General features: G+C 63.1%; 55 protein-coding genes and 1 riboswitch (2 of these 56 only partly in view). Of the genes, 21 read left to right on the top strand and 34 right to left on the bottom strand.

The annotated features are described in order from the left end of the window. The 4 genes from NKJ17_RS04595 to thiB form a co-directional block, all read right to left on the bottom strand. On the bottom strand, window positions 1-745 hold the 5' portion of the coding sequence (locus NKJ17_RS04595) for a M48 family metalloprotease (RefSeq protein ID WP_254817057.1). Its footprint begins 725 nt before the window's first position; only the first 745 of its 1,470 coding nucleotides appear in the window; it begins with the start codon at window positions 743-745; its stop codon lies beyond the left edge, outside the window. Window positions 746-999: 254 nt separating this feature from the next. Then, on the bottom strand, window positions 1,000-1,791 hold the full coding sequence (gene thiQ, locus NKJ17_RS04590) for a thiamine ABC transporter ATP-binding protein (protein WP_352504969.1): 792 nt from the start codon (window positions 1,789-1,791) through the stop codon (window positions 1,000-1,002). Further along, window positions 1,788-3,407: a thiamine/thiamine pyrophosphate ABC transporter permease gene (gene thiP / locus NKJ17_RS04585; protein ID WP_352504968.1), complete on the bottom strand. Its 1,620-nt coding sequence runs from the start codon at window positions 3,405-3,407 to the stop codon at window positions 1,788-1,790. Before thiP ends, thiQ begins: the two co-directional genes overlap by 4 nt. A 240-nt stretch (window positions 3,408-3,647) precedes the next feature. Further along, on the bottom strand, window positions 3,648-4,661 hold the full coding sequence (gene thiB / locus NKJ17_RS04580; protein WP_352504967.1) for a thiamine ABC transporter substrate binding subunit: 1,014 nt from the start codon (window positions 4,659-4,661) through the stop codon (window positions 3,648-3,650). Between the two features lie 43 nt (window positions 4,662-4,704). Next, window positions 4,705-4,819: riboswitch (TPP riboswitch) on the bottom strand. A gap of 140 nt (window positions 4,820-4,959) precedes the next feature. Here thiB and NKJ17_RS04575 point away from each other — a divergent pair. From NKJ17_RS04575 to NKJ17_RS04560, 4 genes are all read left to right on the top strand, one after another. Further along, the gene (locus tag NKJ17_RS04575; protein WP_352504966.1) at window positions 4,960-5,604 is read left to right on the top strand and encodes a thiamine diphosphokinase; all 645 of its coding nucleotides are present in this window, start codon (window positions 4,960-4,962) and stop codon (window positions 5,602-5,604) included. Window position 5,605: 1 nt separating this feature from the next. Next, window positions 5,606-7,426 (top strand): ABC-F family ATP-binding cassette domain-containing protein, encoded by a 1,821-nt coding sequence (locus tag NKJ17_RS04570; protein WP_352504965.1) that lies wholly within the window; start codon window positions 5,606-5,608, stop codon window positions 7,424-7,426. A 76-nt stretch (window positions 7,427-7,502) separates the two neighbouring features. Beyond that, window positions 7,503-7,745, top strand: coding sequence for a type II toxin-antitoxin system CcdA family antitoxin (locus tag NKJ17_RS04565; protein ID WP_254816484.1), 243 nt, complete (start codon window positions 7,503-7,505; stop codon window positions 7,743-7,745). After that, window positions 7,745-8,044, top strand: a complete 300-nt coding sequence (locus tag NKJ17_RS04560) for a CcdB family protein (protein ID WP_352504964.1) — start codon at window positions 7,745-7,747, stop codon at window positions 8,042-8,044. Before NKJ17_RS04565 ends, NKJ17_RS04560 begins: the two co-directional genes overlap by 1 nt. Before the next feature lie 31 nt (window positions 8,045-8,075). Here NKJ17_RS04560 and NKJ17_RS04555 read toward each other — a convergent pair whose 3' ends face one another. Together NKJ17_RS04555 and NKJ17_RS04550 are read right to left on the bottom strand one after the other, a co-directional pair. Further along, on the bottom strand, window positions 8,076-9,773 hold the full coding sequence (locus NKJ17_RS04555) for a hypothetical protein (protein ID WP_352687214.1): 1,698 nt from the start codon (window positions 9,771-9,773) through the stop codon (window positions 8,076-8,078). Between the two features lie 73 nt (window positions 9,774-9,846). Beyond that, entirely contained in the window at window positions 9,847-11,145 is a 1,299-nt protein-coding gene (locus tag NKJ17_RS04550) for an adenylosuccinate synthase (protein ID WP_352504962.1), read from the bottom strand. Window positions 11,146-11,466: 321 nt separating this feature from the next. Here NKJ17_RS04550 and NKJ17_RS04545 point away from each other — a divergent pair, with 321 nt between their 5' ends. Further along, window positions 11,467-12,369: a DMT family transporter gene (locus NKJ17_RS04545; protein WP_352504961.1), complete on the top strand. Its 903-nt coding sequence runs from the start codon at window positions 11,467-11,469 to the stop codon at window positions 12,367-12,369. Window positions 12,370-12,453: 84 nt separating this feature from the next. Here the strand turns inward: NKJ17_RS04545 and serA are convergent, their stop codons facing one another. The 5 genes from serA to glmM form a co-directional block, all read right to left on the bottom strand. Further along, the gene (serA, locus tag NKJ17_RS04540) at window positions 12,454-14,052 is read right to left on the bottom strand and encodes a phosphoglycerate dehydrogenase (protein WP_352476115.1); all 1,599 of its coding nucleotides are present in this window, start codon (window positions 14,050-14,052) and stop codon (window positions 12,454-12,456) included. 182 nt (window positions 14,053-14,234) lie between these two features. Further along, the gene (locus NKJ17_RS04535; RefSeq protein ID WP_352504960.1) at window positions 14,235-15,410 is read right to left on the bottom strand and encodes a phosphoserine transaminase; all 1,176 of its coding nucleotides are present in this window, start codon (window positions 15,408-15,410) and stop codon (window positions 14,235-14,237) included. 197 nt (window positions 15,411-15,607) lie between these two features. Then, window positions 15,608-16,357 carry an outer membrane protein gene (locus NKJ17_RS04530; protein WP_352504959.1) on the bottom strand — a complete coding sequence of 250 codons (750 nt, stop codon included), beginning with the start codon at window positions 16,355-16,357 and terminating at the stop codon, window positions 15,608-15,610. A gap of 233 nt (window positions 16,358-16,590) precedes the next feature. Then, the gene (locus NKJ17_RS04525) at window positions 16,591-17,430 is read right to left on the bottom strand and encodes an outer membrane protein (protein ID WP_352504958.1); all 840 of its coding nucleotides are present in this window, start codon (window positions 17,428-17,430) and stop codon (window positions 16,591-16,593) included. A 221-nt stretch (window positions 17,431-17,651) separates the two neighbouring features. Continuing rightward, a complete protein-coding gene (gene glmM, locus NKJ17_RS04520; protein WP_292664754.1) occupies window positions 17,652-19,004 on the bottom strand; it encodes a phosphoglucosamine mutase in 1,353 nt (450 codons plus the stop codon). A 534-nt stretch (window positions 19,005-19,538) separates the two neighbouring features. Between glmM and NKJ17_RS04515 the strand changes: the two genes are divergently transcribed. Then, complete coding sequence (locus NKJ17_RS04515; RefSeq protein ID WP_352504957.1) at window positions 19,539-20,525, top strand: hypothetical protein; 987 nt, start codon at window positions 19,539-19,541, stop codon at window positions 20,523-20,525. 390 nt (window positions 20,526-20,915) lie between these two features. On the opposite strand, the gene ftsH is transcribed toward NKJ17_RS04515, so the two are convergent. The 18 genes from ftsH to rcdA all read right to left on the bottom strand — a co-directional run bounded on the left by ftsH (window position 20,916) and on the right by rcdA (window position 35,868). Further along, entirely contained in the window at window positions 20,916-22,841 is a 1,926-nt protein-coding gene (ftsH, locus tag NKJ17_RS04510) for an ATP-dependent zinc metalloprotease FtsH (RefSeq protein ID WP_352504956.1), read from the bottom strand. A gap of 105 nt (window positions 22,842-22,946) precedes the next feature. Beyond that, window positions 22,947-24,380: a tRNA lysidine(34) synthetase TilS gene (gene tilS, locus NKJ17_RS04505; RefSeq protein WP_352504955.1), complete on the bottom strand. Its 1,434-nt coding sequence runs from the start codon at window positions 24,378-24,380 to the stop codon at window positions 22,947-22,949. A 54-nt stretch (window positions 24,381-24,434) separates the two neighbouring features. Next, window positions 24,435-25,535 carry a tol-pal system protein YbgF gene (gene ybgF, locus NKJ17_RS04500; protein WP_352504954.1) on the bottom strand — a complete coding sequence of 367 codons (1,101 nt, stop codon included), beginning with the start codon at window positions 25,533-25,535 and terminating at the stop codon, window positions 24,435-24,437. 188 nt (window positions 25,536-25,723) lie between these two features. After that, window positions 25,724-26,230, bottom strand: coding sequence for a peptidoglycan-associated lipoprotein Pal (gene pal, locus NKJ17_RS04495; RefSeq protein ID WP_352504953.1), 507 nt, complete (start codon window positions 26,228-26,230; stop codon window positions 25,724-25,726). A 229-nt stretch (window positions 26,231-26,459) separates the two neighbouring features. Then, complete coding sequence (locus NKJ17_RS04490; protein WP_352505151.1) at window positions 26,460-26,816, bottom strand: four helix bundle protein; 357 nt, start codon at window positions 26,814-26,816, stop codon at window positions 26,460-26,462. Window positions 26,817-26,912: 96 nt separating this feature from the next. Continuing rightward, window positions 26,913-28,184 (bottom strand): Tol-Pal system beta propeller repeat protein TolB, encoded by a 1,272-nt coding sequence (gene tolB / locus NKJ17_RS04485; RefSeq protein ID WP_502896067.1) that lies wholly within the window; start codon window positions 28,182-28,184, stop codon window positions 26,913-26,915. Between the two features lie 78 nt (window positions 28,185-28,262). After that, window positions 28,263-29,420, bottom strand: a complete 1,158-nt coding sequence (gene tolA, locus NKJ17_RS04480) for a cell envelope integrity protein TolA (protein ID WP_352687204.1) — start codon at window positions 29,418-29,420, stop codon at window positions 28,263-28,265. Window positions 29,421-29,427: 7 nt separating this feature from the next. Next, entirely contained in the window at window positions 29,428-29,886 is a 459-nt protein-coding gene (tolR, locus tag NKJ17_RS04475) for a protein TolR (protein ID WP_352504951.1), read from the bottom strand. Between the two features lie 9 nt (window positions 29,887-29,895). Beyond that, a complete protein-coding gene (gene tolQ / locus NKJ17_RS04470) occupies window positions 29,896-30,606 on the bottom strand; it encodes a protein TolQ (protein ID WP_352489260.1) in 711 nt (236 codons plus the stop codon). A gap of 295 nt (window positions 30,607-30,901) precedes the next feature. Next, entirely contained in the window at window positions 30,902-31,372 is a 471-nt protein-coding gene (gene ybgC / locus NKJ17_RS04465) for a tol-pal system-associated acyl-CoA thioesterase (protein WP_352504950.1), read from the bottom strand. A gap of 129 nt (window positions 31,373-31,501) precedes the next feature. After that, window positions 31,502-32,542 (bottom strand): Holliday junction branch migration DNA helicase RuvB, encoded by a 1,041-nt coding sequence (ruvB, locus tag NKJ17_RS04460; protein WP_352504949.1) that lies wholly within the window; start codon window positions 32,540-32,542, stop codon window positions 31,502-31,504. Next, a complete protein-coding gene (locus NKJ17_RS04455) occupies window positions 32,539-32,943 on the bottom strand; it encodes a type II toxin-antitoxin system VapC family toxin (RefSeq protein ID WP_352687200.1) in 405 nt (134 codons plus the stop codon). Before NKJ17_RS04455 ends, ruvB begins: the two co-directional genes overlap by 4 nt. Then, window positions 32,940-33,224 (bottom strand): AbrB/MazE/SpoVT family DNA-binding domain-containing protein, encoded by a 285-nt coding sequence (locus NKJ17_RS04450; protein WP_352476100.1) that lies wholly within the window; start codon window positions 33,222-33,224, stop codon window positions 32,940-32,942. Before NKJ17_RS04450 ends, NKJ17_RS04455 begins: the two co-directional genes overlap by 4 nt. A 67-nt stretch (window positions 33,225-33,291) precedes the next feature. After that, window positions 33,292-33,912, bottom strand: coding sequence for a Holliday junction branch migration protein RuvA (gene ruvA / locus NKJ17_RS04445; protein ID WP_352504947.1), 621 nt, complete (start codon window positions 33,910-33,912; stop codon window positions 33,292-33,294). 13 nt (window positions 33,913-33,925) lie between these two features. Continuing rightward, window positions 33,926-34,348: a type II toxin-antitoxin system VapC family toxin gene (locus NKJ17_RS04440; RefSeq protein WP_352504946.1), complete on the bottom strand. Its 423-nt coding sequence runs from the start codon at window positions 34,346-34,348 to the stop codon at window positions 33,926-33,928. After that, the gene (locus tag NKJ17_RS04435; RefSeq protein WP_352504945.1) at window positions 34,326-34,595 is read right to left on the bottom strand and encodes an AbrB/MazE/SpoVT family DNA-binding domain-containing protein; all 270 of its coding nucleotides are present in this window, start codon (window positions 34,593-34,595) and stop codon (window positions 34,326-34,328) included. The genes NKJ17_RS04440 and NKJ17_RS04435 overlap by 23 nt, the downstream gene beginning before the upstream one ends. Before the next feature lie 56 nt (window positions 34,596-34,651). Further along, the gene (gene ruvC, locus NKJ17_RS04430) at window positions 34,652-35,164 is read right to left on the bottom strand and encodes a crossover junction endodeoxyribonuclease RuvC (RefSeq protein WP_254816459.1); all 513 of its coding nucleotides are present in this window, start codon (window positions 35,162-35,164) and stop codon (window positions 34,652-34,654) included. A gap of 176 nt (window positions 35,165-35,340) precedes the next feature. Next, entirely contained in the window at window positions 35,341-35,868 is a 528-nt protein-coding gene (gene rcdA / locus NKJ17_RS04425; protein WP_352504944.1) for a protease adaptor protein RcdA, read from the bottom strand. 537 nt (window positions 35,869-36,405) lie between these two features. Between rcdA and NKJ17_RS04420 the strand changes: the two genes are divergently transcribed. Further along, on the top strand, window positions 36,406-36,957 hold the full coding sequence (locus NKJ17_RS04420) for a DUF2269 family protein (protein WP_352476095.1): 552 nt from the start codon (window positions 36,406-36,408) through the stop codon (window positions 36,955-36,957). A gap of 40 nt (window positions 36,958-36,997) precedes the next feature. Here NKJ17_RS04420 and NKJ17_RS04415 read toward each other — a convergent pair whose 3' ends face one another. Then, the gene (locus NKJ17_RS04415) at window positions 36,998-37,768 is read right to left on the bottom strand and encodes a sulfite exporter TauE/SafE family protein (protein ID WP_352504943.1); all 771 of its coding nucleotides are present in this window, start codon (window positions 37,766-37,768) and stop codon (window positions 36,998-37,000) included. A gap of 94 nt (window positions 37,769-37,862) precedes the next feature. Further along, window positions 37,863-38,312 carry an Lrp/AsnC family transcriptional regulator gene (locus tag NKJ17_RS04410; RefSeq protein WP_352504942.1) on the bottom strand — a complete coding sequence of 150 codons (450 nt, stop codon included), beginning with the start codon at window positions 38,310-38,312 and terminating at the stop codon, window positions 37,863-37,865. A gap of 133 nt (window positions 38,313-38,445) precedes the next feature. Here NKJ17_RS04410 and NKJ17_RS04405 point away from each other — a divergent pair, with 133 nt between their 5' ends. From NKJ17_RS04405 to NKJ17_RS04395, 3 genes are all read left to right on the top strand, one after another. Further along, entirely contained in the window at window positions 38,446-39,330 is an 885-nt protein-coding gene (locus NKJ17_RS04405; protein WP_352504941.1) for a DMT family transporter, read from the top strand. A 105-nt stretch (window positions 39,331-39,435) separates the two neighbouring features. Next, complete coding sequence (locus NKJ17_RS04400) at window positions 39,436-40,083, top strand: thiamine phosphate synthase (RefSeq protein WP_352504940.1); 648 nt, start codon at window positions 39,436-39,438, stop codon at window positions 40,081-40,083. Window position 40,084: 1 nt separating this feature from the next. Then, window positions 40,085-41,116, top strand: a complete 1,032-nt coding sequence (locus tag NKJ17_RS04395; RefSeq protein ID WP_023678013.1) for a tetratricopeptide repeat protein — start codon at window positions 40,085-40,087, stop codon at window positions 41,114-41,116. 43 nt (window positions 41,117-41,159) lie between these two features. Here NKJ17_RS04395 and NKJ17_RS04390 read toward each other — a convergent pair whose 3' ends face one another. Then, window positions 41,160-42,176, bottom strand: a complete 1,017-nt coding sequence (locus NKJ17_RS04390) for a zinc-dependent alcohol dehydrogenase family protein (RefSeq protein WP_352504939.1) — start codon at window positions 42,174-42,176, stop codon at window positions 41,160-41,162. A gap of 97 nt (window positions 42,177-42,273) precedes the next feature. Here NKJ17_RS04390 and NKJ17_RS04385 point away from each other — a divergent pair, with 97 nt between their 5' ends. The 9 genes from NKJ17_RS04385 to NKJ17_RS04345 all read left to right on the top strand — a co-directional run bounded on the left by NKJ17_RS04385 (window position 42,274) and on the right by NKJ17_RS04345 (window position 52,244). Further along, window positions 42,274-43,146 carry a LysR family transcriptional regulator gene (locus NKJ17_RS04385; RefSeq protein ID WP_352687194.1) on the top strand — a complete coding sequence of 291 codons (873 nt, stop codon included), beginning with the start codon at window positions 42,274-42,276 and terminating at the stop codon, window positions 43,144-43,146. Between the two features lie 139 nt (window positions 43,147-43,285). Continuing rightward, window positions 43,286-43,852, top strand: coding sequence for an elongation factor P (gene efp / locus NKJ17_RS04380; RefSeq protein WP_254816449.1), 567 nt, complete (start codon window positions 43,286-43,288; stop codon window positions 43,850-43,852). Between the two features lie 25 nt (window positions 43,853-43,877). Beyond that, complete coding sequence (locus NKJ17_RS04375) at window positions 43,878-44,678, top strand: inositol monophosphatase family protein (RefSeq protein ID WP_352504937.1); 801 nt, start codon at window positions 43,878-43,880, stop codon at window positions 44,676-44,678. A gap of 99 nt (window positions 44,679-44,777) precedes the next feature. Further along, on the top strand, window positions 44,778-45,485 hold the full coding sequence (gene trhA / locus NKJ17_RS04370; RefSeq protein WP_352687191.1) for a PAQR family membrane homeostasis protein TrhA: 708 nt from the start codon (window positions 44,778-44,780) through the stop codon (window positions 45,483-45,485). Between the two features lie 115 nt (window positions 45,486-45,600). Then, window positions 45,601-46,626 (top strand): MotA/TolQ/ExbB proton channel family protein, encoded by a 1,026-nt coding sequence (locus NKJ17_RS04365; protein ID WP_352476085.1) that lies wholly within the window; start codon window positions 45,601-45,603, stop codon window positions 46,624-46,626. A gap of 1 nt (window position 46,627) precedes the next feature. Next, the gene (locus NKJ17_RS04360; RefSeq protein ID WP_352465687.1) at window positions 46,628-47,659 is read left to right on the top strand and encodes a peptidoglycan -binding protein; all 1,032 of its coding nucleotides are present in this window, start codon (window positions 46,628-46,630) and stop codon (window positions 47,657-47,659) included. Window positions 47,660-47,923: 264 nt separating this feature from the next. Beyond that, on the top strand, window positions 47,924-48,319 hold the full coding sequence (locus NKJ17_RS04355; RefSeq protein WP_352504935.1) for a hypothetical protein: 396 nt from the start codon (window positions 47,924-47,926) through the stop codon (window positions 48,317-48,319). A 206-nt stretch (window positions 48,320-48,525) separates the two neighbouring features. Further along, window positions 48,526-50,010, top strand: a complete 1,485-nt coding sequence (locus NKJ17_RS04350) for a carboxypeptidase M32 (RefSeq protein WP_352504934.1) — start codon at window positions 48,526-48,528, stop codon at window positions 50,008-50,010. Window positions 50,011-50,216: 206 nt separating this feature from the next. Then, on the top strand, window positions 50,217-52,244 hold the full coding sequence (locus NKJ17_RS04345) for a DUF3857 domain-containing protein (RefSeq protein WP_352687187.1): 2,028 nt from the start codon (window positions 50,217-50,219) through the stop codon (window positions 52,242-52,244). 25 nt (window positions 52,245-52,269) lie between these two features. Here NKJ17_RS04345 and NKJ17_RS04340 read toward each other — a convergent pair whose 3' ends face one another. Next, the gene (locus NKJ17_RS04340) at window positions 52,270-54,072 is read right to left on the bottom strand and encodes an ABC transporter transmembrane domain-containing protein (RefSeq protein ID WP_352687184.1); all 1,803 of its coding nucleotides are present in this window, start codon (window positions 54,070-54,072) and stop codon (window positions 52,270-52,272) included. A 205-nt stretch (window positions 54,073-54,277) separates the two neighbouring features. Here NKJ17_RS04340 and rpmE point away from each other — a divergent pair, with 205 nt between their 5' ends. Further along, window positions 54,278-54,499 (top strand): 50S ribosomal protein L31, encoded by a 222-nt coding sequence (gene rpmE, locus NKJ17_RS04335; RefSeq protein WP_006327661.1) that lies wholly within the window; start codon window positions 54,278-54,280, stop codon window positions 54,497-54,499. Window positions 54,500-54,766: 267 nt separating this feature from the next. Here the strand turns inward: rpmE and NKJ17_RS04330 are convergent, their stop codons facing one another. Continuing rightward, complete coding sequence (locus NKJ17_RS04330) at window positions 54,767-55,408, bottom strand: TetR/AcrR family transcriptional regulator (RefSeq protein WP_352687181.1); 642 nt, start codon at window positions 55,406-55,408, stop codon at window positions 54,767-54,769. A 111-nt stretch (window positions 55,409-55,519) separates the two neighbouring features. On the opposite strand from NKJ17_RS04330, the gene NKJ17_RS04325 reads away from it, so the two are divergent. Further along, a protein-coding gene (locus NKJ17_RS04325; protein WP_352687178.1) for an NAD(P)H-binding protein crosses the window boundary here: on the top strand, window positions 55,520-56,041 show its 5' portion. 312 nt of this gene lie beyond the right edge of the window; 522 of the gene's 834 nt are visible here — the first part of the coding sequence; it begins with the start codon at window positions 55,520-55,522; the stop codon falls past the right edge of the window.

Here is a 56,041-nt window from a genome sequence, read left to right as displayed (position 1 = left end):
TGTTGGGGTGCGTCGCCAGGAAGTCGAGGCTGGCGTCGGTGGCGCCGCTGATCGAGCGGAAATCGGTATAGGCCGACATCGACTGCAGGAAGCGGCCGGCGGCGTAGGGGTCGAAACCGGCTTCGCCGATCGACTTGATGCCGATGGCATCGGCCTCCAGCTCCTGATTGCGCGAGAACTGGGCCAGCCTCAGCTTGCCGCGGATCAGCGCCGCCTTGGCCGTCGGGTTGTCGCCGAGCACGTCCGAAACGACCTTGGTCGCCAACCCCTCTTCGGCTTCCAGCTGCTGGCGCTGCAGACCATGATTGGCCGTAACGTGGCCCATCTCATGCGCAATGACGGCGGCAAGCTCGGCTGAATCGTTGGCCAACGCCAGCAGGCCGCGGGTGATGTAGAGATAGCCGCCCGGCAGCGCGAAGGCATTGACGTTGGGCGAGTTGAGGATGGTGATGCGGTAGGTCTGGGTCGGGTTGGCCGACACCACGGTCAGTCTGCCGACGACCTTGGCCACCATGCGCTCGAGCTTGGGGTCGGAATACTCGCCGCCATAGGTGGCGAGGATGCGCGGGTGCTGCGCCTTCGCCAGTTCGGCGAGCCTGCTGTTAGCGGCGACATTGTCGACCGTAATCGGCTTGTCGGAGGGCTGGAAGCCCGATTCCTGCACGTCGGGAGGCGTGAACATCTGGCAGCTTGCCAGCGCCACGGCAAGACCGGCCAGCGCAAGAAAGCGCGCCAGCGGTTTCAGCCTCCGATTGTCGATGCCGGTCGGCAGGTCGGCTTCCTTTCAAGTCCTGGGACGTGACCGCGAAAATCGGGCGCGATTTCCGGAAAGCATCACGCGCAAAATCAAGTTCTACGGCGTCCTTCGTGCGTCCGACAGATACGAGGCAGCAAGGGCAAATCACGGTCTAAGCCGGACCAGTTCCTGGCGGACCTAGCCACACTACCTCGACCATGGCAAGCAAGCGCCGCTTCGCCTTCCGCCGGTTTGACCATAAATTATGTCCGCTTCCGGGCAACATCTCGTGATCCAGTCGCAAACGGACCCGAGCCGATATAGCGTCGGAATGCCTCCGGTCCAGCCCCAACGAAAAAATCGGCGGCGGTGCCGGTCGCGGCAACCGTGCCACCGTCCAGGAAAACCATGTTTTGGCCGATACGGCGCGCATCGTCCGGCTGGTGCGTGACGAATAGCACCGTCATGCGCTGCTCCGAATGGACGTCGGCCACGAGGTCGAGCATGTCGTCGCGCAGTGCCGGTCCGAGCGAAGCGAACGGCTCGTCAAGCAACAGCACCGGCCGGTCGCGCACTAAAACCCGGGCGAGCGCGACGCGCTGCCGCTCGCCGCCGGAGAGTTCGCGCGGCAGTCGGCTTTCCTTGCCGGCAAGGCCGACGCGCTTCAGCGCTGCGGCGATTGCGGCGCGGTCAGCCTCGCTCAGCCTGAGCGAAGGCGAGCGGCCGAGCCCGACATTCTGCTCGAGGGACAGATGGGCAAACAGGTTGTTTTCCTGGAACACCATCGATACCGGCCGCGCTGATGGCGGCGCAGTGCTGACGTCGGCGCCGCCGATGAGCACGCGGCCTGACCGTGGCGCTTCGAAACCGGCCACCAGATTGAGCAGTGTCGACTTTCCCGAACCGCTCGGCCCCATGATGGCGGTGATTTCCGACGCCGGGAAATCGACATCGAATATAAGCGGCGTTTCACCATAGCTGAACGAGACATTATCGAGCCGCACGGCCGCGCCTTTTTCCACCGAAATGGACCGTTCCGGGCTGATCGGCATCATGATTTCTCCCTCCTTCCCATCCAGTCCGCGGTCAGCACCAGCGCCAGGCAGACAAGGCCGAGCACCAGCGCCAGCCCGGCCGCATCCTCGGTGCGGTAACTGCCCATGCGGGCCAGCAGCAGGTAGGGCAAGGTTTGCACGGAATCGCTGCCGAACAGCGCAATGACGCCAAGATCGCCGAGCGACAGCGCCATGGCGAAAGCGAAGCCGGTGGCGAGCGGCCGCCGCAGCGACGGCCAGTCGACCAGCCGCAACCGGTTCCAGCCCGAGATGCCAAGCTGTGCGCAAAGCCGTTCGTGGCGTTCGCTCGCCGCGTCATAGGCAGGGCGGATGGCGCGGATGGCGAACGGCATCGCCATCACCGCATTGACCGCAACGACCATGACAGGGGCGATCGCAAAGACATCGCTGACGGTGCGCAGGAGCAGGAACCAGCCGGCGCCGATGACGATGGGCGGCACCACCAGGACGAACCCCGCACCGGTGTCGGCCAGATGCTCGAGCACCGTCCGCCGGCCTGTCCGCCGGGTGAGCGCCAGCGCCCGGCGCGCCATGACCAGCGACAGCGACAGCGCCAGGGAGAGCAGCGCCGATAAGACGGACAGCACGGCACTGGTCGCCGTCGCTTGCCGCACCGCGCTCTCGCCGGCAAGGCGGCCGAGATCGGCGCCAAGCCCGGCCGCCAGCGTGGCCGCCATCGGCCCGGCGACAAATAGCAGTGCCAGCCCGATCACCAGCGCGTTCAGCACGGTCTCGGCCGCACCGGCTAAAAAATACCGGCGCGGCGCCACCGGCAGATTGGCGTCGCCGGTCATATTGGCGCCAAGCCGCGTCAAGGCCAGCACGACCACGAAGGTCAGGGCAATCTGCAGCAGGGTCAGCGTCACAGCCCGCGCCGGGTCGAAGTCGAAACGCAGCGCCTGGTAGATGGCAACCTCCAGCGTCGTCGCGCTGGGTCCGCCGCCGAGCGTAAGCACGATGGTGAAGGAGGTGATGCACAGCATGAAAACGAGCCCGGCAACGCCCGGCAAGGCCGCACGCAGCGGCGGCCATTCGATCAGCCGGAAGGCCGGCGCAGCACCCATGCCAAGCTGGCTCGCCAGCCGCCATTGGTCGGCCGGCACGATCTGCAACGCCTCCAGGAACAGCCGCGTCGCCAGCGGCAGGTTGAAGAAGACATGGGCGACGAGTATGCCCGACAGGCCATAGATGCCGGGCCAGCTCTGGCCGCCTAGCGCGCCCAGCGTGCCGGCAAAATAGCCGGCGCGGCCATAGAGTGCCAAGACACCGAGTGCGGCAACAATGGCCGGCAGCGCCAGTGGCACGGCGAAAAGCTGCAGGATAAAGCCTCGCCCGAAAAACTGTGGATGCCGCGACAGGGCACGCGCGACGAACAGCGCTGGCGCGACGGAGAGCAGGGTCGACAACAGAGCCTGCCAGAGCGTGAAACGGACGATACGCAAGAGATACGAATCGAAGGCGGAGACAACACCGGACGGGTCGCGCGTGGCTTCGACGACGAGCCCGGTGAATGCACCGCCGATCAGCAACGCGATGGCGGCGAGCGCGACGATGCCGGCGTTGACGCGGGAGTCAGATGATGGTGCGCGTTGCACGCTAGACTACCAGATTCGAGATTCTTAGTGAGGATTGCGTTCCTTCGCGCCCCCCTCTGTCCTGCCGGACATCTCCCCCACAAGGGGTGAGATTGGCAGTTTCAGCGCTCCGCTCATTCCAGCAACATCGGCGACTGGCGAAAGCCGCCGTGCCGTCCGATCTCCCCCCTTGTGGGGGAGATGTCCGGCAGGACAGAGGGGGGCGCCGTAGAGCGATCATCTTCGATCAATCGGCCAAAGCTACTTGCTCATCGCCGCAAGCCACTCATCGACCCAGGCCTTGCGGTGGGCCGCGACTTCCTCCGGGCTGAACAGCAAGGTTTTGGTCGGTTTGACAAGCTTGTCGAACGCCGGATTGAGCGGCTTGTCGGTCTTGCCGGCCGGGAACATCCAGTTGGTTTCGGGAATGACATCCTGGAATTTCGGTCCGGTCATGAAGGCGATGAACTTTTCCGCCAGCGGGTTCTTCGCGCCCTTGGTGGTGATCCCCGCAACTTCGATCTGCAGGTATTCGCCTTCCTCGAAGGACGCCGCCTGGTAGCGCTCGGTGTTTTCGGCGACCATGTGGTAGGCCGGCGACGTGGTATACGACAGCACCATCGGCGCCTCGCCCTTGGTGAACAGGCCGTAGGCCTCGCTCCAGCCTGGCGTCACCGTCAGCACCTTTGCCTTGAGCTTGGCCCAGGCTTCGGGCGCCTTGTCGCCATAGACCGACTTGACCCACAACAGCAGGCCAAGGCCCGGCGTCGAGGTGCGCGGGTCCTGGATGACGATCTTCTCTCCGGCATCGCCCTCGACCAATTCCCTGAGGCTCTTCGGCGGGTTCTTCAGTTTTTCGGTATCGTAGACGACGGCGAAATAGCCATAGTCGAACGGCACGAAAGTATCGTCGCGCCAGCCGCCCGGCACGCTGACATCCGATATGGCGCCATGCGGCGAAAACAGGCCGGTTGCCTTGGCGTCGGCGGTTAAATTGGTATCGAGGCCAAGCACGATATCGGCCTTGGTGGCGGCCCCTTCCAGCTTCACACGGTTGAGCAGCGCCACGCCGTCAGCGACCGAGACGAATTCGACGACGCAGCTGCACTCGGCCTCGAAGGCCTTCTTCACCGCCGGTCCCGGACCCCAATCGGCGGTGAAGCTTTCATAGGTATAGACGGTCAGTCTATCCTGTGCCGATGCCTGCCCTGGCAGGGCGAGCGCGGATGCCGCAAGCAGGACAATCGGGACAAGAGAGTGGAAAAAACTGCGCATCGGCGCCTCCTTCGTTCGCATTGAAAGGAATTGAGGCGCCGGGCTGTCCGAAGCGTCTAATCCCTCCGCCGGTACAAACCGGATCAGGTTCAGCGGGTTGGCAGTCTTGCCTCTCAGCCGGTCCGCGAAGATCGCGTCCGGCACCCCGTTAGAGCGTTTCGACACATAGGCCCGGCCGAAGTGCCGCGCAAGCGGAAGTTTGCCGGGCATCCAAAGCCCAGCCTTCCGTTTCGTCTGCCGTTTCATCTTCCGTTTCATTCTTCCGTTTCTGGGGCAGGGCTGGTAAGGGCCACGAGATATGAGCAAATTCACCATCCTGCTTGGCGGCGATCTCATCCGCACGCCGCTGCTCGACCGCCAGGTCGAAGGCTCGCGCGTCATCGCTGCCGATGCCGGCATCGGCCATGCCCGTATGCTGGGCCTGAGGCCGGAACTCTGGGTCGGCGATTTCGATTCCGTACCTGCCGAGTTGCCGGAGGATCTGGCCGCCGTGCCACGGCAGGTGTTTCCCGCCGAAAAGGACAAGACCGACGGTGAACTCGCTATCGCCGCCGCACTCGAACGCGGTGCGACCAGCCTTGTGCTCGCAGGCGCTTTCGGCGGCAAACGCACCGACCACATCTTCCTGCATCTGGCGCTGAGCGTCCGGCTGGCGGAAGGCGGGACGGACGTGCTTTTGACCAGCGGCGCACAGGAAGGCATTCCCTTGCTGCCCGGAAAGACTGGCTTCGACTATGCCGACGGCACGCTGTTTTCGGTGCTCGGCTTCTCCGATCTCGCCGGCCTGAGCGTCACCGGTGCCAAATGGCCGCTCGACCATGTCGAGGTTGCGTTCGGCTCGTCGCTGACCATTTCCAACGAGGTCAGGGGCCGGTTGGAAATCGCGCTGGCCAGCGGCCGCGCGCTGCTGCTCGCGCATCCTTTTCCCTTACCTGAAAGCTGACATGGCACCGCCGCTTCTCAATCTCGATGGGATAAAGCTGACCTTTGGCGGCACGCCGCTGCTCGACGGTGCCGCCCTGACGGCCTCAGCTGGCGACAAGATCGCCTTGGTCGGCCGAAACGGTTCGGGCAAGTCGACGCTCCTCAAGATCGCCGCCGGGCTGATCGAGCCGCAGGACGGCGAAGTCTTCCGCCAGCCTTCGGCAACCGTGCGCTACTTGCCGCAAATGCCCGACATGGAAGGTTTTGCGACCGTCCGCGCCTATGTCGAGGCGGGGCTCGGGCCCGCCGACGATCCCTATCGCGCCACCTATCTGATGGAGCATCTCGGCCTGACCGGCGAAGAACGGCCGAACGACCTCTCCGGCGGCGAGGCGAGGCGTGCGGCACTCGCCCGCGTCATGGCGCCGGAGCCCGACATTCTCCTCCTCGATGAGCCGACAAACCATCTTGACCTGTCGGTCATCGAATGGCTGGAGGAGGAGCTTGCCCGCACCTCCTCGGCACTGGTCGTCATCTCGCATGACCGCCGTTTTCTCGAGCGCGTGTCACGCGCCACAATCTGGCTCGACCGCGGGCAGACCCGCCGTCTCGACAAGGGCTTTGGCTATTTCGAGCAATGGCGCGACACGGTGCTGGAGGAGGAAGAGCGCGAGCAGCACAAGCTCGGTCGCCAGATCGTCCGCGAGGAGCACTGGCTGCGCTATGGCGTGACAGCGCGGCGCAAGCGCAACATGCGCCGGCTCGGTGAGTTGCAGACCATGCGCCAGCGCTTTCGCGGTCATCGCGGCGCCGAGGGTGCGGCGACGATGACAGCCAGCGACGCCGCCGAATCCGGCAAGCTGGTGATAGAGGCCAGGAACATCGAGAAGAGCTTTGGCGATCTGATCGTGGTCAAGGGATTTTCGACCCGCATCCAGCGCGGCGATCGCGTTGGCTTGGTCGGGCCGAACGGCGCTGGCAAGACGACGCTGTTGAAGATGCTGACCGGCGAATTGAAGCCGGACGCAGGCACGGTGCGGCTCGGCACCAATCTGGAGATCGCCACGCTCGACCAGAAGCGCGAGGCCGTCGATCCACAGGAGACACTGGCGCAGTATCTCACCGACGGTCGCGGCGAGAACCTGGTCATCAATGGCGAACAGCGCCACGTCGTCTCTTACATGAAAGACTTCCTGTTCAAGCCGGAACAGGCGCGCACGCCGGTGCGCGAGCTTTCGGGCGGCGAGCGGGCACGGCTGATTCTCGCCCGCGTTTTGGCGCGGCCGGCAAACCTGCTTGTGCTCGACGAGCCGACCAACGACCTCGATATGGAGACGCTGGAGTTGCTGCAGGAACTGGTCGCCGGCTTTGCCGGCACGGTGATCCTGGTCAGCCACGATCGCGATTTCCTCGACCGCACCGTGACCAGCATCATCGCGCCGGATGGTGATGGCCGCTGGATCGAATATGCCGGCGGCTATTCCGACATGCTGGCGCAGCGCGGCGGCACCAGGCTGGACGACCGCAAGGCGCGGCCGAAGGCAGAGACCAGCGAGGCGACGGCCGCAAGCAGGAGCGACGCGGTCGCTCCCAAGGGCCCGGCAAAGAAACTGTCGTTCAAGCAGAAATTCGCGCTGGAAACCTTGCCCAAGAAGATCGAGGCGGTGTCGGCCTCGATCTCGCGGCTGGAGAACAACATCGCCGATCCGGCCTATTACGAGCGCGACCCGGCCTCGTTCCAGAAGACGATTGCCGCGCTCGACAAGGAGCGCGTCACACTGGCAGCGCTCGAGGAGGAATGGCTGGAACTCGAGATGCTGCGCGAGGAGATGGAGGGGTAATTCGCGAGTTCAAGCGCCTTGTCATTGCGGCTAGACAGGAGTGCGCATATGTTATGCGCATGCTGCGGAGGTGATCATGCGCAAGATAGCTGTGAATGCGGTTCGTCAGCCGGCAAATCTGTCTATCGACTCAAAGCTCATGAAGGAAGCCAAGGGGCTCGATGTTAATGTCTCGCGCGCCGCTGAAGCCGGCATCGCAGAGGCAGTGGCCGCCGAAAAGACGCGGCTGTGGAAGCTTGAGAACCGCGCGACGATAGATGCGTGGAACGAATATGTCGAAAAACACGGTATTCCGCTGGCAGAACATCGGCAATTCTGATGGCGCGCTACGACGTCTTCGCGAGTAGCATCGAAGGCGGCTATCTCCTCGACGTCCAGGCCGATCTGCTCGACCATTTCAAGACCCGGGTGGTCGTCCCGCTGCTGCCGGTTGCGATGGCACCATCACCAATGCGAAGGCTCCATCCCATTTTCGAGATCAATGGTCGGAAATTGGTCATGGCCACCCATTTGATCGCCACGGTTGCGGCGACGGAACTGGGCGAGAGCCGACTGAATCTGACCAGGCATCACGAAGACATCGTGAGCGCGCTCGACATGCTGTTCCAAGGCTTCTGAGCCAAGGAGGCGTTGGGCTGGTGAGCCGGCCTCACCCCGCCGTCTTTGTCTGCCAGGCCTTCAGCGCCTCGTCGAATACCTTCTCGCCGGGAATTCCCTTTTCCATGGTGAGCAGCGCCCGCCGCCCGGTCTTGTAGACGACCGGCACGTCAATCCAGTCCTGACCTCTGAGCAAGGTCAGATTGGCGTCTTCATCCGCCTTGGTGTCGTTGAGCGCAACCAGGAAGAAGCCATCGGCGATCTTGGCCGGGATGCCGATCAGCGGGCTGCCGGCATCCTGCTCGGAGCCCTTCATGGCGACACGCAAGATGTTGTCGACACCGCCGCCCTCGAAGCCATTAGGCGTCAGGAAGATCATCTCGATGATGTGGCTGGCCGGCAGCGTCTGGTCGGTGTTGCGACGGATCGTCATGCGCAACTGGATATCCTTGCCTGGAATGGTCGCCTCGGCACGGATCGCCGGCTCGGGCGGCAGGTCGCCGCCGGGCGATTCCTGCACCAGCGACCAGACGATGTTGCCGGGCTCGGCCGAGCCTTGAGCGGTGCTGGTGCGCTCCTCGTAGAAGATCGCCTTCTGGCCGACGGCCAACGCGGCTTGCGGCGGAACTACCGTCGGTGCCGCTGCCGTCGCGGGCGGTGGGGCGGCCGTTGCAGGGGCTGGCGGAGTAGCTGCAGCATCGGGCGGCGTTGCGGGCGTTGGCGCAGCGGACCCATCGACTGGTGGAGCATTGGCCGTGGCTTGCGTGTCGGCGGGTGCGGCCGGTGCCGGCGCGGCGGGTGCCGGGGTGGTCGGCGCTTGAGCGGCCGACGGCGGCGTGGTCAGTGCGGCGACGGATTCGCCTTCGCCGATGCCCGCCTGCCCGGCCGCGGGGCCGGGATCGACTTCGTGGCCCTCGGGCGTAAGGCGCTGCGTAAACTTCGCGCCCTCGCTGGCCTCCGTCGGAGGCGCGGCGGCCGGTACGGCCGCATCGGCCACCGGCTTGGCCGGGGCTGGTTTTACCAGCGGTTCGGTGGCGACGGCTTTGGTCTCGTCGAGGCCGAGCATGCTGCCGAACGCATCCTTGTTCAGCCAGATGCCATAACCGCCACCGGCAATGACCAGCAGGGCAATGGCGGCGGCGATCACGCCGCCATAGCTGCGCCTGCGCTCGGCAGGATGGAGTCGCTGGAACCTGTCCTCCGCGGGGCCGCCGTCGTTGGAAAAGTCGTCGCCCCGAAAAACGCTGTCTTGGTCATCGGCCGTCGGAAGATCCATATCGGACGGCGGCGGACCAGCGCGCTCTTGAGGAAGAGCGACGGGCTGCGGCTTTTGCCAGTTCGGCACCGCCTTGGCGGGCGTGGACTGCCATGCCGGCCCAGTCTGGGCCGGCCCGGTCTTTGCTGGCCCGGTCGTTGCTGGCTCCGTCTTTGCTGGCTCGGTCTTTGCCGGCTGCCGGACATGGCTGGGCTGGTTCTTGTTGCGGTCGATGGAGGAGAAGATGTCCTCCAGTTCCGCCAGCGGATCGGATGCCGGTGCCGGTTTAGCATATTCTCGCTCAACGCTTGCGATGGCGTCTTCGAGTGCGCGCTTCTGCCTGGCGACATCCGACGGCGCAAACGGCGGATCGCGTTCGGCAATTTTCTTCGCGATCGTCGAACGCGCCATGTCATAAACTTTGGCGCGCACTTCCGCCGACGGCTTATCAAGCTTGTCTAGCGTCTTTTTCAGGGCACCAACAAAATCTACCATGCTTCAGTCGACCTGCATTTGTTTCTGGGCCGGCCCCCGCAAATCAGCCGCAATGCCCGGAAAGGCTGAGAAACTAGTCTTGAAACGGATCGGTCACAAGTATCGTGTCGTCCCGTTCAGGGCTGGTGGAAAGGAGTGCGACCGGCGCGCCGATCAGCTCTTCGATGTGGCGGACGTACTTCACCGCCTGCGCCGGCAGATCGTTCCAGCTGCGCGCGCCGGCGGTGGTACCTTTCCACCCCTCCAACGTTTCGTAGACCGGTTCGACGCGGGCCTGCGCACCCTGGCTGGCCGGCAGGTAATCGATCGCCTCGCCGTCGAGTCGGTAGCCGGTACAGACCTTGATCTCGTCCAGCCCATCGAGCACATCGAGCTTGGTCAGCGCAATGCCCTTGATGCCGTTGACGGCGACAGCCTGGCGGACCAGCACGGCATCGAACCAGCCGCAGCGCCGCTTGCGGCCGGTGACGACGCCGAATTCATGGCCACGCGTGCCCAGGAACTCGCCGATCTCGTTCTTCTGCTCGGTCGGAAACGGGCCTTCGCCGACGCGCGTGGTATAGGCTTTGGTGATGCCGAGCACATAGCCGATGGCGCCCGGGCCGACACCGGAGCCCGCGGCGGCCTGACCGGCAACCGTATTGGACGAGGTGACGAACGGATAGGTACCATGATCGATGTCGAGCAACGTGCCTTGCGCGCCCTCGAACAGGATGCGCTCGCCGGCGCGGCGCTTGTCGTCGAGGATTTTCCAGACGCGGTCCATATAGGGCAGGATCTCGTCAGCGACGGAAATCAGCTCGCTCATGATCGCCTCATGCGTGACTTCGGCATGGCCAAGCCCGCGCCGCAGCGCATTGTGGTGCGTCAGCAGCCTGTAGACCTTCAAGGGTAGCGTTTCCAAATCCGCCAAATCCATCACCCTGACCGCGCGCCGGCCCACCTTGTCTTCGTAGGCGGGACCGATACCGCGGCGGGTCGTGCCGATCTTCGTTCCGGAATTGGACGCGGCGTCCTCGCGGAATCCGTCCAGCTCCCGGTGCAAGGACAGGATAAGCGCGGTGTTTTCGGCTATTTTCAGGCGGTCCGGCGTCACCTCGACGCCCTGCGCCTTCAATTTCGCAACCTCCGCGACGAAAGCGTGCGGATCGAAGACGACGCCATTGCCGATGATGGACAGCTTGCCTTGCCGCACCACGCCGGACGGCAGCAGCGACAGCTTGTAGACCTTGCCGTCGACGACCAGCGTGTGGCCGGCATTGTGGCCGCCTTGGAAGCGCACGACAACGTCGGCGCGCTCCGACAGCCAGTCTACGATCTTGCCTTTGCCCTCATCGCCCCATTGCGAGCCGACGACCACCACATTGGCCATATTTCTTTTCCCTTGAGACGCCGCACGAGCAGCTTGAAAACAGTTCGAAACGACAGGCCTCTATCGCATCGGCCCCCAAAATCGGAATCGATTTTCGGAAAAGCACGACGCGAGGATTAGAGCCTTCCGACGCGTACTTGTAGCGTCCAATTGCACGCACGTCGCTCTATAGCGTCAAGACCCGGCGAGCGCGACCACTCTTTGCCGCCCAAAACGCCCCGAGGCACAACAATTTTCGCCTTTGACATCATTTACTTGGGTTGGCGGTCGCAATAGGCCCACACCGACGTCGAATTCCCTCTGCCTGGCCGGAATGTCACGATGCATCGAGCCGCCTACCTTTTCCTGCTGTTCACCACCTTGCTGTGGGGCGGCAACTCCGTGGCCGGCAAGCTGGCGGTCGACCACATTTCGCCGATGACGCTGGTCTTCCTGCGCTGGACTCTGGCCGTTCTGATCCTGCTGCCGATCGGCTGGCGAACGCTGCATCAGGACTGGCCAGTGGTGCGTCGGCACTGGTTGCTGCTTGGCGGGCTCGGCGCTTGCGGCTTCGCCTTTTTCAATGCGATCTTCTACACGGCGCTCAACTACACGACGGCAATCAACGTCTCGATCGAGCAGGCGGCGATACCGATCGTGATCATCATCGCCAATTTCGTGCTGTTTCGCCTGCGGGTGAACCGGGTGCAGATCGCTGGCGTCGTGCTGACCATCATCGGCGTCGCGGTGACGGCGAGCCATGGCGACCTGCGCCAGCTTCTCAAGCTGGATCTCAACTTCGGCGACGCGATCATGCTGGTCGCCGTGCTTTGCTACTCCTTCTATTCGGTGGGGTTGCGGCTGAAGCCGGTCATCCGCTGGCAGAGCCTGATGCTGGCGCTGTCGGTTGCCGCACTCATCACATCGCTGCCTTTCTTCCTGTGGGAGATTGCCGCCGGCAAGGTCATCGTCCCCGACGCCCGCGGCTGGGCTGTCGCGTTCTATACTGCCATCGGTGCTTCGGTCATCTCGCAGATCTTCTATATCAGAGGCAACGAGCTGATCGGCGCCAACCGGGCCGGCCTGTTCATCAATCTGGTGCCGATCTTCGGTACGCTGCTGTCGGTGCTGATTGTCGGTGAGACATTCCAGCTTTATCAGGCGCTGGCTCTCGCGCTGGTGCTGGGCGGCATCAGCCTCGCCGAATACAGCGGACGGAAGATGGCGGTATCCGCTGCTCAATGAAGTCGCTTGCCGCGACGGTTCACTGCGGTCCGTCAACGACCATGGAAGCGCCCCGCGTGCTGCTGCACACGGGGTGATCGAATTTCAGGCCGCGCCGACGTCGAAATGCAGCCGCTTGGCCGAGTCGATCGATTTGTGCGAGCGCACCTGCGCCAACACGTCTTCCGGGAACGGCGCATCGAGATAGAGCAACGCAATGGCATCGCCGCCCGGCCGGTTGCGGCCGAGCTGGAAATTGGCGATGTTGACGCCGTTCTCGCCGCACACCGTGCCGAGCAGGCCGATGATGCCGGGCGCGTCGGCATTGGTCGTGTAGAGCATGTGCTGACCGACCTCGGCGTCGAGATTGATGCCCTTGATCTGGATGAAGCGCGGCTTGCCGTCCGAAAAACAGGTGCCGGCGATCGAGCGCGTCCTGTGCTCGGTCTTGACCGTTAGCTTGATATAGCCGTCGAACACGCCCGACTTGTCGCGCTTGACCTCGGCGACGATGATGCCGCGCTCCTTCACCATGATCGGCGCCGACACCATGTTGACGTCGGCGACCTGCGGCCGGATCAGCCCGGCAAGAGTAGCGCTGATCAGCGCCCGCGTATTCATCGTCGCGGTCGAGCCGTCGAACAGGATCTCGACCTCCTTGATCGGATCCTCGGTGACCTGTCCGACAAAGGCGCCGAGCACTTCGGCGAGCTTGACGAAAGGTTTCAGCCGCGGCGCTTCCTCGGCGGTGATCGACGGCATGTTGATGGCATTGGAAACGGCGCCCTTGATCAGATAGTCCGACATCTGCTCGGCGACCTGTAGCGCGACGTTCTCCTGCGCCTCCATCGTCGAGGCACCGAGATGCGGCGTCGCCACCACATTCTCCATGCCGAACAGCGCGTTGTTCTCCGCCGGTTCGACCTCGAACACGTCGATGCCGGCGCCGGCCACCTTGCCGCTCTTCAAGGCCGCGATCAGGTCGGCCTCGACGATCAGCCCGCCACGCGCGCAGTTGATGATACGCACGCCGGTCTTCATCTTTGCGATCGCCGCGGCGTCGATGATGTTGCGCGTCTTGTCGGTAAGCGGTGTGTGCAGCGTGATGAAGTCGGCACGGGCGAACAGCTCGTCGAGCTCGACCTTTTCGACACCGAGTTCCTCGGCGCGGCTGTCCGACAGGAACGGATCGAAGGCGACGACGTGCATCTTCAGGCCGACGCCGCGCGTAGCGACGATCGAGCCGATATTGCCGCAACCGATGATGCCGAGCGTCTTGCCGGTGATCTCGACGCCCATGAAGCGGTTCTTTTCCCATTTGCCGGCATGGGTCGAGGCGTTGGCCTCCGGTATCTGGCGGGCCAGTGCGAAGATCATGGCGACGGCATGCTCGGCGGTGGTGATCGAATTGCCGAAAGGCGTGTTCATCACGATGATACCCTTGCGGCTCGCCGCCGGGATGTCGACATTGTCGACGCCGATGCCGGCGCGGCCCACGACCTTCAGCCTGGTCGCGGCGTTGATCAGCTTCTCCGTGACCTTTGTCGCCGAGCGGATGGCCAGCCCATCATACTGGCCGATCACTTCGAGCAGTTTTTCCTTGTCCTTGCCGAGATCCGGCAAATAGTCGACCTCGATGCCGCGATCCCTGAAGATCTGCACGGCGGTGGTGGAAAGTTTGTCTGAGACGAGAACGCGGGGCATTGGCTTGGTCCTTTGCGATTGGCGTCCCTCCCCCTTGAGGGGAGGGTCGGCGCGAAGCGCCGGGGTGGGGTCATTGCGGCCGGATGCGGCCAAATCTTTTTCTTTCTGGATCGCGGATCGGTGAGCGGTTGGAGGCGACCCCACCCGCCCCTTTGGGCCACCCTCCCTCGAGGGAGAGGGAGTCAGGCGGCTGCCTTCAGCGACGCCTTTTGTGCGGCAAAAGCCCAGTCGAGCCAGGGCAGCAGCGCTTCGAGATCGGAGGTCTCGACTGTCGCGCCGCACCAGATGCGCAGGCCGGGCGGTGCATCGCGATAGGCGCCGATGTCGTAGGCGACGCCTTCCTTGTCGAGCGCCGAGACGATTGCCTTGGCGAACGCAGCCTGTCCATCGGCGTTGAGTGCAGCGACATCCGGATCGGTGAAGGAAAGGCAGACCGATGTGTTCGAGCGCGTCGCCGGGTTGACGGCAAGATGGCCGAGCCAGGAAGATTTTCCGACAAAGCGATCCAGAACAGCGGCATTGGCATCCGCTCTGGTGACCAGCGCGTCGAGGCCGCCGATCGACTGCGCCCAACGCAGCGCGTCGCGATAGTCCTCCACGCACAGCATTGACGGCGTGTTGATGGTCTCGCCCTTGAAGATGCCTTCGATCAGCTTGCCGCCCGAAGTGAGCCGGAAGATCTTCGGCAGCGGCCAGGCCGGCTTGTAGCTTTCCAGGCGCTCGACGGCGCGCGGGCTGAGGATCAGCATGCCATGCGCGCCCTCACCCCCCAGCACCTTCTGCCAGGAGAAGGTGACGACGTCGAGTTTCTCGAAATCGAGCCTTTGCGCAAACGCGGCCGAAGTGGCGTCGCAGATGGTCAGGCCGCGGCGGTCGGCCGGAATGAAATCGCCGTTCGGCACGCGCACGCCCGAAGTCGTGCCGTTCCAGGTGAAGACCACGTCGCGATCGAAATCGATTTTCGTCAGGTCGGGCAGCGCGCCATAGCCGGCTTCGATCTTGCGCGCGTCGGCGAGCTTCAATTGCTTGACGACGTCGGTGACCCAGCCGGAACCAAAACTCTCCCAGGCGACCATGTCGACGCCGCGCTCGCCCAGCAGCGACCACAGCGCCATCTCGACCGCGCCGGTATCCGATGCCGGCACGATGCCGATGCGGTAATCCGCCGGAACCTGGAGGATTTCCCGCGTCAGCTCGATCGCTTGTTCAAGCTTGGTCTTGCCGATCTTGGCACGGTGCGAGCGCCCGAGCGCGGCATTTTTGAGCGCCTCGACCGACCAGCCGGGGCGTTTTGCACAGGGACCTGAGGAAAAATTGGGATTTGCCGGACGGAATTCGGGCTTCGTATGCGTCGTCATCGTGGTCTATCCTTCCAGATAGTGGCCCCTCGTTGGGGAGGGGTGGCCCACGGACGGCGATATGCGTTCAGGCTTTCGGCGTCAAGGGGAAAGTTTTTGTCGCTGTCGGGATACCGGCTGCCTTTGGAAAAAAAGTGCCACAACGCAAACGGCGGGCCAAAGACCCGCCATTGTTCACGCCTCAGCTTCGATCGAGCCTACCAGAGGTCGTATCGCAGTCCGACTTTGACCTGGTGATTATTGATCCCTTTGCGGATCGGATAAGAAGTCAGGCTTTCGGCCGTCACATATTCGGCGTCGGGTGCGGAGAAATACTGATACCCCACATCGACTGAGACATTCTTGGACACTTGGTAGGCAAGGCCGGCATTCAGCGTGTAGGCGAAGGAGTATTGGGTCTTGTTGTCACGCAGGACGAAATCGTCGGTGGGGTCGGCGTTGGCGGTGAAGTAGCTCGCCGACAGGCGGCGCTTGCTCTGGAGGATACCGACACCAGCGCCGAGATAAGGCGTGATTCCGACATAGGTGCCAAGGTCGACATAGCCATTGAGTATGCCTGAGAAGGCATAGTTCTTCAGGGTCGCCGATGCCACGGTCGTTCCGTTGTTATAGCCGACCTCGATCTTGTTGCCGGGCAGATAGCCGGCATTGAGATCGGCGCGCAAATAGTCGTTGAAATGGTAGCCGAAGCCAATGCTGGCGAAGATGGGATCTTCCTTTTCGTCGAAGCTCGCGGGCGTGAAGGCGAAATCCTCATCCCTGAAGCTCTTCTGCACCAGATAGGAGACATCGCCGCGCAGATACCATCCCGAGCCAACCTCGACCGGTACATAATCGGGCGCCTGGTCGACATAGACCGGCGGTTCGTAATCGGCACCAAGCGCCGGCGTCAGCGGCAACACGACGACTGCTGCTAGCGCCAGTGCTACAGGCGATTTGGATGTCATGGTCCTCGGCTCCCGAACTTGGCGCATTCGCAATCGCGCGCCGTTTCAGACAGCATTGTTAACCATAGGGGTTAAGTGCGGGTTAAGGATAACAAGGCGTTAGCAATTGATTTGATCCGCTTTCGCTTCTCAAGTTGGGCGGTGTTCCCGAGCGCCGCAGCATCTTAGGCAGCCAAAACGAAACCGCCCGGCATCAGCCGGGCGGTCGACGAATTCCTGGATTTCAGAAACAACTACTTGGTGTAGACGGGCTCGGGTTCTGGAACGTAGGGCTCCGGCGGCGCGCAGTCCGACCTGCCGAACTGGTAGCGCAGGCCGCCACGCACTTCGTGCACGTTGATGCCTTTGTCATAGCCTGGGCCGACATTGGGGAGGGAGGCATAGTCGAACATCTTACCGCCATTGATGTGGCTGAAGCGGTAGCCGACATCGAGTTTGACGCGATCGGTCAGGCAGTAGGATGCGCCCGCCATGGCAGCATAGGCAAAACGCCAGCCCTTGCCACCGCTATGATCAAATGAACCGTCGCTGTCCACGTTGTGCAGTTCATCCCACTTGACCCAGGCACCGCCGATGCCGGCGCCGACATAAGGCGTGATCCCATGCCAGGTGCCGATGTCGACATAGGCGTTGGCCAAGAGCAGCAGCGCCGAATAGGACGAGGTATCGACGGACGTGCAAGGCGTTTGCTGCGGGCCGCAGAAGCCGTTGGTCGAGCCGCGGAATTTGGACTTGCTCATCCAGTCCAAGGTGAGATCGGTGCGGAAATGCTCGTCGATCTGGTAACCAACACCGCCGCCGGCCGAGAAGGCGCCGTCCAGCTTGCCTGTATCGAACTTGCCGGGATTCTGGGGCGCTACACCGTAGGTGATGTAGTCGCCGCCACGAAACTTCGACCAGTGATAGTCGATGTCGCCACGGATATACCAGCCGCCGAATTCGGCCGGCTGCTCGTAGGCAACCGGTGGTGGCGCCTCCTCGACTACGGGCGGCTCGACGAAATCGGCGGCGAATGCCGGCCCGGCGCCGGCAAACAGCGCGGCCAGGAGGGCCATTCTTGCTGTGTTGAACATGCTTATCACTCCTGAGAACCCTCGAACGGCGAACGCGCCCGAAACGTGATTGACCTCAGTTGTGGATAATGAATCGGAAAGGTTAAAAGGCGTTTAACCGTATTGATTAACCACGAATCTCCAAAAGTCGAGCAATCTGGCGGCCGTTGCTGCAGGCGGAATTGGCGACTCAATAAAAAGCCCGCCGGCAAGGCGGGCTTTGAACCGATGTTGGAGGGAGATCAGGCGGCGCTGCGCGTTTCCGAAATGACCTCGACGATGTCGTTGACGACGGACTCGACAAGTTGTGGGTCGTCGCCTTCCGCCATGACGCGGATGAGCGGCTCCGTGCCGGATGGCCGGATGACCAGGCGCCCGGCCTTGCCGAGGCGATTGCGCGCATCTTCGATCGCTGCCTTGACCGGCGCCTCCTCGAGCGGCTTGCCGCCGGAAATATGCACATTCTTCAACAGCTGCGGCACCGGCTCGAACTTCTTCGACAGTTCGCTCACCGGCCGGTTCTGCCGCTTGATGCAGGCGAGCACCTGCAGCGCCGAGACAAGGCCGTCGCCGGTGGTCGAAAAGTCGGACAGCACGATGTGACCCGACTGTTCGCCGCCGACATTGAGCCCATGGGCACGCATGTGCTCGACGACATAGCGGTCGCCGACCTTGGTGCGATGCAACTGCAGGTTCATGTCGCCGAGGAAGCGTTCGAGGCCGAGATTGGACATTACCGTCGAGACGACACCGCCGCCGGCCAGCCGCCCGCTCTGGTGCCAGGACTCGGCAATCAGCGCCATGATCTGGTCGCCATCGACGATCGCGCCGTTCTCGTCGACGATGACGACGCGGTCGGCATCGCCGTCGAGCGCAATGCCGATATCGGCGCGCACTTCGTGCACCTTCTTTTGCAAGCCGGCTGGATGAGTCGAGCCGCATTCCTTGTTGATGTTGAAGCCGTTGGGCTCGACATTGATGGCAACGACCTCGGCGCCGAGTTCCCATAGCGCGTCGGGCGCCACCTTGTAGGCGGCGCCATTGGCACAATCGACGACGATGCGCAGGCCCGACAGCGACATCGAGCGCGGCAGCGTGCGCTTGGCGAATTCGATATAGCGGTCATGCACGCCGTCCACGCGTTTGGCGCGGCCGAGCCCATCGGAATCAGCGAGCGCCAATTCGATATCCTTGTCGAGCATCCCCTCGATACGCTCCTCGATCTCATCGGACAGCTTGTAGCCATCGGGGCCGAACAGCTTGATGCCGTTGTCGTAATAGGGGTTGTGCGAGGCAGAAATCATCACCCCGATATCGGCGCGCAGCGAGCGCACCAGCATGGCAACAGCGGGCGTCGGGATAGGGCCGAGCAGGAAGACATCCATGCCGGCGGCGCACAGGCCGGATACCATCGCGTTCTCGATCATGTAGCCGGAAAGCCTGGTATCCTTGCCGAGCACGACGCGGTGGCGGTGGCTGCCGCGCTGGAACGAGAGGCCGGCGGCCATGCCGACCCGCATGGCGACCTCCGCCGTCATTGGAAACTTGTTGGCTCGCCCACGAATGCCGTCCGTACCGAAATAATGTCCTGCCATGTTCGCCAGCTTCCCGATGGTTCTTTCCGAGCATCTCATGCCATAAAATGGCCCAAGCCCCGTCATCACATTGTATGATTATGGACGACCAATCCTTAGAAAATTGTTGTTTTGTGTGTTTTGCGTCACGCTAGTGTGTTGATTTTCAAGTTCCGAGCCCTTGTTGCGGCAGCAGCATCAGAAACGTCAACTCAAACTCATCTGGATCCTTTGGTCTGTGGCAGTGTGGCCTTGAACCCGAGTCCGCATCGTGCGGCTCCAGACAGCGGTAGGCTCAGGTCCTCCGCACCCGCCGATTTGACTGTCCGTCATGTGACGCAGTGGCCTCGCTGGGAACCAGCCATATGCGCGCTCTCCGTGCAATGCACCCGGACGAATTTGGCTGGGAGACGGTCCCGGCAACGAATTCATCACCTTAAAGAAAAGAATGCACCTCTAAATTTGTCTCTACGCTACTTAGCATCTGGCGCAACCAGCCGTTGAGCGCTATTGCTGCACTGGGACATATCATGAACTGCCACAGGGAGAAAACGCATGCTCATCCACCGACTTGCCACTTTGACGGGTCTTGCCGTCGCGACCTTGTTCCTGGCGGCGCCTGCCAATGCGCTGACCATGGCCGAGTGCAGCACCAAGTATAACGCGGCGAAGGATGCGGGAACGCTTGGCGGGCAGAACTGGAACCAGTTCCGCAAGGCGCAATGCGGCACCGATGCCACCGCCGCTACGACCGACACCGCCCCGGCCAAGGCCACTGACACCACCAAGGCAGCCGCCGGCGACGATGCGGCCCCGGGCCTGACGGCGAAGGAGTGCAGCACCAAGTACCAGGCGGCAAAAGCCGCCGGCACGCTGAACGGCATGAAGTGGAACGATTTCCGCAAGACACAGTGCGCCGCCGACGCGACGGCAGCCGCACAACCCGCCGCCACGACCAAGGCTGCGGCAGCCGCCGACGACGCTGCGCCGGGCCTGACGGCCAAGGAATGCAGCACCAAATACCAGGCCGCCAAGGCTGCCGGCACGCTCAACGGCATGAAATGGAACGACTTCCGCAAGAGTGAATGCGCCGCCGGCGCAACTGCAGCGGCACAGCCTGCCGCGGCACCTGCCGAGGCGGCGACAGCCGCCGCGACCGATTCCGGCAAAGGCCTCAGTATGGCGGATTGCAGCGCCAAATATCAGGCTGCCAAGGCCGGCAACACGCTGAACGGCATGAAGTGGAACGACTTCCGCAAGAGCCAATGCGGCGCCGGCGCAGCCGACGACGACACCCTGCCGGCTCCCGATGCCAAGTATACCGGCGATCCGCAGCCGCCGACCATCACCGCCCCCCAGGGCGTGAAATTCCCGACGGCGATCTCCAAGAAGTATGCAACCGAGACCCCGGCCAAGGGCCGCATGCACACCTGCCTCGACCTCTATTACGCGAACAAGGACGCCAACACGCTGGGCGGCCTCAGGTGGATCCAGAAGGGCGGCGGCTTCTACAGCCTCTGCAACGCCAAGCTGAAGAGCTGACCGGCGCCATCATCATCCGACGATAGGAACCCGCGAGCCGCAAGGTTCGCGGGCTTTTTTGTTATTGCCGAACAAGTGAGAGGGCCTTCCGAGGTCGGACCAACTGTCAGGTCGCGTTCCTTCGCTCCCTCTGTCCGCCGCCGGAAGCAAAAACCCGCCTCGGAGGGCGGGTCGTCGGCGCCGTTGAGCCCTTGCGCCGAACGGCAGGCAATTTGCCCAGGGTCGGCGCCAAGTCTCCCTCATCGTAGGGCGAAAGCCTCGGCTTTCCACCTGCGATAGCCCTGCCCACAAGTAGGGAGACCGGCAGCTTTTGCGCCTCGCGAACATCAAAAGGAAACGCCGCGGTTGGAGCCCGCGGCGTTTCGAAGTCGATCTGTCCTGGGCCGGGGCCTAGCTTGACGGCTGGGGTTCCATGCCACCTTCGGGCTCGGGACCCTTCTTGCGGCGGCCGGACTTTGGTACGGCCGAGCCACGGCTCGGCGGCGTGTCGTCGCCGAGGTCGCGTGCGGGCTTATTGCCGGCGATCAGCTGCTTGATCTCCTCGCCCGACAGCGTCTCGTATTCGAGCAGGCCTTGCGCCAGCGCGATCCATTCCTTCTTTTTCTTAGTCAGGATTGACCTTGCCGTCGAATAGGCCTCGTCGATCAGCCGGCGCACTTCGGCGTCGATGATCTGCGCCGTCTCTTCCGAGATGTTCTGCGTGCGCGCCACCGAATGGCCGAGGAACACCTCCTCCTGGTTGTCGCCGTAGGCGACATGGCCGAGCTTGTCGGAGAAGCCCCAGCGCGTCACCATGGCGCGCGCCAGCTTGGTCGCCTGCTCGATATCGGAGGAGGCGCCCGAGGTGATGTTCTCCTTGCCGAACTTGAACTCCTCGGCGACACGGCCGCCCATCATGATGGCGAGGCGCGAGATCATGTATTTGTAGCTCATCGAATAGCGGTCGCCTTCCGGCAGCTGCATGACCATGCCGAGTGCCCGGCCGCGCGGAATGATGGTCGCCTTGTGCAACGGATCGGCCGACGGCACGTTGAGCGCCAGGATGGCGTGGCCGGCCTCGTGATAGGCGGTCAGCTCCTTCTCGGCCTGCGTCATCGCCGACGAGCGGCGCTCGGCGCCCATCATGATCTTGTCCTTGGCGTCCTCGAATTCGGCCATGGTGACGAGGCGCTTGTTGCGCCGCGCCGCCATCAGGGCGGACTCGTTGACCAGGTTCATCAGGTCGGCGCCGGAAAAGCCCGGCGTGCCGCGCGCGATCACCTTGAGGTCGACATTGGGCGCCAGCGGCACGTTGCGCACATGCACCTTCAGGATCTTCTCGCGGCCGACGATGTCGGGGTTCGGCACCACCACCTGGCGATCGAAGCGGCCCGGCCTGAGCAGCGCCGGATCGAGCACGTCGGGCCGGTTGGTGGCGGCGATCAGGATGATGCTTTCGTTGGATTCGAAGCCATCCATCTCGACCAGCAGCTGGTTCAGCGTCTGCTCGCGTTCGTCATTGCCGCCGCCGAGGCCGGCACCGCGATGGCGGCCGACCGCGTCGATTTCGTCGATGAAGATGATGCAAGGCGCATTCTTCTTGGCCTGGTCGAACATGTCGCGGACGCGGCTTGCGCCGACGCCGACGAACATCTCGACAAAGTCCGAGCCCGAAATGGTGAAGAACGGCACGTTGGCTTCACCGGCGACCGAGCGGGCGAGCAGCGTCTTGCCGGTTCCGGGAGGACCGACGAGCAGCACGCCGCGCGGGATCTTGCCGCCGAGCCGCTGGAATTTCTGCGGGTCGCGCAGGAACTCGACGATCTCTTCCAGATCCTGCTTGGCTTCGTCCACGCCGGCGACGTCCTGAAAGGTGACGCGGCCATGCGCTTCGGTCAAAAGCTTGGCCTTCGACTTGCCGAAGCCCATGGCACGGCCGGAACCGGACTGCATCTGGCGCATGAAGAATATCCAGACGCCGAGGATGAGGATCATCGGCAGCCAGGAGATCAGGGTGCCGAACAGCGAATTGGAGCCGTCGGATTCAGGACGCGCATTGATGGTGACGTTCTTGTCCTGCAGACGCGAAACCAGTGATGGGTCCCCAGGCGAATAGGTCTGGAAGCCGTTGGAGCTGTCCGTGTAATTGCCGGAGATACGGGCGCCGGCGATGGTCACCGACTTGATCCGTCCCGCCCCGACTTCCTGCAGGAACTGCGAATAGGGGACATCGCTCGAGGCCCCACGCGTCTGCGGCGTCTGGAAAAGATTGAAGAGAGCGATGAGCAGGACCGCTATGATCGCCCAGAGCGCGAGGTTGCGATAATTCGGATTCATCAATTGTCCCGTTGGCGCCGCTGGGCGGACACGCGTCGTGAGAGGAAACTTGGCCCTAACATAGGGAGAGCGTCTCCCCTTGCCAAGCATAACAGCAGGTCTCGGTTAAGCTTTCGCCCGTGGTAGGCCGGCACTGTGGCCGCCGAATGGCGAGGCTGGAACCGGCGCCGCGCCAAGCAAGGCGGCGACGGCATCGGCCGGCGCCAGATCGAAGGACGGCAGGAAACGGGCGAAGGGCGCGACTGCCGGATATGCGGCGACAGCCGCCGGCATCGGGCTTTCCCCGGGCAAACCCGGGCCTTCCCCAGGCAGACCAAGGCATTCGCCATCCCGCCATAACGCCGGCTCGGCGGCCAGGGCTGCGCGTACAAGGCTTGCCGGCGTGCCATGCCCGGCAATTGCCCGCTTTGCGGCAAGAGCCGCCCCGAGCGGGGCTACCAACAGCGGCGCGATCAACAATGCACTTGAACTGTCGCCCAATGTGATCCGTCTGCGGCCGTCCCAAAGGGCATTGTCGGAAACCTCGACAGCGGGCGGCAGATCGCGCAATTCGCGATGCAAAAAGATACCGGTACGCCGGGCATCGATCACGGTCCGCGACAATGTGGCACAAAGCGCCCCGGTGCGGAGCCGGCCGAAAAGGGCTCCGCTGCGGGCCTGGTCGGGAAGGAAGGCTGTGCCGCCGGTCGCCGCCAGCAGAATGCGCAGCGCATAAATAGCCGCCCCGCTGTCGCTTTCAGTCGCAAAATCCCGGTCGAGGCGGACGAGGCCGGCGGCTGGCCTGGAGGCCAAGCTGCGGATCAGCATGGCCGCGCGGCGTCCCAATTGCTCACGCTCGGCCGCCACCTTTCTGGCCAACGCTATCGCTTCGGCCACGCGAGGCGCACTATCGCGTTCGGCAAGTGCTGCGCGGACGCGCGGCCGCTCGAAAGCGGTGTCGGCATTGGTCGGATCTTCGATCCAGGCAACCTGTTCACGCCGCAGGAATTCGCGCAGTGCCCCACGCCTTACGCCGAGCAGTGGCCGCACGATCCAGTGCCGCCACTCGTAGAGGGTTGCCGGCGCCATGCCGGCAAGGCCCCGCCCTTCGTCGCGCGGCCTCTCCTCACCTGGCCCGTCGTCACGTGCTTGCCGCATCAGCACCGTCTCGGCCTGGTCGTCGGCGGTGTGGCCGGTCAGGATCAGGCCGATGTCTTCCGCGTCGGCGGCCTCGGCGAGCAGCCGGTATCGGGCTTCGCGCGCGGCGGCGGGCAGGCCGGTCGATGGTTTGTGCCCCGACCAGGCGAGGATGCGATGGGCAATGCCGCGCGCCGCGCACAGCCTGGCCACGGCTTGCGCTTCCGCTGCCGCTTGCGGCCGCAATTGGTGATCGATCGTCACCGCCAGCAATTTCGTTGCCGGGGCGTTACGGTCGAGATGGGCTTTGAGGAGGAGGAGGAGGGCGGTCGAGTCGCTGCCGCCGGACACGGCCGCAACAGCGCCGTTGGAAAAGTCGATCCGCGAAAAATCCGAAAGGTCAGGCCCGGTGTCGAGCGTCATGCATGTCGCCCAAGCGTGGGCCCGGTTTTGCGGCAGCGACACGCAACGGAAAAACTAGCACGCCGCGAGTGCCCTTTCCTGCTTGACCCGCTCCTTGAGCGCGCCGGAAATATCAGGGTAGCGCTTGCCGATCTCGCTGAAAGTGGCACAGGCCACGTCGCGCTGCTTCAGCCCGACCAGTGAAACGCCGAGCTTCAGCAGCATGTCGGGCGCCTTCTTGGCCTTGGGATAGTCCTTGCTGGCAGCGAGGAAAATCTCGGCCGCATCGCGGTATTTCTGCTGGCCGAGCAGCGATTCACCAAGCCAGTAATGCGCATCCGCCGCTTTGGCGTCCCGGGGAAAACGGGCGATGTGATCGCGGAAACCCTGTTCGGCGGTGCTGTAGTCGCCCGACAGGATGAACTGGTAAGAGTTGCGGTAAAGCTCCTCCGGGTCGTTGGTCGATGGGAGTGCCGCGACCACCGTGTCGTCGGATTTACCGGCCTTGTTGCCGGCCGCGCTGGCGCCGTTGGCTGGGGCCGTATTCTGCGACGGCGCGTTCGCCTGCGCATTGCCATCGGCTTCGACGACATTGCCGTTTTTGTCGACGGTGATGGTGCCGAACGTCTTAGGCGGCGCGCCGGGGATCAGCTTGCCGGGATCGCCGTTGGGCGATTCGATGATGACGTCTTCGACGCTTTTGCCGCCGTCTGCTGCCTTGCCCGCGTCGGCCGGAGCCTGCGTTGCCGGGACCTCCGCCACGTTACCGTCGCTGCTGGGCGCGGCCTCGGACTTCTTCTGTCCGGCCGGCTGCTGCGCGCCTTGCGGACCGCCTTCCAACTGCTGGAAACGGAATTCGTTGTCTTCCTGCTGCTTGCGGATCTGCTCCTGCATCTGCAGAACCTGGAAATTGAGTTCCTCGATCTTGCCGTTCATCTGCCGGAGCTGTTCCTCCAGCGCCGGAGTGCCGGTGCCATCCTGTTGTGCGAATTGAACCTGATCCGGCTTTTTCCTTTCGCCGAAAATGGCGGGCAGTTTGATCGTCGGCAAATGGAAGGAAAAACCGCTTTCCGATGACTGCTCGGTGGCGTTTGCCCCGATACCGTCAGCAAGTGCCGCGATACTTGATACGAGCAGCAGCGCAAGCGTGCCGCTCAAGACCGATCTGAAATGCATGTGCCTCTCGCCGTGAAACCATTGTTGCGCGCCTCTCACTCGAAGTAGACCAGCCAACTGGGGACTGGCCAGACGCTCTCGGCTCTTAACAGGACGTGAGACTTCGGCCAAATTTTGTTTGGAGCGAGCAGATACGAAAAAGGCGGCCCTGCGGCCGCCTTTCGCACTAAGTGTTGCATTTTTGCCGATCAGGAGCCGGCGCCGCTCAGGGTGGTCACGGCGCGGCGGTTCTGCGACCAGCAGGAGATGTCGTCGCAAACCGCGACCGGACGCTCCTTGCCGTAGGAAATGGTCTTCAGGCGCTGCGCCGAAACACCCTTGGCGACCAGGAAGTCGCGGGTGGCGGCAGCACGGCGGGCGCCGAGCGCCAGATTGTATTCGCGCGTGCCGCGCTCGTCGGCATGGCCTTCGATGACGATGGCATACTGCTTGTACTGGTTCAGCCACTGCGCCTGGCGCGACAGCGTCGTCTGCGCATCGGCGCGGATCGAGGAAGAATCGGTATCGAAGAAGATGCGGTCGCCGATATTGACGGTAAAGTCCTGGGCCGACCCGGGCGTTGCCGCGCCGGCGCCGTTGAGGCCGAGATCGGCGGCGCTGTTCGGCGTCTTCTTCGAGGCGCAACCGGTGATCGCGAGCATCGCGACGAGCGCGATCATGACCGGGTTTGTGGTAAGTGCTGCGATACGGCCCATGCCGCCTCTCCTTCGCAATTCGAGTGATTTCATTGATCGTCCAGTAACCACGTTTGGGTTAACCGACGCTCAAGAAACACGGTTAAAATTTGGTTTCGGCTGCCGTCCGCAACCGTTCTGCCGAGGGCTACTCAAGGGCGACAATGAGCGCGGACCGTAGGCGGAAATGCGGCCAAAACATGAAAAGAGGGAATTGAGGAGTTGAGGAATTGAGGAATTGAGGAAGAGATCACCTCAGCTTCTCTCTGAGATTGACCAGCATTCCATAGACGCGGGCATAGGATTGCAACCAATCGTCGCGTTGCGCCTGTGTGATGTACTCGAGGTCGAACGCATACGAAATCCAGGTCTCCACTTCACTGCACGATCCTATGGCCATCGAAGTGAACCGTGCGAATTCGGGCTTGGAGTGGGTCTGTTTGGCAAAGCCTTCGGCCAAATTGGCGCAGATCGCCTTGCTGGAACGACGTAGTTGATCGGCGAGCGCGTATTGCTCCATTTTCGGAAAGGCAAGCGTGGCTCTGTGTACCCCAAGGGAAACCGCATAGGCACGCTTATAGACTTCTAAATCCCTCGCGTGCTCGATGTGACCTCTGCCTTCTCCATTCTTCAGTTCTTCAACTCTTCAGTTCTTCAACTCGTCAGTTCGTCAGTTCTTCAATTCCTCAATTCCTCTTCCCGCCTATTCCAGCAGCGGCGACCAGGCCGGATCCGAGGCGAAGTTCGCCGTCGGGATCGGCTGTTCGTTGCGGCCGGTGAGATCGACCGAAACAAGTTTTGGTCCGCCATTGGAATCACGGAAGAACATCAGCACCCGGCCGTTGGGTGCCCAGGTCGGCCCTTCCTGCTGAAAGCCGGTAGACAGGATGCGCTCACCCGAACCGTCGGTGCGCATGACGCCGATCTGGAATTCGCCGCCGGTCTGCTTGGTGAAGGCGATGAGATCGCCGCGCGGCGACCATACCGGCGTCGAATAGACGCCGTCGCCGAACGAGATGCGGGTCTGGCCCGAGCCGTCGGCGCCCATCACATAGATCTGCGCGCGGCCGCCGCGATCCGAGGTGAACACCACCTTGCTGCCGTCAGGCGAGTAGGACGGTGAGGTGTCGATGGCGGTCGAGTTGGTAAGCCTGGTCGTCGAGCGGCTTCTCAGGTCCATGGCGAAGATGTTGGAATTGCCGTCATCGCGCAGCAGGCTCATGATCACCTTCTGGCCGTCGGGCGAAAAGCGCGGCGCAAACGTCATGCCGGGGAAATTGCCGACCAGCTCGCGCTGCCCCGTCTCGATCTGCAGCAGGTACACCCGCGGCTGACCGCTTTCATAGGACATGTAGGTGATTTCCTGCCGGTTCGGCGAGAAGCGCGGCGTCAGCACGATCGATTTGCCGTTCGAGAGATAGCGGACGTTGGCCCCGTCCTGGTCCATGATGGCAAGCCGCTTCTTGCGCGCATTCTTGGCACCGGACTCGTCGATGAAGACAACGCGCGTGTCGAAATAGCCCTTCTCGCCGGTCAGCCGCTCGTAGATCGCATCGGCGATGATATGGGCGACGCGCCTGGTATTGGCGTCGTTGGCGAAGAACTGCTCGCCCGACATCTGCTGGCCGGCAAACGTGTCCCACAACCGGTACTGGGCGCGAATGCGGCCGTCAGCCTCCTTGCCGACACTGCCGGTGACCAGCGCCTGCGCATTGATCACCTTCCAGTCTTCGAAGCGCGGCGTGGCATCCGGGCTCGAGATCTTTTCAATGAAAGCGCTTTTGTCGATCGGCGCGAACAGGCCGGAGCGTTTCAGGTCGGCACTGACGATGCCGGAAATCTCGGCGCCGAGCGCATCGCCGCCCTGGAAGTCCGTGATGGCGATCGGCAACGGCTCGACATTGCCCTTATTGACGTTGAGCTCAACGAGCGCCCGCGCCGGCAGGGTGACGGCAACGGTCATACCCAGCGCCATCGCTGCGATCGTCAGGAGCGGCTTGAGGATGGATTTCATGTCTTCTCGCTTCTTTCGCTGATTCTGTGAGCGCCGGGCCTAAAGGCCGAGCATCTCCCTAGGGTCAAAAGTGACCCGAACGTCGGACCAGATGTCTTGCTTGCCCGCCGGAACCTGCAGGCCGGCCATGTCGCATTTCTGAACCGCGCGCACTGCACTTTCGTCAAACGGGCGGTTTCCGCTCGATTTTTCGACAGTAGGCCGGCCATCCAGCTTGCCGGAGGCGTCCAGGTTGAACTGGATCACAGCCACGAAATTCTCCGAACCCTCGAGCCCTACCGGCAGGGTCCAGCAATTACTAAGCTGGGCCTCCAATGCCCCCTGCTCCGATTTCGAAAGCTTCTGGCCCTGATCCTTGTCGCCGCCGAGCGATGCTTGCTGGGTCGAGCGCTTGGCGCCGCCGCCGGACGGCTTCCGCTTGTCGAGCAGAGCCGAAATCTCGTCGGCGTTGAACTGCTTGTCTTCAGATTTCGGCCTGGACGAGGCTTCCTTGACCGGCTTGTCGGCATCCTTGCGCTCGGGCGCCTTGGCGCTTTCGGCCTGGGCCGGCTGCGGCTTCGGCCGAGCCTCGGGTGCTGGCGCCGAGTCCGGAAGCTGCGCCTCCTCGGTCGGCGGTTGCTTGGCAATCGCCTCGGCGACGGCATCCGGCTTGACCTCGGGCTGCGGATCGATCGCGGCGGTCTTGTCCTGCGGTGGCGTGGGCGTCGGCTCCGTGGCCGGCGTCGGCTTGGGCTCGGTCTGCTTGACCGGCTCGGGCTTGACCTCTTCCTTCGGCTGCGGCACCGGCGCGACCTCCGTAGCGGGAATAGGCTTCGGCTCTTCCTTCGGCTTCGGCACGTCCTCGGGTTTGGGCTTTTCGACCGGCGTCGGCGCGGGTGGCGGAGCCGCCGTCATGTCGACTGGCTGGGGCTTGGGCTCAGGTGTCGGCGGCTTGTCGGTATCGACGCTGTTATCGCCGACTTTCTGGGCATCGGGAACGATGTCGGGACGCTGTGTCGGCAGCGGCGCCGGCTTGTCATGCATCACAGACTTCTTGTCGCCTTGCAGGACCTGTGCCGTCGCTTCCATCGGCACGATCTCGACCGACACCGATTCCGCATCGGACGCAGGCATCGCGGGCGGCGAGGACAAGGTGAACAGCCCGAAGGCAATCGCCACCGTATGCAAGATCACCGATGTGGTGAGGCCGGTCCTCATCTTGCGTCTACTGATCCTGTTCCTGCAGTGAAACCAGGCCGATATTCTTGTAGCCGGCAGCCGAGATGCGGGCCATCACCTTCATGGCCGTGCCGTAATCCGTCGCCTTGTCACCCCTGATGAAAATGCGCTCGTCATAGCCCGTCTTCGAGATCGCCTGCAGCTTCGCCACCAGCTCCTCGACAGGGATCTCGGTTTCCTGGAGGTAAATCTGACCGGCCGGGTTGATGGACACGGTTATAGGCTGCGTATCGGCGTTCATCGCCTTGGCCTGCGTATCCGGCAGGTCGATCGGCACGCCGACCGTCAGCAAGGGTGCTGCGACCATGAAGATGATCAGCAGCACCAGCATCACGTCGACCATCGGCGTGACGTTGATCTCCGATATCAAGGCGTGATGGCGGCCGCGCCGCCTGTGGCCGCGCCCGCCGCGTCCTCCGCCACCTGCGCTTACGGACATTCCCATGATCGTTCCTCAGGCCTTCTGCGCGACTTTTTCATCGATTTGGCGCGAGAGTATGGCGGAGAACTCATCCGCAAACCCTTCCATGCGCACCGCGATCTTGCTCGCGTCCGACGACAGCTTGTTGTAGGCGATGACGGCCGGGATGGCGGCGAGCAGGCCGATGGCTGTCGCCAGCAGCGCTTCGGCGATGCCGGGCGCGACCACCGACAGGCTGGTGTTCTTCGAGGCGGCGATCGCCTGGAACGAGGTCATGATGCCGATCACGGTGCCGAACAGGCCGATGAAGGGCGCCGCCGAGCCGGTGGTGGCGAGAAACCCGAGCCGCCCTTCCAGCTTTTCCATTTCGCGGGTCAACGCCAGATCCATCGCCTTGTCGATGCGGGTCTGCAGGCCGAGCGGCGATTTCGCGCCCTTCTCGAAGCTTTTCTTCCATTCGCGCATGGCGGCGACGAAGATCGCGCTCATGCCGGTCGTCTTGCGGTCGGCGAGCGTGCGGTAAAGCTCTTCCAGCGATTGTCCCGACCAGAACACCTGCTCGAAGCGGTTGAGCGCCAGCCGCATGCGGGCATAGGCGACGAGCTTGTCGACGATGATCGCCCAGGTCCAGATCGAGGCGCAGAGCAAGCCGATCATGACCAGCTTGACCACCCAACCGGCCTGCATGAACAAGGCCCAAATCGATAAATGCGCGCCCGGGTCGGCGAGAGCGATGTTTTCCATGTTACGTCCTTAAAGATTTTCCGGGCGTGGCTGGCGGCTGGCCCATGGGCATCCCTTGTGGTCCGTTCGCGTTAAGCTTGCGGAATAACCCCAAATGCACCGTTGGCGGCCTTTTCGGGGCAAATATTGGTGAAAGGAAGGCGCTTGGATTCTCCCAATCTTAACCAATCCCTTCATGGACCGTTATGGTTAAGGATGGGTTATGACGTACAGCGCGGCGCATTGCCGCGCCCCGACGAGCCGCCCGGCGATCCTCGCCTCGATCAGGAGTTCCGGATCGTCCGCCTCTGAGACCTTATTTGCGCGTTCTGGGCATGAAGGCTGCGATCCAGTCCTTGGGAAAGCGCCGCGGCCGCCCGTTCTCGCCGACAATCGCCGCTTCGACACGCGCCTCGACCAGCACTTGGCTGCCGCGCTTCAACTGTTGCGCCATGACGATGCGGGCGCCGGAAATCTCGTCGGTGCGCGTATCGATGGTCAGGATGTCGTCCATGCGGGCCGAACCGCGGAAGTCGATCTCCATGCGCCGCACCACCCAGACTATTCTCTCGCCATGCCTGCCGTCGGCAAGCTCGGTGTGGTGGACGCCGGCCAGCCGCAGATAGTCGGAACGGCCGCGCTCGAAGAATTCGAGATAGCGCGCGTGGTAGACGACGCCGGAAAAATCGGTGTCTGCATAATAGACCCGCGCCATCAATCGATGGCCGAATTCCGTCAGCGCTCCGGAAAGCCCGGCGGACAACGCCGATTCACCATGATCGTCCATTGCGCTGTCCTTTTGGTCCCGACGAGCATCTGTTTTGACACCACCTGTTTTGCGCATAGACCGGCGATGATCAAGACCTGGAGGGCTGGGCCGGGGAACTGCCAGCAGCAAAGCCATAAGTAGCGGAACTTAGGGCTCTTCCTGGAACAGGCTGATCTGCTGCTGCGCCAGGTCCTTCGGCGCGTCGAGGCCGAGATGCCGCCAGGCATTGGCCGCCAGCACGCGGCCGCGCGGGGTACGCATGATGAAGCCTTGCTGGATCAGAAAGGGTTCGATGATGTCCTCGATGGCATCGCGTGGCTCGGAAAGCCCGGCAGCGATGGTCTCGATGCCGACCGGCCCGCCGCCGAAATTCCGGGCGATCATCGACAGATAACGGCGGTCGAGCGCGTCGAGGCCGAGCCCGTCGACCTGCAGCCGCGTCAGCGCCTCGTCGGCGACTTTGCGGTCGACATGACCGTCGCCGGCAACGCTGGCGAAGTCGCGCACCCGGCGCAACAGCCGCCCGGCGATGCGCGGCGTGCCGCGCGCCCGCCGGGCGATCTCCAAGGCACCGTCGTCGCCGAGCGGCATGGCAAGGATGCGGGCGCCGCGCCGCACGATCTGCTCGAGTTCCTCGACCGAGTAAAAATTGAGCCGGACCGGAATGCCGAAACGGTCGCGCAGCGGGTTGGTCAACAGGCCGAGCCGGGTGGTGGCGGCGACTAGCGTGAAGCGAGCCAGGTCGATCTTGACCGAGCGCGCCGCCGGCCCCTCGCCGATGATCAGGTCGAGCTGGAAATCCTCCATCGCCGGATAGAGGATTTCCTCGACCGCCGGGTTGAGCCGGTGGATCTCGTCGATGAACAGCACGTCGCGGTCTTCGAGATTGGTGAGCAACGCCGCCAGATCGCCGGCCTTGGCGATGACCGGACCCGAGGTCGAGCGGAAATTGACGCCGAGCTCGCGCGCCATGATCTGCGCCAGCGTCGTCTTGCCGAGGCCGGGCGGGCCGACGAACAGCACATGGTCGAGCGCTTCGCTGCGGCCCTTGGCGGCCTCGATGAAGACTTTGAGATTGGCCCGCACCGCAGCCTGGCCGACGAAGTCGCCGAGCGTCTGCGGCCGCAAGGTCTGCTCGGCGTCCTCGCCGCGTCTGTCGGGAGCAATTAGGCGTGGCGAAAGGCTCATGCGAGCAGTTCCATACCGGGAATGGCCTTGGCAGCGCGCTGATCGAAGGTGACCGTGTGCGAGCAACCTAATTTTCGATTGTGTTCCGCAATCAACGCGTCGGCAAAGTCGACCTGCACTGAATTCGATCGCTCGAGCGCGATGACGATGGCATCGAAGTCTTCGAACTCCAGCGTCTTGATCTTGAGCAGCCTCTGGATTGCGGCCAATACTTGTTCCTTTGGCTGCCTGTAGCGCGAAGCCAACGACCAGCTGAATTCGACCAGCACCATCAAACTCACGAAGCCGGGCATTTTCACACTAAGGCCGCTGCCGAACGCAAGCGCCTTTGCCCGCTGCTCCGGATCATCATTGAGCACCATGCGAAGCAGAACGTTGGTATCGATGCCGATCGACGTCAAGCGGGACCCTCTTGTCCGTCATTTGATCTATCCCCGACAACATGCCGGCCGACTGCATCCCGCACAGCGGCGTCGATTTCCTCCAGCGTAGCGGGACCGCCAGGCGGATCTCCCAAGAATCCGGCGAGGTCGGCAAATCCGAGGTTGCGCGGCGTTCCGATCAGGTAACCATCCATGACCGTCCAGGCGATCGTATCGCCCGTCTTGAGCGACAAGGCGTCGCGGACGTCCTTTGGAATCGTGAGCTGTCCCTTGGAGGTCAGACTGGCATATGCGCCCATATTCTTACTCCTGGAGAAAATTCTTACCGATCACATAGTAGTTGGAATTTCACTTTCCAGCAACGTCTCACCGTGCGAGCTCCTTCAGCCCGAAGCGGATCAGCTTCGATGCGTCCGCCTCCTCACCTGCCGCCTTCAGCGCCGCTGCGACTGCATTGGCGGCGGTGTCGCGCGAATAGCCGAGATTGACCAGCGCCGAGACGGCGTCGGTGATCGGCGCCGAGGCAACGCCCTCACCGAGCTCCTGCTTCAGGCCGATGGTGCCGGAGGCAGTGCCTGCATAGGCCGGCGCCTTGTTCTTCAACTCGGTGACGATGCGCTCGGCGACCTTCTTGCCGACGCCGGGCGCACGGCTGACCATGGCGATATCGCGCAGCGCAATCGCATTGGCGAGATCGGCCGGCGCCAGCGTCGACAGGATGGCCAGTGCCACTTTAGCGCCGACGCCTTGCACATTGTTCATCAACAGCCGGAACCACTCGCGCTCCAGCACCGACTGGAACCCATAGAGCCGCAGCATGTCCTCGCGCACATAGGTCTCGATGAACAGCACCACCGCCTCGCCCGGCTGCGGCAATGCCGCCAGCGTACGCGCCGAGCAATAGGCGACGTAGCCGACGCCATGCACGTCGACGATGCAGAAATCCTCGTCGATCTCGTCCAGCGTGCCTTTTAGCTTGCCGATCATTTGAGCGTGCCGATCATGCCGGGTGGGTTTCCGGAGAGATGATGTCGAGGTCCGGGAAGTAGCTGCGATAGCGCGCAGCATCGCGCGTCAGCAGGCGATGCCCGGCGACAACTGCATGGGCGCCGATAAAGAAATCCGGCAAGGTTCGTTCGCGAATGCCGCCGGCGCGGCGATAGCGCGAGTGCATGACACCGGCAAGGAAGGCTGCTTCCCACGGCACGAATTCACGCTCGATCTTGAGCATGTCGGCTGCCTGGCGAAGGGCCTGCTCCGTTGCAATCAGCGGCGCGAGCTCGGACCAGACGATTGTGTTGATGACAAGCGCGCCGTCGCGCCGGCATGCGGTAATTGCCGACGCAGACCACATTCTCTCCCGTCCGGCAGGACCCCAAACGTCGACCAAGACATTTGTGTCAATCAATGTCGAGGTCTTCACGCGGGCCCCTCAGCCATTTCATATATTCGTCCGTCGTCATGCCCCCCAAATCCAGCGTACCGGCCATACGGCCGAGCATCTGGCTGAATCTGCGCGAGGCTTCCTCCTCCGACATGTTTTCGTTGACCGCCATAACACGAGCGCCGTCCTCGGTGGGAACGAACTCCACCTCCGAACCTGGGCCGATACCCAGATGATCCCGGATCTCCTTCGGGATGGTCACTTGCCCCTTGGTGGTAACGCGCATGGTAATACCTCCTCGGTATTACTTATTGCCGGCCTGAGAACAAGTCAAGAACAAACTTATCCGACCAGCGCCGCCAGCCTGTAGGCGATGCTCTGCCGGTGGTGTGCGTGACAGATGGCGATGGCCAGCGCATCGGCGGCGTCGTCGCTGTCGAAAGTCGCCTTCGGCATCAGCACCTTGACCATCATGTGGATCTGCTTCTTGTCGCCATGGCCGACTCCGATCACCGCCTTCTTGACGGCGTTTGGCGCGTATTCGGCAACGACAAGGCCGGCACGCGCCGGCACCAGCATGGCGATGCCGCGTGCCTGGCCGAGTTTGAGCGTCGCTGCGGCGTCCTTGTTGACGAAAGTTTGCTCGACCGCCGCCTCGTGCGGCATCGCGGCATGCAGGACCTCGGCGAGCCCATCATGCAATTGGCAAAGACGCATCGCCAGGGCGGCCTTGTCGTCGGACCGCACCGTGCCGGAAGCGACGAAGCGCAGCGAATTACCGAGGCTTTCGACGATGCCCCAACCGGTGCGCCTCAGCCCCGGATCGATGCCGATGATGCGAATCGCTTCCCCCATCCGCCAACTTTACCCCTGGTAGACAGCGATGCCAGCGAAATGTGAACAAACCAGAAACGAGGGGTGGCTACGTCGCGCAGGCTGTTTGAGATTCGCTCTGACGAGGCAGATGGCGTGATTTTCGAGAACCGAGGCGGCCTTAGGTGTCCGTCGGAGTAGAATTATCAAACGGTCCCTCAGCCGCGGGCGAAAGCCGTGTTGAGCAGCGTGATCTGGTCGGACACCGGATTGAGGCGACGGCTCGACGGCGGCACCTCGGTGAGGCCGCCATAGATCTCCTCGTCCATGCGGCGCACCAGCGCCTGCAGGCGCAGCGAGCGGTTGACGAGGTCGGTGAAATCGTTCGGCAATTCGGCCCAGCCGGGCGCCTCCTCATGCGCCGAGGCGGTGTCGAGACGCACCTTGGATTTTTCTGAGGCCACCTGATCGCGGGTCATCTCGCCGGAATTCGCCGCCCGTTGCAAAAGCAGCCACGAGGCGACCTGCATCAGCCTGGTGGTCAGCCGCATCGATTCGGCCGCATAAAGCGTCGCCGCCGGCCTCGACAGCTTCTTGGCCTCGGCGCGGCCCTTGCCGTCGAGATACTCGGCCGCCTGCTCGACCAGGCCCATGCCTTCCTGATAGAGCGGCTTGAAGGATTGGGAGAAAACCCGGCGCTCCGCCAGCTTGATGGTTTTCGCGCCAGCCTTCGAAGGCTCGTTCATTGCCACGCCCCTGCACTTGCCTCACAGCCGGCCGATTCGGCTCTTGGTCTGCCACATCCGGCAGCCTAAACGACTGAAGCTTGAAAATGCGCTTCGCTGCCAGCGAAGGCAAGCACATGTTTAACAAACGGTTAACGGCCGCATTTAGCCGCTAGACGCCCATGCCGGCGCACAAAAAAAGAGCCGCGGATAAGGCGGCTCTCAGGAGTTTAACAGGGAGGCGTCAAACAAAGTGGCTCCAACCACTCGGTAAGAATCCAGATCACTGGATGGACATAGTAAACGCCTGTAAAGCTTAACGAAGCCTTAACGCAGCGCATATTTTTCGATCAAGGGCCCGGCATCTGTGCCGTAACAGCACAGCTGACCGGCCTTGCGCCATGGTTCTTCCAGATCGTGACCGACATACCGAAACAAAGCGGCACTGCCCGCGACATCGTTCCGAAACAGGCGACGCGCTAAACGCCGCGCTCCTCGCAACGAGGCGGAGCAAACCTTGCGCTCCGGCAATCATGAAAATCTCTCAAGGAGCGAACAATGGATTGGTACTCGGTCGTTAAATTTCTGCACATCGTCTCGGCGATCCTCTGGGTCGGCGGCGGCTTCACGCTGATGCTGCTTGCGGTACGCGCCGACCGTGCCGGAAACGTCGAAGGCATGCTGCAGGCGATGCGCGCCACCGGCGAGCTCGGCAACCGGTTCTTCGCGCCGATGTCGATGCTGACATTGCTCTTCGGCCTCATCATGTGCGGCTTCTGGGTCGGCTTTTCCGATCTGTGGGTGCTGATCGGCCTTGCCGGTTATGCGACGACCTTCTGCATCGGCATGTTCGTCTTCAAGCCGACTGCCGACCGCATGGCAGGCATGATCGCCAAGGATGGCGTGACGCCGGCAGTGCTTGCCCAGGGCCAGCGCGTCCTCAATGCCGCGCGCTTCGACTATTCGGTGATGCTGGTGATCATCGCAGACATGGTGCTGAAGCCGACGCTGCACGACATCACCATTCTGGGCTGCATGGCGTTCGTGCTAGCAACCGGCGTTGCCCTGGCGCTTGGCAGGACGCGGCCGCTGCTGCCGAGTGCCGCCTGAGGTTTAAGGAATCCGACGGCGGCCGACTGGGGCCGCCGTCTTACAGGAGGCCGGCGATGCCGTCCCACAGAAGCTTAACCGCGACGACCGCCACGGTCGCATAGGTGAAGGGATAGAACAACTCCGGCCGCATCCGCCGCACCAGCCAGGCGCCGGCGATTGTCGACAGCGGCGCCAGCGGCATCAGCACCGCCGACGCGGTCAAATTGGTGGTGTCGAACTGGCCGAGCGCGAAATAGGGGATGAGCTTCAGCGCATTGGTGACGGCGAAGAAGATCGCCGCGGTGCCCGACAGCACCTTCGGATCGAGCCTGATCGGCAGCGCATAGACCTGAAAAGGCGGGCCGCCGACATGGGCGACGAAGCTGGTGAACCCGGCAACGGTACCCCAGAGGCCGGCGGCGACGCGGTTGGGCTCCGCCGCGTGGCCGGCACCGTGGCGGAGTTGCAAATAGAGCCAGCGCAGCACGAAGATCAGGGCAACCGCGCCGACGATCAGCCTTACCATCTCTTCGGTGACCAAGGCCGCCGTCAGCCAGCCAAGGGCAATGCCGATCACGGCGCCCGGCATCATGTCGGCCAGCATCTTGCGGTCGAAGATGCCCCACCATGTCCACACCGAGACAATGTCCATCAGGCACAGAATTGGCAGAAGGATAGCGGCAGCCTGAACCGGCGGCATCGTCAGCGCCATCAATGGCACGCCGACAAAGCCGACGGCGCCGCCGAAGCCGCCTTTCGACAGGCCGACGAGGATGACGGCCGGAATGGCCGCGGCATAGAACCAGGGATCGACGAGCAGGCCTGACATGAGGGAAAGGAGGCTGGAGGGAAGTGATCTCTGGAATAGACCAGAAATGGCCAGACCGCGACCGCAAATATGTGGGCCACGCCACCGAAACCCGTCACATGTTTGGCATGTCGAGCGGCGGCGGGCGTCTCCGGATCGGCTGCGCCTTGATGATCGCGGTGCTGGTTTCGGCCTTGTCGGCGATGCGGTCGAGAATCCCATCGAGCTCGCCGATCGAGCGGACGAACAGCCGCGCAACGAAGCAGTCATCGCCCGTCACCTTGTCGCATTCGCCGAATTCGGGGATTTCCTCGATCAGCTTCTGGACGATGTGCAGCTTGCCCGGCAATGGCCGGACGCGAACGATCGCCTGCAAGGCGTAGCCGAGCGCCTGCGGATCGATGTCGATGGTGAACGCGCGGATGACGCCGCGATCCTCTAGCCGTCGAAGCCGCTCCGAAACGCTTGGCGACGACAACCCGACCTGCAGCGCCAGTTCCTTCAGCGAGGTCCGTGAATCTTTGACCAGGATATCGAGGAGCTTTCTATCGAGCTCGTCCAGCATTTTACAATTCCAGGAAAAGAGCGATGTTTACCTAATTTAATGAGGCTCGTCCTGCATATCACCGGCTACAAGTCATGGAAAGACCCGATCCGCTGTGGGATTATAAAATCTCAACAAAGGTTCGGGAGCATCCATGGACAACACGGTACGCGGCACGATCGAAATGACGGCGGCGATGGCGATCCTCGGCACGATCGGCTGGTTCGTCGTCCTTTCCGGCCAGCCCATCATGGACGTGGTGTTCTGGCGCTGTGCTTTCGGGGCGGTAACGCTGCTGATTATCTGCGCGGCGCTGGGACTGCTGCGCGGCAGGCTGTCGCTTCGCATTGTAGCCATCGCGGCTCTCGGCGGTGCTGCCATCGTTATCAACTGGCTGCTGCTGTTCAGCGCGTTTTCGCGTGCCTCGATCTCGATCGCCACGGCTGTCTACAACACGCAGCCCTTCATGCTGGTGGGTTTTGGCGCGCTCTTCTTCTCTGAACGGCTGACGATGACCAAGCTGACCTGGCTCGGCATTGCCTTCGCCGGCATGCTGCTGATCGTGCAGGCCGCGCCCGATGCAGGCGATCATGGTACGGATTACTTTGCCGGCATTGCGATGGCGCTGGCCGCGGCTTTCTTCTGGGCCGTTGCGGCTATCGTCACCAAGAAACTCAAAGGCACGCCGCCGCACCTGATCGCCTTGATCCAGGTCTGTGTCGGCGTCGTCATGCTGGCACCCTTCGCCAATCTCACCCACCTTCCCGCCGACGCGCGGAGCTGGGGCATGCTGGCGACGCTCGGCATCGTCCATACCGGCCTGATGTACATCCTCATGTACGGCGCCATCCAGAAGCTGCCGACGCATCTGCAGGGATCGCTGTCCTTCATCTATCCCGTCGTCGCCATCCTCGTCGACGTGGTCGCTTTCGGTCATCGTCTGCAGCCGGCGCAGATCGTCGGCGCCGCCGCCATCCTGGTCGCCGCCGCCGGCATGAACCTCGGCTGGTCGCTGTGGAAATCGAAAGTGCCAGCCTAGAGCCCGCAAGCGACCCCCTGCCGCCTGTTCAACTCCCGCACTTTGCTCTATGCCGCAATGCAACCATCTTCGCCCGGCATAGGCGATAACCGGGACCGAACACCAATGAATGACGCAACGCCGCCCAACCGCTGCCGTATCGTGCTGATCGCGCCGCCAAACGTGCCGGCCGAGCGCATCGCCGCGGCCTTCGACGGCGGTGACGTCGCCTCGCTTATCCTGCCGGAAAACGGTATGGACGAGGCCGCCTTCCAGGCCTTTGCCGAGCAGATCGTGCCGGTGGCGCAAGCGGCCGGCATTGCCGTCATCATTGCCGGCGACACCCGCATCGCCGGCCGCGTCCAGGCCGACGGCATTCATGTCGAGGTCGGCAAGGACGAGCTCGCCGAAACGATCGAACATTTCCAGGCCAGGATGATGGTCGGCACCGGCGGCGCCAAGACCCGCGATGATGCGCTGGAACTCGGCGAGCTCAGGCCTGATTACATCTTCTTCGGCCGCTTCGGTTACGACAACAAGCCGGAGCCGCACCCGCGCAACCTGTCGCTGGGGCAATGGTGGGCGGACGTGATCCAGATCCCTTGCATCGTCATGGCCGGATCCGATCTTGCCTCGGTGGAAGCGGTCGCCGCCACCGGTGCCGAATTCGTTGCGCTGTCCAGCGCCGTCTTCGCCGACGGCGCCGATCCGAAGACGGCGGTTGCCGCCGCCAACGCGCTGCTCGACGAAACCGCGCCGCGCTTCGAGGACTGACGTGCTCTCGCGGAAAATCCTTTTCAGCGCCTTTCTTGCAACGGCCGTGACGCAGGCGATAGCGGCGGAACCCGTTCCGCTACCGCAGCCCAGGCCGGATTCCAGCGAACCTGCCGATAAGCCGATCGCCGCACAATTGCCGCAGCCCGCCACGACCGCCCCGTTGCCGTCGGCCGATACCATCAACCCCGACCGCTTCGGCGCAAAGCCGTCCGACGCCGCCTACGGCGCCTTTCAGCGCGGGCTCTACAAGACGGCCTACAATCTTGCGCTGTCCCGTGCTCAAAACGGCGATCCGGCGGCACAGACGCTGGTGGCCGAGATACTGTCGCGCGGCCTCGGCGTGCCGGTCGACGCGGCTGGGGCGGCGAAGTGGTATGCGCTTGCCGCCGAGCAGGGCGTGCCGGAATCGCAATTCCAGTATGCGCTGATGCTGCTCGACGGCCGCTACGTCAAAAAGGACGAAAAGGAAGCCTATGCGCTGATGCAGGCCGCCGCCGAGGCCGGCAACCGCCTGGCGCAGTTCAATTTTGCGCAGCTGATGGTCGAGCAGGAGCCCGGCGATGCCGGTATTGCCAAAGCCGTATCCTATTACGAGCGCGCTGCCGCGACCGGGCTTGCCGACGCACAATATGCGATGGCACAGGTCTACGCCAACGGCGCCGGCGGCAAGCCGCGCGACGATGTCCGCGCCCGCGGCCTGCTGGCACAGGCCGCGCGGCAGAACTATGACACCGCACAGATCGATCTCGCCACCTGGATGATCGAGGGGCGCGGCGGCGCACGCGACCTGAAATCCGGCTTCAACTGGATGAAGCAGGCCGCAGAAGGCGGCAATGTCGCTGCCCAGAACCGTCTCGCCAAGCTCTACATGAACGGCATCGGCACCGATCCGGATCTGATCCTAGCCGGCGCCTGGTATGTTGTCGCCCGCCGCGCCGGGCTCATCGACCAAGAAATGGACGATTTCCTGCAGGGCCTGACCGACGAGCAGACACAGCAGGCGCTGCAACGGGCCAACCGCCTGCCCTGATCGCGATCTCGCGACTCATCGCACCCGGGCTCGTCAGGCGGGCTCACTGCGTATGATCGAGCACGACCTTGCCGAAGGGCGAGCCGTGTTCAAGGTACCGAAAGGCTTCGGCGGCCTGGCTCCACGGCACAACCCGGTCGATCACCGGTCTCAACCGGTTGACGACAATGGCGCGGTTCATCGCCTCGAAGGATTCGCGTGAGCCCACCGGTATGCCTCGCGCCCGGACCTGCCGGCGGAAGATGTCGAGCGGGTTGATGGCGCCGTCACTGCCGCCGAGATAGCCGATGACGTTGATCTGGGCGCCGCGCGCCGCTGCCCTCAGGGATTGTGCAAAACTCTGCGGTCCGCCAACCTCGATGATATGGTCGGCGCCGCGGCCATCGGTCAATCCCAGCACGGCCGATGCCCAATCGGGGATGCTGCGATAGTTCACGCCATCCTGCGCGCCAAGTTGCTTTGCCCGCGCAAGCTTCTCGTCGCTGCTCGACGTCACGATGACGCGCGCCCCGGCAGCGGCCGCGAACTGCACCGCAAACAGCGAAACGCCGCCGGTGCCGAGGCAAAGCACGGTGTCGCCGGGTTTGACGCTGCCCTCCGTAAACAGCGCGTGCCATGCCGTCACGCCGGCGCATGGCAGCGTCGCTGCTTCGAGGTCGCTCAGATTGGCCGGCGCCAGCACCGCCGCCTGTTCGTCGAGCCGGGCAAATTCGCTGAGCAGCCCGTCGATTGGGCCGCCGCGTTGGTAGGAGGGCTCAGCCATCGCGAAACTGCCACCGACCCAGCGTTGCCAGAAGGTGCCGCAGACCCGGTCGCCGATCTTGAACCGGCTGACCTCGGCGCCGATGGCAACGACTTCGCCGACGCCGTCCGACAGCGGCACCAGCGGCAATGCAAACTTCGTGTGATAGCTGCCGCGGACGATCTCGGCATCGCGGTAGTTCAGCGCCGTGGCCTTGACTTTCACAATCATCTCCTGACGCCCTGGTCCAGGCATCGGCCGCTCGACCATTTTGAGGTTCTCGAAGCCGCCCGGGCTCCGCAATTCGATCGCTTTCATCGTCGTCCCTTTCCGGCTGGGTCCTGCCGGAGGAAAATCGCTTGCAACCCATCGGATTTCAAATTCATAATGTTCAGAATAATTATGCTTCTATGACATGTTCTGGTGTATCGTGCTTGAAGAATTGAAAACACTGGCCCTCTTTGCCGAGGAGGGTTCGATTCAGAAGGTGGCTCGACGCCTGCCATTGACGCAGCCGGCCGTCACCCGCCAGATCCAGCGGCTGGAGGAAATGCTCGGCACGGAATTGCTCGACCGCCGGCTGAAACCGTCGCGACTGACCCCGGCCGGCGTAGAAGTGCTGGCACGCGGCAAGGACATTCTCGCCGCGGTCGACGCGCTGAGATCATTCGCCAAGGGCGACGAACCGGAGGGCCTGCTGCGGCTCGGCCTCGCGCATGGACTTTGCGACAAAGCTGTGGCCGCCGCTATCGCTGATGCCGTGGCGCGGTTTCCGAAGGTCTCGCTGCGGCTGAAGAGCGGCTGGAGTCTTGAGCTGGCCGACCAGCACAAGCGCGGACAGCTCGACCTCGCCTTCATCCTGGACGGCAGCAATTCCAAAGCCGGCGACGGTGTTGTCGGAACCGAGCCCCTCGGCATCATCGCTGCCGAAAACACCGGCCGGCAAGCTGGCGTCAAGACCATGCCCTGGGTCCTCAGCCCTGAACCTTGCGACGCGCGCCGGCGGCTGGCGGCTGCCCTTGCCGAGGGCGGCCACAGGTTGATCGTCGGCGCCGAGATTCAGGACAGCGTGCTGCAGATCGACTGGGTTCGTCGAGGCCAAGGCCTTGGCCTGCTGCCCAGGCGGCTGCTGCGGGAAAAGCTGCCGCAGGGTATTGCCCTGGTCGACGCTCCCGGCCTCGAGCTGTCGCTGCGAATTGTCGTCCTACGTTCGCCGCACCTGCATCTTTTGAGAAAGGTTGCCGACGCGGTGACCGAGGCGGTCACCGCAACCGTCGGGACGGACTGAGGCTGCCGCGCCGCGTTGCCGGGCCAGCTTCGTTCCCGCTTCACCTGAAAGGCGCTCCTTGCCTCTGCTGGCGATTTGTGGTCTTGGAGGCGCCAAATTGCCCTTTGCGGCGATCATCTCATTTCCGGATCACCTCACCATGGCCAAGATCAATGGCAACGAAATCCGTCCCGGCAATGTCATCGAGCATGATGGCGGCCTTTGGGTGGCGGTCAGGACCAACACCGTCAAGCCCGGCAAGGGCGGCGCCTACAACCAGGTCGAGCTCAAGAACCTGATCAACGGCACCAAGCTCAACGAGCGCTTCCGTTCGGCCGAAACGGTCGAGCAGATCCGGCTCGATCTAAAGGATTTTTCTTTCCTCTACGAACAGGGCGACGCGCTGGTGTTCATGGACACCGAAAGCTATGAGCAGCTCGAACTGCAAAAGGAGTTCGTCGGCGATCGCGCCGCCTTCCTGCAGGACGGCATGATGGTCACGGTCCAGCTCTATGACGAAAGGCCGATCGGCATTTCGCTGCCCGACTATGTCACGTTGACCATCACCGAGGCCGACCCGGTGGTGAAGGGCCAGACGGCAGCCTCGTCCTACAAGCCGGCGATACTCGAAAACGGCATCCGCGTGCTGGTGCCGCCGTTCATCGGCTCGGGCGAGCGCATCATCGTCGATACCAACGAAATCACTTACGTGCGCCGCGCCGACTAAAGCGCGGGCAGCAGGAAGAAACACAATGGCGCGTTCCGCGATCCTCAATGTCATGGTCCAGGCCGCAATGAAGGCCGGCCGCTCCCTGTCGCGTGACTTCGGCGAAGTGCAGAACCTGCAGGTCTCGATGAAGGGGCCAGGCGACTATGTCAGCCAGGCCGACCGCAAGGCCGAAGACATCGTCTTTGCCGAACTGTCGAAGGCGCGGCCCGGCTACGCCTTCCTGATGGAGGAACGCGGCGTGATCGAGGGCGACGACGGCCAGCACCGCTGGATCGTCGACCCGCTCGACGGCACCACCAATTTCCTGCACGGCATTCCGCTCTTTGCCGTTTCAATCGCGCTGGAGCGCCAGGGCCAGATCGTCGCCGGGGTCGTCTACAATCCGGCGATGGATGAGCTCTATACCGCCGAGCGCGGCGGCGGCGCTTTCATGAACGACCGCCGGCTGCGCGTCGCCGGCCGTACCAAGCTGGTCGATGCGGTGATCGGCTGCGGCATGCCGCATCTCGGGCGTGGCCAGCACGGCAATTTCCTCATCGAGTTGCGCAATGTCATGGCCGAGGTTTCTGGCGTCCGCCGTCTCGGCTCCGCCTCGCTCGATCTCGCCTACGTCGCCGCCGGCCGCATGGACGGGTTCTGGGAAACCGGCCTGTCGGCCTGGGATGTCGCCGCCGGCATCTTGCTGATCCGCGAGGCGGGCGGTTTCGTCTCCGATTTCGCCGGGGGACAGGACGTGCTGAACGCCGGTTCGCTGGTTGCCGGCAACGAACTCATCCAGCGCGCGCTGTTGAAGACCATAAAAAGGCCACTCTCAGCCAGCTGATAGAGGCGCGCCGCGCTGAAGCGCCGCAGTCGCAAAACCGCAACCAAAGCTTGAAATACTCGCCCGCGGCCGCCCAGATAAGGCGACGCAGGATCATCGATGACGAACAGCCGGCCCAAATCCCAGAGCGAATTCTCCCAGCTCGACATTCCCTTCATGGGGCGCTGGCATTACTCGCGCGCCGAGATCATCGCCGACGGTATTGTCCACGCCGTGGGCATCGTGCTGGCGATCGCTGCGGGCTCGACGCTGCTGGCACTGGCCGCCTATCGAACCGGCCCCGGCGAATATGTCGCCGCCGCATTCTATGTGGTCTCGCTGCTCACCGTGCTGTCGATTTCGCTGGCCTACAATGTCTGGCCGGTGTCGTCGCCGGCAAAATGGATATTGCGGCGCTTCGACCATGCCGCGATCTACCTGTTGATCGCTGCCACCTACACGCCTTTCCTGGCCCAGCTCGGCGGCTCGCCGCTGGCCGTTTCGACGATCCTCCTGGTCTGGACCGCCGCGGCGGTCGGCATCGCCATCAAGGTCTTTCTTCCCGGCCGTTTCGATCGGCTGGCGATCGTCTTCTATCTAGCCATCGGCTGGAGCGGTCTCGTTCTGGTGGAGCCGCTCGTGCGGACGCTGCCGGCGACATCGATCGCGCTCATCGTTGCCGGCGGCATCGTCTACTCCTGCGGCGTGATCTTCTTCGCCTGGAGGGGCCTGCGCTTCCACAATGCGCTGTGGCATGGCTTTGTCGTCACCGGCGCCGGCCTGCATCTGGCCGCCATGGTCGACTGCCTGGTCATCAACCGGCTTTGACCTCCGGTCGCGGACAGTGGCAATATTGCCAAGCGCCATTCAATTTCGTCACAATTCCGTTTAGAGTCGCAAACACAAATTGATCGGCGGCGACGGCATCGGAAACGGGGCACGGATGACTCTTCTCAGATCCTTCGGCATGGGCAGGCGCTCCGACGTTCTGATCTACGATCCGCACAAATTGTCGAGTCCGCAGGTGTTTCTGCTGACCATGGTGATCTTTCTGTTCATCGTGGCCTTTATCGCCGCCATCCTGACGCGCCAGATCTCGACCGCCTTCGTCACCAATCCCGGTCTCAACGGCCTGATCATCGGCGTGCTGGCGGTCGGCATCCTGCTGGCCTTCGTCCAGGTCGGCCGGCTGTTCCGCGAGGTGCGCTGGGTCAACTCGTTCCGCGCCGGTTCCGAGACAACCGAGCCGGTGCTGCTGGCGCCGATGAAGGCGATGATCGGCCGCTCCTCGACGATTGCCTTCTCAACCAGTTCGATGCGCACCATGCTGGATTCGATCGCCACCCGCCTCGACGAAAGCCGCGACACGTCGCGCTACCTTGTCGGACTGCTGGTGTTCCTCGGCCTGCTCGGCACCTTCTGGGGCCTGCTCAATACGATTGGCTCGATCCGCGAAACCATCGAGTCGCTCGATCCCGGCACCGGCGATGCCGCCGCCGTGCTCGAATCCCTGAAGCAGGGACTTTCCGCGCCGTTGGCCGGCATGGGCACCGCCTTCTCGTCCTCGCTGTTTGGCCTCTCCGGCTCGCTGGTGCTCGGCTTCCTCGACCTGCAGGCCGGCCGCGCCCAGACGCGCTTCTATACCGAACTCGAAAACTGGCTGTCCTCGGTCACCGACCTGTCCTCCGACATCGTCGTTGCCGACGCGGCGAGGACCGAACCCTCCGAGGAAATCCGGCTGTTGTCGGAAAAGCTGCGCACTCTGCAGGAAAATGGCGGCGGCTCCAATCCGCGCGTGGCCACTGCCATGGCCAATCTCGCCGACGGCATTTCCGGCCTGGTCAAGAACATGCGCTCGGAACAGCAGATCATGCGCGACTGGGTCGAGGCCCAGTCCGACGAGCAGAAGGCGATGCGCAACACCCTGGAGAAGATCGCCGACGCCTTGAAGAAGCCTGGAGTGCATTGACGTGGCGTTGGCGCGAGGCCGGCGCTCCGACCGCCGCATCGATTACTGGCCGGGCTTCGTCGATGCGCTGTCGACGCTGCTGTTGGCGATCATGTTCCTGCTCACGGTTTTCGTTTTGGCGCAATTCCTGCTCGGCCGCGAGATCTCCGGCAAGGACACGGTGCTCAACCGCCTCAACTCGCAGATCAATGAGTTGACCCAGCTTCTGGCGCTGGAGCGCTCGACGACACAGGACAAGGAAGACACCCTTGCCAATTTGCAGGCATCGCTATCCGCATCGGAGGCCGAAAAAAGCCGGCTCGAGCAATTGCTGGCGCAAGGCGCCGGTGCCGGCGATGCCGCCAACCAGCGCGCAACGGCCCTTTCCGGCGAGCTCGACAGCCAGCGCCAGATCAGCCAGCAGGCGCTGAGCCAGGTCGAGATCCTCAACCAGCAGATTTCGGCGCTGCGCAAGCAGATCGCAGCGCTCGAACAAGCGCTCGACGTGTCCGAAACGCGCGACCGCGAATCCAACACCAAGATCGCCGATCTCGGCCGCCGCCTCAACGTCGCACTGGCGCAACGCGTGCAGGAGCTGAACCGCTACCGGTCCGATTTCTTCGGCCGCTTGCGTGAAATTCTCGCCGACCGCGAGAACATCCGTATCGTCGGCGACCGCTTCGTCTTCCAGTCGGAAGTGCTTTTCCCGACCGGCTCCGAAGTGATCAACGATGCCGGCAAGGTCGAGATGAAGAAGCTTGCCGATGCCATCATCGAATTGCAAAAGGAAATCCCGCCGGAGATCAACTGGGTGCTGCGCGTCGATGGCCACACCGACAACAAGCCGCTCTCCGGCACCGGCCGCTACCGCGACAATTGGGAATTGTCGACGGCGCGCTCGACCTCGGTGGTCAAGTTCCTGATCGAGAACGGCGTGCCGGCCAACCGGCTGGTCGCGGCCGGCTTCGGCGAATTCCAGCCGCTCGACCCCGCCGATACCGAAGAGGCGCGCAACAAAAACCGCCGTATCGAGCTGAAGCTGACCGAGCGGTGATCTGCAAGCCTTTGGCTTATATCATGCGCCAGGGCGAGCCGGCTCAAGTCGGCGGCATTTAGTGCACTGGTGCGGCAGCGGCAAGAGCTGAAAAAATTACCTTTTTTAGTTACATTTTGCCGCCGTGGCCTTTTAGCCTTGGTCATGGGCCGAGAACCGCCGGCGGTAGAACCGCTCATCGCGACGCGACGGAACCTGACGGCCCGCGGCCGGAAGGCAGGGCCCCTCCCAACCACCGCCTTCCGCAGTAAAGGAGACGCAACCATGCGCTTCTTCGCTCCCAGGAATTTTAGGACCGCTGCGCTCGCCACACTTCTCCTCGTTCCGTTTGCCGGCGCTTACGCCGGCCCACGCGAGACGGCCTTGATCAATCAGATCCAGAGCGTGGAGACAGGTATCCAGGGCGCCATCCAGGCGAACAAGCTCGAGCCGGGCGAGGCGCGTGACTTGCGCACGCAGGTCGCTCAACTCGACCGGGCCGCCGAGTGGGCCGCACGCGAGGGAACGATGCCGAGCACGCAAGATCAGCAGTTGCTGGCGCAGCTCGACGATGTCAGCCAAAAGGTGCGCGCTGATACCGGCAGTGCCTTCCTCATCGGCAACGGCGCCGATGGCGGATACTATCCGAACGGCTATGGCCCAACCTATCCAGGCGGCTGAAACCGGCCGCAGCGCCCGGCGCTGTGGCAATTGATTTTTGCGCATGATCCTTGTCCAGCTTTCGGTTCAGGGAATCATGCGCTAGCCCAACGCCTGCGCAATCAGCGCCAGCACTGCCGGCACGGCGTCGGTCGCGGGCGGCTTTCGGGGTTGCCAACAGTTTTGCATTGATATCTTTTCTCGCCGTCAAATCAGCGGAACCCACAATGTCCTTTCAAAAACTCGACGACCTCGGCCACAAGCTCGAAGCACTGGAACACGCCCTTGCCATCCTCGGCGCCGATGAAGCGACCCATATGGCGGTCGGCGGCGGCGAGAAGCGCGCGGAGGCAATGTCGGCGCTTGCCGGCATGCACCATGCCCGGGCGACTGCGCCGGAGATTGCCGATTGGATCGCGGCGGCCGAGCAGGAAGCGCTGAACGAAGAGCAGCAGGCCGCGGTCAGGGAATTCCGCCGGCAATACACCAACCTGACCTGCCTGCCGGTCGAGTTCGTCGAGCGCCAGACGACCGCGCGCATGCGCTCCGAGCAGCTCTGGCGCGACCTGCGCGCCAAGAACGACTGGGCCGGCTTCCTGCCGGCGCTGGAAGGCGTCGTGGCGCTAGTCCGCGAGGAGGCGGCACTTCGCGCCGAGGTACTCGGGCTCGAGCCTTACGACGCGCTGATGGAGCAATATGACCCGGGCAATCGCACCGCCGACATCACGCCTGTGTTTGCCGAGTTGAAAGCCTTCCTGAAAGGCTTCGTACCGGAGGCACTGGCCGTGCAGGAAGAGCGGCTGGCGAAACATCCGCTGAAGCCACTTTCCGGCAGCTACCCCTTGGACAAGCAGCGCGAGCTCGGCCTCGCCATGATGGCGGCAGTCGGCTTCGACCTCACCCACGGCTCGCTGTCGGTTTCGCACCATCCTTTCTGCGGCGGGGTGCCGAGCGACGTGCGCATCACCACCCGCTACAAGACCTCGGATTTCCTGTCGGCGCTGATGGGCGTGCTGCACGAGACCGGCCATGCGCTGTACGAGCAGAACCTGCCGAAGGCGTGGGCGCACTGGCCGCTTGGCAAAGCGCGCGGCATGGCGGTGCATGAAAGCCAGAGCCTGTTCGTCGAAAAGCAGATCGGCCGCAATCCAGAATTCTGGCGCTGGGCGCTGCCGGTGCTCGAAAGACACCTTGGTGAGATCTGGACGATCGACGACATCCTGCCGCATGTGCACCGGGTCGAGCGCGGCCTGATCCGTGTCGATGCCGACGAGGTCACCTATCCGCTGCACGTCATCCTGCGCTACGAGCTGGAGCAGGAGCTTGTCTCGGGACGGCTGGAAGCAGCAGACCTGCCCGAGGCCTGGGATGCCAAAATGCGCGATTATCTCGGCCTGTCGACATCAGACAATCCGGCTGATGGTCCGATGCAGGACGTCCACTGGCCGGGTGCCGCCTTCGGCTATTTCCCCTCCTACACGCTCGGCGCCATGATGGCGGCACAGCAATGGGCGGCGTTGACCAGAGATCATCCTTCAGCCGACGAAGACCTCGCCAAGGGCGATTTCGCCGCGATCAACGACTGGCGCCGCAAAAGGATCTGGTCGCAAGGCTCGCGCTGGTCGACGCCGGAACTGCTCCAACGCGCCACCGGCGAAAAGCTCAATGCCGTGCATTTCACCAATCACCTGAAGAAGCGGTACGGGAAGTGAGCCGCTCCGTCTATTCCCGGCTCTTGCCGCGGTGACCGCGGAAATCCGCGAAACTGGCCTTTACTTTGGTGGGAAAGCCTCTGAAAAAGGAGTTCTTCCAAGTTGGGCGAGCGTAGATGTCTGCCTGTTACAGTTTTCATAGGGTGAAGTCTTTCTGGCCCCGCTTGGTATTTTTCATCTTATTGATCGGTCTGAGTTCTCCGGCCATGTCCGACGACATGGTTTTCAAGGGTCCGGCAGAAAGCTGGGTAAAGCAGCTTGATATTCCGGCTGCCGATCCCGCCCGATCGGATCAAATCAAGAATGGCGTTTCATGGCTGCTCTCGGACGACCAGATCAAGCATCGCGCCGGCGGCTATGTCGAGTACTCGCGCACCGTCTATAAGATCGTCGACCGTCCCGGCCTGGATCGTGGCGCGAGTATCGATCTGCAGTTCGATCCGTCCCGGCACAAGGTCACGCTCAACCATCTTCACATCATCCGCGATGGCGCCGTTCTGGACCGGCTGGAAGGCGTCGAATTCGACATCTTCCGCAGGGAAAGAGACGCCGAGAAAGGCGTCTTCGACGGCTGGCTGACTGCACATGTCAACATCGATGACGTGCGTGCCGGCGACATCGTCGATTACGGGTCGACCTACGAAGTAACACCGCTGGTCGGCAAGGACCTTTTCTTCAAGAATTTCTCCACCGAATGGGAAGAGCCGGTAGCGCTTCTCCGCACAAGCATCATTTGGCCTTCGGGCCAGCCGCTCCAGATCAAGACAAGGGGAACCCGACTTAAGCCCTCAATCTCCCCGACTGGGCCGGACACCACTTATCTATGGGAAATTCCAAACCCGAAACCGGTCAATGTCGAGGACAACCTGCCCGTGACCTATCCAGGCTGGGGCTCCATCGATGTCGCGTCTACCGCGAATTGGCAAAGTGTGGTCGATGCCGTTGCGCCCTATTACAAGCCAGCGACCGTTTTCCCCCCGGCTTTTGCCGCAAAGCTCGATGACATCGCTCTGCGGCATCCGGCGCCGGAGGACCGAATGGTCGAGGCAACGCGGTTGGTGCAGGACCAGATCCGCTATGTAAGCCTGTCGATGGGTGCCGGTTCCTACGTTCCGCGTGATCCCGCGACGGTCATCCTGAGCGGGTTCGGTGACTGCAAGGACAAGGCCCTGCTGCTGGTTTCGTCGCTTGTGCGGCTTGGCATTGCTGCCGAGGTCGCCTTGGCCGATCTCGACGAGGGACGGGCCCTGGACCAGCATCTGCCGGCGCTCCGCGATTTCGACCATGCCATAGTCAAGGCAAGGATCGGAGCAAAGACATATTGGCTGGACGCCACGAACTATCTTCAGGGCGGCAGGGCGCACAATCTCGCACAGCCGGACTACGGCTTCGCGCTGCCGCTTTCCAGCACCGGCGGGTTGGAGAAGATGCCGAGCCCTGTGCTCACCAGCCCATCGATCCAGATCGCCGAGGAATTCGACTTTCCGCGCAAACCGGGCGATCCCTTGGTGCTGACGGTCTTCTCGACATATGAGGACGCCGATGCCGATTGGATGCGCGGCAATTTCGCCAGCCGGTCGCTGAGCGAGGTGTCAGACGCCTACCTGAAATACTACAACAAGCAATATCCGGGCATCCAAACCATCGCCAAGCCGGAAATCGTGGATCGCCGCGACGGCAACATAGTGAGTGTGAAGGAAAGTTATCGCTTGCCGGCGGAGGCGCTGGCGGCCAACGATCTGGCAAAGAATTTCCCGATCCGCGCGGCCGATCTCGGCAACAACTCTCTTCCAACCCCGACAATCGTCGACCGAACCGGGCCCGTCTCCCTCGGCTCCCAGTTCTACCGCCGCCACAAGGTGACCGTGCGCAACGTCAAGGCGAGGTTTTCCGGCGAATCGATGAAAAACGTCGTGACGCCCTACCTGTCTCTCGAGGCGTCCTGGTCCAACACGCCCACCGAGTTTCAAGTTGAATGGAACTTTCAGACGCTGGCAAGCGAAGTGCCGGCGAAGGCGATTGCCGACTATCTGAAAACCGTCGATGAGGTCGCAGACCAAATTCGCTGGCAGTACGATTTTACCTATGAAGAGCCGCCTGCCGATGTGCCGCTCAGCGATCCGGCAAAGGAGCAGCGACAGACGGTCGCCAGCATGCTTTTGTTGTCGTTGCTTGTCGGCGTTCCCCTCTTCATCGCCTATCGACGCGGCAAACGCCGAGCTTTCGGTAGCTGAAGAATCCCGGCCGTCGCGGGCAGACCTACTCGGCCGCGCCCCTGAAAGCATTCGCACCGGTATCGAACTGCAGCTTGGCCAGCCGCGCATAGATGCCGCCCTTGGCGACCAGGCTCTGATGCGTGCCTTCCTCGACGATGCGGCCGCCATCCATGACCAGGATGCGATCGGCCTTCAGCACGGTTGCTATCCGATGGGCGATGACGATCGTGGTGCGGCCCTGCATCAGCCGGTCCAGCGCCGTCTGCACCAGCGTCTCGCTTTCGGCATCGAGTGCCGAGGTCGCCTCGTCGAGCAGAAGGATCGGCGCATCGCGCAGAATGGCGCGGGCGATCGCCACGCGCTGGCGCTGGCCGCCCGACAGCGTCACGCCGCGCTCGCCGACCTGGCTGTCATAGCCTTTTTCGAGCTTCAGGATGAACTCGTCGGCAAGCGCGTCCTTCGCCGCCGCCTCGATCTCGGCCTGGCTAGCACCGGGCCGGCCAAAGCCGATATTGTCGCGCGCGCTCGCCGCAAAAATGGTGACGTCCTGCGGCACGATGGCGATGCGCGCGCGGATCGCGGCCGGATCGGCCTCGCGCAGATCGACCCCGTCGATGACGATCCTGCCGGCCTCCGGATCGTAGAAGCGCAGAAGCAGCGAAAACACCGTGCTCTTGCCGGCGCCGGATGGCCCGACGATCGCCACCGTCTCACCGGGTTTGACCTGAAAGCTCAGGCCATGGACGGCGGCGCGGTCGGGCCGGGCCGGATAGGAGAAGGAGACATCGTCGAAGCTGACCGCGCCTCTCGCCTTTGCCGGCAGCGGCGTCGGATCGGCGGGCGCCTGGATCGCGGGTTTCTCGGCCAGGATCTCGGTCAGCCGTTCGGCGGCGCCCGCTGCCTGGGACAGTTCGCCCCAGACTTCCGACAGGGCGCCGAGCGCGCCGGCGGCGAACACCGAATAGAGCAGGAATTGGCCAAGCGTGCCCGGCGACAGCGTGCCGTCGAGCACGTCGCGCGAACCGAACCACAGCACCGCCACGACCGACGAAAAGATCATGAAGATGGCGAAGAAGGTGAGAAAGGAGCGGGCAAAGATCGAGGCCCGCGCCGCTTCGAACGCTGCTTCCACGGCGGATGAAAAATACCCGGTTACAAGCTTCTCGTTGGTGAAGGCCTGCAGGGTGCGCACCGCGCCGATCTGCTCGCTGGCGTAGGCGGTGGCATTGGCCAGAGTATCCTGCGCCAGCCGTGACTTGCGCCGCACCGAGCGGCCGAAGGCGACCAGCGGCAGCACGATTAGCGGAATGGCCGCGATAACCAGGCCGGACAGTTTTGGGCTGGTGAAGACCATCATCGCCACGGCGCCGAGGCCAAGGATGACGTTGCGCAAAGCCACCGAGGCGGTGGCACCGACGGCCGATTTGACCTGCGTCGTGTCGGCGGCGAGCCGCGAGACGATCTCGCCCGACTGGGCCGTATCGAAGAAGGAGGGCGACAGCGTAGTGACGTGGGCAAAGACATCGCGGCGGATATCGGCAACGACGCGCTCGCCAAGCGTGATGACGAAATAGTAGCGGCTGGCAGACGCCGCCGCCAGCACGGCGGCCATCACCACCAGCATGGCGAAATATTCGGCAATGAAGCTGGAATCGGAAGCGGAAAAGCCGTGATCTATCATCCGCCGCACGGCCAGCGGCAGCGCCAGTGTCGTCGCCGCCGCGACGGCCAGCGAGGCGATCGCGCCGATGACCATTTTGCGGTAATGCATGATATAGGGAAACAGGCGCTGCAGCGGCCTCAGCGAGCGCTTGCGCTCGTCTGCATCGCCGCTGATGTTCGCCATGACCCGTTTCCTTTGGCCCTTTGAGGTTTGCGCCATCAATATGCGCTTGCCGCGGCCTTGTGATTCAATTCCGGCTGATGTATAGGCTCGCCGACCGTTTTAGAAGCCGTGGCTCCTCAATAGCTGCGGCTTCGAGTTTTAAAAAGGGGCGCATCGACGCAGGCTTCAGCCCGTCGGCAGCACCCGGCAAGCCAGGAACAGACCCATGAAGACCGACATCCATCCCGACTATCACACCATCAAGGTCGTCATGACCGACGGCACCGAATACATGACCCGTTCGACCTGGGGCAAGGAAGGCGATACGATGAACCTCGATATCGACCCGACCACTCATCCGGCCTGGACCGGCGGCCAGCAGACCCTGCTCGACCGCGGTGGCCGCCTGTCGAAGTTCAAGAAGCGTTTCGAAGGTTTCGGCCTCTAAGCACTGGCGTTTCGCTGATCGAGAAACCCGCCCTCGTGGCGGGTTTTTTATTGATTGGGCCTCAGCGGCAATCATCTCAGGTTTGGCGCTGCCCCTCACCCTTACCCTCTCCTCGTGAAGAACGGGGCGAGGGGTCGCCGGCGCTGGAGTTCCCCCTTCTTCCCGTCTCTAACGAGGAGAAGGTGCCGGCAGGCAGATGAGGGCCAGCGCCCCGCTTCCGCAGTTGATCGCCACCACCTAACGGCCTGTCCCTACGAGCACGGCGGCCTACCCGTCCACCAGCTCGCGCAGCGCCATTCGCTTGTAAGCGGCAACCAGCCTGTCGCCTTCTTCTCGCCCGACCGAGATCGCCAGCCGCATGGCGGCTTCGCCCAGCTGCCAGATGAGAAATGCCGTCGCTTCCAGCGCCGCCGGATCGGCAGACGGCCGCAGCCTTTTCAGCACCGCAGTGAGGAATTCGGCGTTGGCCCGGCTGTCGGCAAGCTCAAGCTCGCGCAGCGCCTTGTCGGCCTGCGTGCCCGACCAGATATCGCGCATCACCGGCTCCGCCAGGAACATTCCGTAGTAGGTATCCACCAGTTCCGAAAACGCCTTCCACAGGCCTTCGGCGTCACTGACCTCCGCCAATGCCGTGGCAATGCAGGCCTGGCTTTCCGCGGTGTAGCGCTCGGCCAGCGCCCAGATGATTGCCCGCTTGTCCGGGAAGAACTGGTAGAGCGAGCCGATCGACACGCCAGCCCTCTCGGCCACCACTCCCATGCGCATGGCGTCGCTGCCTTGCTCGGCGATCAGCGCCGAGGCGGCGGCCAGCATGCGCTCGACCCGCTCGCGGCTGCGCTGCTGGCTCGGTGCCCGGCGCGGCGATGCGATCTGGCCGTCCTGTGAATCCGATACGGCAGAGCCTTCCATCACTGTCTCCCGACGAACAATCAACAAATTGGCTTGACTCGCAAAATACGAGGGTTTATCACGTTTTGCAAATGTGAGGATTACTCACATTTCAAACTGAGGAAAATCGACATGAACCCTACTGTAACGAGACCAACTTTGATCCTCGGCGGCACCGGCAAGACCGGCCGTCGCCTCGCCGAGCGGCTGACGGCGCGGGGCCTACCGGTACGGATAGGCTCGCGCTCGGGCACGCCACCCTTCGACTGGGAAAACAAAGCCACTTGGGAACCCGCCCTTGATGGTGTCGGCGCCGTCTACATCAGCTACTATCCTGATCTTGCGGTGCCCGGCGCGGCCGACACGGTCGGCGTCTTCTCTCGCCTTGCCGTGCAGTGTGGTGTGCGCCGGCTGGTGCTGCTGTCGGGGCGCGGCGAAACGGAAGCGCAACGTGCCGAAGAGATGCTGAAAGCCTCAGGCGCCGATTGGACGATCCTGCGCTGCGCCTGGTTTTCCCAGAACTTCAGTGAGGGGTTTCTCGTGGATGCCCTGCGCGAGGGCGAGGTGGCGTTGCCGGTCGGCAATGTCGGTGAGCCATTCGTCGATGCCGACGATATCGCGGACGCCGCCTTTGCCGTACTAACCCGGCAGGGC

Origin of the sequence: Mesorhizobium sp. M0208, from assembly GCF_040322015.1 — a bacterium.
Taxonomy (GTDB): Bacteria; Pseudomonadota; Alphaproteobacteria; order Rhizobiales; family Rhizobiaceae; genus Mesorhizobium.
The sequence above is the reverse complement of the archived record's forward strand: the minus strand, read 5'-3'. Positions and strand labels throughout refer to the sequence as shown.

Coding starts and splice junctions, on each gene's coding strand:
- ruvB (WP_352504949.1), bottom strand. CDS start 32,542: ATGAGCCTTTCGCCACGCCTAATTGCTCCCGACAGACGCGGCGAGGAC.
- NKJ17_RS04355 (WP_352504935.1), top strand. CDS start 47,924: ATGCGCTTCTTCGCTCCCAGGAATTTTAGGACCGCTGCGCTCGCCACA.
- NKJ17_RS04340 (WP_352687184.1), bottom strand. CDS start 54,072: ATGGCGAACATCAGCGGCGATGCAGACGAGCGCAAGCGCTCGCTGAGG.
- NKJ17_RS04390 (WP_352504939.1), bottom strand. CDS start 42,176: ATGAAAGCGATCGAATTGCGGAGCCCGGGCGGCTTCGAGAACCTCAAA.
- NKJ17_RS04415 (WP_352504943.1), bottom strand. CDS start 37,768: ATGTCAGGCCTGCTCGTCGATCCCTGGTTCTATGCCGCGGCCATTCCG.
- NKJ17_RS04435 (WP_352504945.1), bottom strand. CDS start 34,595: ATGCGCGTTACCACCAAGGGGCAAGTGACCATCCCGAAGGAGATCCGG.
- NKJ17_RS04375 (WP_352504937.1), top strand. CDS start 43,878: ATGGCGCGTTCCGCGATCCTCAATGTCATGGTCCAGGCCGCAATGAAG.
- glmM (WP_292664754.1), bottom strand. CDS start 19,004: ATGGCAGGACATTATTTCGGTACGGACGGCATTCGTGGGCGAGCCAAC.
- NKJ17_RS04555 (WP_352687214.1), bottom strand. CDS start 9,773: ATGGTAGATTTTGTTGGTGCCCTGAAAAAGACGCTAGACAAGCTTGAT.
- ruvC (WP_254816459.1), bottom strand. CDS start 35,164: ATGGGGGAAGCGATTCGCATCATCGGCATCGATCCGGGGCTGAGGCGC.
- NKJ17_RS04575 (WP_352504966.1), top strand. CDS start 4,960: ATGAGCAAATTCACCATCCTGCTTGGCGGCGATCTCATCCGCACGCCG.
- NKJ17_RS04535 (WP_352504960.1), bottom strand. CDS start 15,410: ATGACGACGCATACGAAGCCCGAATTCCGTCCGGCAAATCCCAATTTT.
- NKJ17_RS04330 (WP_352687181.1), bottom strand. CDS start 55,408: ATGGAAGGCTCTGCCGTATCGGATTCACAGGACGGCCAGATCGCATCG.
- tolB (WP_502896067.1), bottom strand. CDS start 28,184: ATGGCGCTGGGTATGACCGTTGCCGTCACCCTGCCGGCGCGGGCGCTC.
- ybgF (WP_352504954.1), bottom strand. CDS start 25,535: ATGCATTTCAGATCGGTCTTGAGCGGCACGCTTGCGCTGCTGCTCGTA.
- NKJ17_RS04350 (WP_352504934.1), top strand. CDS start 48,526: ATGTCCTTTCAAAAACTCGACGACCTCGGCCACAAGCTCGAAGCACTG.
- NKJ17_RS04515 (WP_352504957.1), top strand. CDS start 19,539: ATGCTCATCCACCGACTTGCCACTTTGACGGGTCTTGCCGTCGCGACC.
- NKJ17_RS04400 (WP_352504940.1), top strand. CDS start 39,436: ATGAATGACGCAACGCCGCCCAACCGCTGCCGTATCGTGCTGATCGCG.
- tilS (WP_352504955.1), bottom strand. CDS start 24,380: ATGACGCTCGACACCGGGCCTGACCTTTCGGATTTTTCGCGGATCGAC.
- rcdA (WP_352504944.1), bottom strand. CDS start 35,868: ATGAACGAGCCTTCGAAGGCTGGCGCGAAAACCATCAAGCTGGCGGAG.
- NKJ17_RS04385 (WP_352687194.1), top strand. CDS start 42,274: ATGTTCTGGTGTATCGTGCTTGAAGAATTGAAAACACTGGCCCTCTTT.
- ybgC (WP_352504950.1), bottom strand. CDS start 31,372: ATGGACGATCATGGTGAATCGGCGTTGTCCGCCGGGCTTTCCGGAGCG.
- NKJ17_RS04420 (WP_352476095.1), top strand. CDS start 36,406: ATGGATTGGTACTCGGTCGTTAAATTTCTGCACATCGTCTCGGCGATC.
- NKJ17_RS04530 (WP_352504959.1), bottom strand. CDS start 16,357: ATGACATCCAAATCGCCTGTAGCACTGGCGCTAGCAGCAGTCGTCGTG.
- NKJ17_RS04450 (WP_352476100.1), bottom strand. CDS start 33,224: ATGGGCGCATATGCCAGTCTGACCTCCAAGGGACAGCTCACGATTCCA.
- serA (WP_352476115.1), bottom strand. CDS start 14,052: ATGCCCCGCGTTCTCGTCTCAGACAAACTTTCCACCACCGCCGTGCAG.
- NKJ17_RS04570 (WP_352504965.1), top strand. CDS start 5,606: ATGGCACCGCCGCTTCTCAATCTCGATGGGATAAAGCTGACCTTTGGC.
- efp (WP_254816449.1), top strand. CDS start 43,286: ATGGCCAAGATCAATGGCAACGAAATCCGTCCCGGCAATGTCATCGAG.
- trhA (WP_352687191.1), top strand. CDS start 44,778: ATGACGAACAGCCGGCCCAAATCCCAGAGCGAATTCTCCCAGCTCGAC.
- rpmE (WP_006327661.1), top strand. CDS start 54,278: ATGAAGACCGACATCCATCCCGACTATCACACCATCAAGGTCGTCATG.
- thiB (WP_352504967.1), bottom strand. CDS start 4,661: ATGCGCAGTTTTTTCCACTCTCTTGTCCCGATTGTCCTGCTTGCGGCA.
- NKJ17_RS04410 (WP_352504942.1), bottom strand. CDS start 38,312: ATGCTGGACGAGCTCGATAGAAAGCTCCTCGATATCCTGGTCAAAGAT.
- NKJ17_RS04405 (WP_352504941.1), top strand. CDS start 38,446: ATGGACAACACGGTACGCGGCACGATCGAAATGACGGCGGCGATGGCG.
- NKJ17_RS04565 (WP_254816484.1), top strand. CDS start 7,503: ATGCGCAAGATAGCTGTGAATGCGGTTCGTCAGCCGGCAAATCTGTCT.
- tolA (WP_352687204.1), bottom strand. CDS start 29,420: ATGAGGACCGGCCTCACCACATCGGTGATCTTGCATACGGTGGCGATT.
- pal (WP_352504953.1), bottom strand. CDS start 26,230: ATGGGCCGTATCGCAGCACTTACCACAAACCCGGTCATGATCGCGCTC.
- tolQ (WP_352489260.1), bottom strand. CDS start 30,606: ATGGAAAACATCGCTCTCGCCGACCCGGGCGCGCATTTATCGATTTGG.
- NKJ17_RS04560 (WP_352504964.1), top strand. CDS start 7,745: ATGGCGCGCTACGACGTCTTCGCGAGTAGCATCGAAGGCGGCTATCTC.
- ruvA (WP_352504947.1), bottom strand. CDS start 33,912: ATGATCGGCAAGCTAAAAGGCACGCTGGACGAGATCGACGAGGATTTC.
- NKJ17_RS04525 (WP_352504958.1), bottom strand. CDS start 17,430: ATGTTCAACACAGCAAGAATGGCCCTCCTGGCCGCGCTGTTTGCCGGC.
- NKJ17_RS04365 (WP_352476085.1), top strand. CDS start 45,601: ATGACTCTTCTCAGATCCTTCGGCATGGGCAGGCGCTCCGACGTTCTG.
- tolR (WP_352504951.1), bottom strand. CDS start 29,886: ATGGGAATGTCCGTAAGCGCAGGTGGCGGAGGACGCGGCGGGCGCGGC.
- NKJ17_RS04550 (WP_352504962.1), bottom strand. CDS start 11,145: ATGGCCAATGTGGTGGTCGTCGGCTCGCAATGGGGCGATGAGGGCAAA.
- NKJ17_RS04345 (WP_352687187.1), top strand. CDS start 50,217: ATGTCCGACGACATGGTTTTCAAGGGTCCGGCAGAAAGCTGGGTAAAG.
- NKJ17_RS04545 (WP_352504961.1), top strand. CDS start 11,467: ATGCATCGAGCCGCCTACCTTTTCCTGCTGTTCACCACCTTGCTGTGG.
- thiQ (WP_352504969.1), bottom strand. CDS start 1,791: ATGATGCCGATCAGCCCGGAACGGTCCATTTCGGTGGAAAAAGGCGCG.
- ftsH (WP_352504956.1), bottom strand. CDS start 22,841: ATGAATCCGAATTATCGCAACCTCGCGCTCTGGGCGATCATAGCGGTC.